Source organism: Rhodococcus sp. Ni2, assembly GCF_021352185.1.
In the GTDB taxonomy this organism is placed as follows: domain Bacteria; phylum Actinomycetota; class Actinomycetes; order Mycobacteriales; family Mycobacteriaceae; genus Rhodococcus_F; species Rhodococcus_F qingshengii.
In genome coordinates, this window is the sequence record NZ_WOXZ01000001.1 from 1369173 (window position 1) to 1425611 (window position 56439).

The 56439-nt window shown below is 61.4% G+C and carries 62 protein-coding genes and 1 pseudogene (2 of these 63 running past the window's edge); 19 read left to right on the plus strand and 44 right to left on the minus strand.

All coding sequences use genetic code 11. The annotated features are described in order from the left end of the window. Positions 1-102, plus strand: partial view of an SDR family NAD(P)-dependent oxidoreductase gene (locus GN300_RS06560; RefSeq protein ID WP_063315725.1) — the final stretch only. It extends 624 nt beyond the left edge of the window; only the last 102 of its 726 coding nucleotides appear in the window; the start codon falls outside the window, past its left edge; the stop codon is at positions 100-102. Here the strand turns inward: GN300_RS06560 and GN300_RS06565 are convergent, their stop codons facing one another. Further along, the gene (locus tag GN300_RS06565; protein ID WP_050654570.1) at positions 103-822 is read right to left on the minus strand and encodes a dienelactone hydrolase family protein; all 720 of its coding nucleotides are present in this window, start codon (positions 820-822) and stop codon (positions 103-105) included. A 46-nt stretch (positions 823-868) separates the two neighbouring features. After that, positions 869-1873 carry an ABC transporter substrate-binding protein gene (locus tag GN300_RS06570; RefSeq protein ID WP_063315724.1) on the minus strand — a complete coding sequence of 335 codons (1005 nt, stop codon included), beginning with the start codon at positions 1871-1873 and terminating at the stop codon, positions 869-871. Positions 1874-2261: 388 nt separating this feature from the next. Between GN300_RS06570 and GN300_RS06575 the strand changes: the two genes are divergently transcribed. Further along, entirely contained in the window at positions 2262-2465 is a 204-nt protein-coding gene (locus tag GN300_RS06575) for a cold-shock protein (RefSeq protein WP_003939930.1), read from the plus strand. A gap of 69 nt (positions 2466-2534) precedes the next feature. Here GN300_RS06575 and GN300_RS06580 read toward each other — a convergent pair whose 3' ends face one another. The 4 genes from GN300_RS06580 to GN300_RS06595 form a co-directional block, all read right to left on the minus strand. After that, positions 2535-3263: a Clp protease N-terminal domain-containing protein gene (locus GN300_RS06580; protein ID WP_197487718.1), complete on the minus strand. Its 729-nt coding sequence runs from the start codon at positions 3261-3263 to the stop codon at positions 2535-2537. A gap of 70 nt (positions 3264-3333) precedes the next feature. Continuing rightward, positions 3334-4119, minus strand: coding sequence for an alpha/beta fold hydrolase (locus GN300_RS06585; RefSeq protein WP_063315723.1), 786 nt, complete (start codon positions 4117-4119; stop codon positions 3334-3336). An 83-nt stretch (positions 4120-4202) separates the two neighbouring features. Beyond that, complete coding sequence (locus GN300_RS06590) at positions 4203-5195, minus strand: ABC transporter substrate-binding protein (protein WP_007729992.1); 993 nt, start codon at positions 5193-5195, stop codon at positions 4203-4205. A gap of 428 nt (positions 5196-5623) precedes the next feature. Then, positions 5624-6262 carry a DUF2461 domain-containing protein gene (locus tag GN300_RS06595; RefSeq protein ID WP_003939783.1) on the minus strand — a complete coding sequence of 213 codons (639 nt, stop codon included), beginning with the start codon at positions 6260-6262 and terminating at the stop codon, positions 5624-5626. A gap of 86 nt (positions 6263-6348) precedes the next feature. On the opposite strand from GN300_RS06595, the gene GN300_RS06600 reads away from it, so the two are divergent. Continuing rightward, on the plus strand, positions 6349-7194 hold the full coding sequence (locus tag GN300_RS06600; protein ID WP_063316033.1) for a mechanosensitive ion channel family protein: 846 nt from the start codon (positions 6349-6351) through the stop codon (positions 7192-7194). Between the two features lie 94 nt (positions 7195-7288). Here the strand turns inward: GN300_RS06600 and codB are convergent, their stop codons facing one another. Next, positions 7289-8620 carry a cytosine permease gene (codB, locus tag GN300_RS06605; protein WP_063315722.1) on the minus strand — a complete coding sequence of 444 codons (1332 nt, stop codon included), beginning with the start codon at positions 8618-8620 and terminating at the stop codon, positions 7289-7291. Further along, positions 8617-9081: a nucleoside deaminase gene (locus GN300_RS06610; protein ID WP_003940577.1), complete on the minus strand. Its 465-nt coding sequence runs from the start codon at positions 9079-9081 to the stop codon at positions 8617-8619. The genes codB and GN300_RS06610 overlap by 4 nt, the downstream gene beginning before the upstream one ends. 175 nt (positions 9082-9256) lie before the next feature. Here GN300_RS06610 and GN300_RS06615 point away from each other — a divergent pair, with 175 nt between their 5' ends. Both GN300_RS06615 and GN300_RS06620 read left to right on the plus strand, forming a co-directional pair. After that, on the plus strand, positions 9257-10777 hold the full coding sequence (locus tag GN300_RS06615) for a PucR family transcriptional regulator (RefSeq protein ID WP_223257826.1): 1521 nt from the start codon (positions 9257-9259) through the stop codon (positions 10775-10777). A 26-nt stretch (positions 10778-10803) separates the two neighbouring features. Continuing rightward, positions 10804-11448: an SUMF1/EgtB/PvdO family nonheme iron enzyme gene (locus GN300_RS06620; RefSeq protein ID WP_063316032.1), complete on the plus strand. Its 645-nt coding sequence runs from the start codon at positions 10804-10806 to the stop codon at positions 11446-11448. Here the strand turns inward: GN300_RS06620 and GN300_RS29975 are convergent. Both GN300_RS29975 and GN300_RS06635 read right to left on the minus strand, forming a co-directional pair. Next, positions 11431-12011 (minus strand): annotated as a pseudogene (locus GN300_RS29975) (AAA family ATPase). The gene GN300_RS06620 and the pseudogene GN300_RS29975 sit on opposite strands and share 18 nt — an antisense overlap. A gap of 15 nt (positions 12012-12026) precedes the next feature. Further along, positions 12027-13136, minus strand: a complete 1110-nt coding sequence (locus GN300_RS06635) for a DUF6670 family protein (protein WP_063315721.1) — start codon at positions 13134-13136, stop codon at positions 12027-12029. Between the two features lie 146 nt (positions 13137-13282). Between GN300_RS06635 and GN300_RS06640 the strand changes: the two genes are divergently transcribed. The 3 genes from GN300_RS06640 to GN300_RS06650 are packed head-to-tail and all read left to right on the plus strand — an operon-like array spanning position 13283 to position 15556. Next, a complete protein-coding gene (locus tag GN300_RS06640; RefSeq protein WP_019745522.1) occupies positions 13283-14125 on the plus strand; it encodes an alpha/beta hydrolase in 843 nt (280 codons plus the stop codon). 2 nt (positions 14126-14127) lie between these two features. Further along, positions 14128-14694 (plus strand): NTP transferase domain-containing protein, encoded by a 567-nt coding sequence (locus tag GN300_RS06645; RefSeq protein ID WP_054188431.1) that lies wholly within the window; start codon positions 14128-14130, stop codon positions 14692-14694. Between the two features lie 58 nt (positions 14695-14752). Beyond that, positions 14753-15556 carry a transglutaminase family protein gene (locus tag GN300_RS06650; RefSeq protein ID WP_007729981.1) on the plus strand — a complete coding sequence of 268 codons (804 nt, stop codon included), beginning with the start codon at positions 14753-14755 and terminating at the stop codon, positions 15554-15556. 9 nt (positions 15557-15565) lie between these two features. On the opposite strand, the gene GN300_RS06655 is transcribed toward GN300_RS06650, so the two are convergent. From GN300_RS06655 to GN300_RS06670, 4 genes are all read right to left on the minus strand, one after another. Further along, on the minus strand, positions 15566-16537 hold the full coding sequence (locus tag GN300_RS06655) for an alpha/beta hydrolase (RefSeq protein WP_063315720.1): 972 nt from the start codon (positions 16535-16537) through the stop codon (positions 15566-15568). 143 nt (positions 16538-16680) lie between these two features. Then, positions 16681-17118: an SRPBCC family protein gene (locus tag GN300_RS06660; RefSeq protein WP_030536534.1), complete on the minus strand. Its 438-nt coding sequence runs from the start codon at positions 17116-17118 to the stop codon at positions 16681-16683. Between the two features lie 76 nt (positions 17119-17194). Next, on the minus strand, positions 17195-17725 hold the full coding sequence (locus GN300_RS06665) for a gluconokinase (RefSeq protein ID WP_007729978.1): 531 nt from the start codon (positions 17723-17725) through the stop codon (positions 17195-17197). Between the two features lie 12 nt (positions 17726-17737). Further along, positions 17738-19126, minus strand: a complete 1389-nt coding sequence (locus tag GN300_RS06670; RefSeq protein ID WP_003939838.1) for a GntP family permease — start codon at positions 19124-19126, stop codon at positions 17738-17740. Between the two features lie 133 nt (positions 19127-19259). Between GN300_RS06670 and GN300_RS06675 the strand changes: the two genes are divergently transcribed. Together GN300_RS06675 and GN300_RS06680 are read left to right on the plus strand one after the other, a co-directional pair. Continuing rightward, entirely contained in the window at positions 19260-19988 is a 729-nt protein-coding gene (locus tag GN300_RS06675) for a FadR/GntR family transcriptional regulator (protein WP_030536531.1), read from the plus strand. A 97-nt stretch (positions 19989-20085) separates the two neighbouring features. After that, complete coding sequence (locus GN300_RS06680; RefSeq protein WP_003940093.1) at positions 20086-21093, plus strand: NAD(P)H-dependent glycerol-3-phosphate dehydrogenase; 1008 nt, start codon at positions 20086-20088, stop codon at positions 21091-21093. A 54-nt stretch (positions 21094-21147) separates the two neighbouring features. Here GN300_RS06680 and GN300_RS06685 read toward each other — a convergent pair whose 3' ends face one another. The 5 genes from GN300_RS06685 to GN300_RS06705 all read right to left on the minus strand — a co-directional run bounded on the left by GN300_RS06685 (position 21148) and on the right by GN300_RS06705 (position 25617). Next, a complete protein-coding gene (locus GN300_RS06685; protein WP_063315719.1) occupies positions 21148-21984 on the minus strand; it encodes an NAD(P)-dependent oxidoreductase in 837 nt (278 codons plus the stop codon). 173 nt (positions 21985-22157) lie between these two features. Next, positions 22158-22877: a M50 family metallopeptidase gene (locus GN300_RS06690; protein WP_003940327.1), complete on the minus strand. Its 720-nt coding sequence runs from the start codon at positions 22875-22877 to the stop codon at positions 22158-22160. Further along, positions 22874-24061 carry an ATP-binding protein gene (locus GN300_RS06695; protein WP_063315718.1) on the minus strand — a complete coding sequence of 396 codons (1188 nt, stop codon included), beginning with the start codon at positions 24059-24061 and terminating at the stop codon, positions 22874-22876. Before GN300_RS06695 ends, GN300_RS06690 begins: the two co-directional genes overlap by 4 nt. Before the next feature lie 119 nt (positions 24062-24180). Then, the gene (locus GN300_RS06700) at positions 24181-25242 is read right to left on the minus strand and encodes an FAD-binding oxidoreductase (protein WP_058037949.1); all 1062 of its coding nucleotides are present in this window, start codon (positions 25240-25242) and stop codon (positions 24181-24183) included. Positions 25243-25317: 75 nt separating this feature from the next. Next, complete coding sequence (locus GN300_RS06705; RefSeq protein WP_228232262.1) at positions 25318-25617, minus strand: DUF4259 domain-containing protein; 300 nt, start codon at positions 25615-25617, stop codon at positions 25318-25320. 1420 nt (positions 25618-27037) lie between these two features. Between GN300_RS06705 and GN300_RS06710 the strand changes: the two genes are divergently transcribed. Further along, a complete protein-coding gene (locus tag GN300_RS06710) occupies positions 27038-27175 on the plus strand; it encodes a hypothetical protein (protein ID WP_021345701.1) in 138 nt (45 codons plus the stop codon). Between the two features lie 303 nt (positions 27176-27478). Continuing rightward, the gene (locus tag GN300_RS06715) at positions 27479-29434 is read left to right on the plus strand and encodes an AarF/ABC1/UbiB kinase family protein (protein WP_231915050.1); all 1956 of its coding nucleotides are present in this window, start codon (positions 27479-27481) and stop codon (positions 29432-29434) included. A gap of 14 nt (positions 29435-29448) precedes the next feature. On the opposite strand, the gene GN300_RS06720 is transcribed toward GN300_RS06715, so the two are convergent. The 3 genes from GN300_RS06720 to GN300_RS06730 form a co-directional block, all read right to left on the minus strand. Beyond that, complete coding sequence (locus GN300_RS06720; RefSeq protein ID WP_063315716.1) at positions 29449-30180, minus strand: hypothetical protein; 732 nt, start codon at positions 30178-30180, stop codon at positions 29449-29451. A 38-nt stretch (positions 30181-30218) separates the two neighbouring features. Continuing rightward, positions 30219-30503, minus strand: a complete 285-nt coding sequence (locus tag GN300_RS06725) for a hypothetical protein (protein WP_003939785.1) — start codon at positions 30501-30503, stop codon at positions 30219-30221. Between the two features lie 127 nt (positions 30504-30630). Continuing rightward, positions 30631-32238: an AMP-binding protein gene (locus GN300_RS06730; RefSeq protein ID WP_063315715.1), complete on the minus strand. Its 1608-nt coding sequence runs from the start codon at positions 32236-32238 to the stop codon at positions 30631-30633. A 320-nt stretch (positions 32239-32558) separates the two neighbouring features. Here GN300_RS06730 and GN300_RS06735 point away from each other — a divergent pair, with 320 nt between their 5' ends. Beyond that, the gene (locus GN300_RS06735) at positions 32559-33074 is read left to right on the plus strand and encodes a CGNR zinc finger domain-containing protein (RefSeq protein ID WP_003940315.1); all 516 of its coding nucleotides are present in this window, start codon (positions 32559-32561) and stop codon (positions 33072-33074) included. Positions 33075-33084: 10 nt separating this feature from the next. Here GN300_RS06735 and GN300_RS06740 read toward each other — a convergent pair whose 3' ends face one another. Beyond that, the gene (locus GN300_RS06740; protein ID WP_233405581.1) at positions 33085-33513 is read right to left on the minus strand and encodes a hypothetical protein; all 429 of its coding nucleotides are present in this window, start codon (positions 33511-33513) and stop codon (positions 33085-33087) included. Between the two features lie 289 nt (positions 33514-33802). On the opposite strand from GN300_RS06740, the gene GN300_RS06745 reads away from it, so the two are divergent. From GN300_RS06745 to GN300_RS06765, 5 genes are all read left to right on the plus strand, one after another. Continuing rightward, positions 33803-34261 (plus strand): hypothetical protein, encoded by a 459-nt coding sequence (locus GN300_RS06745; protein WP_156511729.1) that lies wholly within the window; start codon positions 33803-33805, stop codon positions 34259-34261. 35 nt (positions 34262-34296) lie between these two features. Continuing rightward, positions 34297-34563: a hypothetical protein gene (locus GN300_RS06750; protein ID WP_063315713.1), complete on the plus strand. Its 267-nt coding sequence runs from the start codon at positions 34297-34299 to the stop codon at positions 34561-34563. Positions 34564-34910: 347 nt separating this feature from the next. Further along, complete coding sequence (locus GN300_RS06755; protein ID WP_063315712.1) at positions 34911-35090, plus strand: hypothetical protein; 180 nt, start codon at positions 34911-34913, stop codon at positions 35088-35090. Then, complete coding sequence (locus GN300_RS06760) at positions 35087-35287, plus strand: AlpA family transcriptional regulator (protein ID WP_063315711.1); 201 nt, start codon at positions 35087-35089, stop codon at positions 35285-35287. The genes GN300_RS06755 and GN300_RS06760 overlap by 4 nt, the downstream gene beginning before the upstream one ends. Before the next feature lie 177 nt (positions 35288-35464). After that, on the plus strand, positions 35465-35731 hold the full coding sequence (locus GN300_RS06765; RefSeq protein ID WP_063315710.1) for a hypothetical protein: 267 nt from the start codon (positions 35465-35467) through the stop codon (positions 35729-35731). Between the two features lie 45 nt (positions 35732-35776). Here GN300_RS06765 and GN300_RS06770 read toward each other — a convergent pair whose 3' ends face one another. The 17 genes from GN300_RS06770 to GN300_RS06850 all read right to left on the minus strand — a co-directional run bounded on the left by GN300_RS06770 (position 35777) and on the right by GN300_RS06850 (position 51108). After that, positions 35777-35965, minus strand: coding sequence for a hypothetical protein (locus GN300_RS06770; RefSeq protein ID WP_063315709.1), 189 nt, complete (start codon positions 35963-35965; stop codon positions 35777-35779). Continuing rightward, positions 35962-37890: a hypothetical protein gene (locus GN300_RS06775; RefSeq protein ID WP_063315708.1), complete on the minus strand. Its 1929-nt coding sequence runs from the start codon at positions 37888-37890 to the stop codon at positions 35962-35964. The genes GN300_RS06770 and GN300_RS06775 overlap by 4 nt, the downstream gene beginning before the upstream one ends. 8 nt (positions 37891-37898) lie before the next feature. Next, complete coding sequence (locus tag GN300_RS06780; protein WP_156511728.1) at positions 37899-38318, minus strand: hypothetical protein; 420 nt, start codon at positions 38316-38318, stop codon at positions 37899-37901. A gap of 54 nt (positions 38319-38372) precedes the next feature. Then, positions 38373-38597 (minus strand): holin, encoded by a 225-nt coding sequence (locus tag GN300_RS06785; RefSeq protein ID WP_063315706.1) that lies wholly within the window; start codon positions 38595-38597, stop codon positions 38373-38375. After that, on the minus strand, positions 38597-39598 hold the full coding sequence (locus tag GN300_RS06790) for an N-acetylmuramoyl-L-alanine amidase (protein WP_233405582.1): 1002 nt from the start codon (positions 39596-39598) through the stop codon (positions 38597-38599). Before GN300_RS06790 ends, GN300_RS06785 begins: the two co-directional genes overlap by 1 nt. Positions 39599-39679: 81 nt before the next feature. Continuing rightward, positions 39680-41194, minus strand: a complete 1515-nt coding sequence (locus tag GN300_RS06795; RefSeq protein WP_063315704.1) for a hypothetical protein — start codon at positions 41192-41194, stop codon at positions 39680-39682. Further along, on the minus strand, positions 41191-41997 hold the full coding sequence (locus GN300_RS06800; protein ID WP_063315703.1) for a hypothetical protein: 807 nt from the start codon (positions 41995-41997) through the stop codon (positions 41191-41193). Before GN300_RS06800 ends, GN300_RS06795 begins: the two co-directional genes overlap by 4 nt. Next, positions 41997-46340, minus strand: coding sequence for a hypothetical protein (locus tag GN300_RS06805; protein ID WP_063315702.1), 4344 nt, complete (start codon positions 46338-46340; stop codon positions 41997-41999). Before GN300_RS06805 ends, GN300_RS06800 begins: the two co-directional genes overlap by 1 nt. Positions 46341-46351: 11 nt before the next feature. Continuing rightward, positions 46352-46609 carry a hypothetical protein gene (locus tag GN300_RS06810; RefSeq protein WP_063315701.1) on the minus strand — a complete coding sequence of 86 codons (258 nt, stop codon included), beginning with the start codon at positions 46607-46609 and terminating at the stop codon, positions 46352-46354. 98 nt (positions 46610-46707) lie between these two features. Further along, positions 46708-47244 carry a hypothetical protein gene (locus GN300_RS06815; protein WP_063315700.1) on the minus strand — a complete coding sequence of 179 codons (537 nt, stop codon included), beginning with the start codon at positions 47242-47244 and terminating at the stop codon, positions 46708-46710. Between the two features lie 153 nt (positions 47245-47397). Then, a complete protein-coding gene (locus tag GN300_RS06820; RefSeq protein ID WP_156511727.1) occupies positions 47398-47895 on the minus strand; it encodes a phage tail tube protein in 498 nt (165 codons plus the stop codon). A 15-nt stretch (positions 47896-47910) separates the two neighbouring features. After that, on the minus strand, positions 47911-48294 hold the full coding sequence (locus tag GN300_RS06825; RefSeq protein ID WP_063315698.1) for a minor capsid protein: 384 nt from the start codon (positions 48292-48294) through the stop codon (positions 47911-47913). Next, positions 48294-48623, minus strand: coding sequence for an HK97 gp10 family phage protein (locus tag GN300_RS06830; RefSeq protein WP_063315697.1), 330 nt, complete (start codon positions 48621-48623; stop codon positions 48294-48296). Before GN300_RS06830 ends, GN300_RS06825 begins: the two co-directional genes overlap by 1 nt. Positions 48624-48625: 2 nt before the next feature. Then, positions 48626-48952 carry a hypothetical protein gene (locus GN300_RS06835; protein ID WP_063315696.1) on the minus strand — a complete coding sequence of 109 codons (327 nt, stop codon included), beginning with the start codon at positions 48950-48952 and terminating at the stop codon, positions 48626-48628. Then, positions 48952-49374, minus strand: a complete 423-nt coding sequence (locus tag GN300_RS06840) for a hypothetical protein (protein WP_063315695.1) — start codon at positions 49372-49374, stop codon at positions 48952-48954. The genes GN300_RS06835 and GN300_RS06840 overlap by 1 nt, the downstream gene beginning before the upstream one ends. 75 nt (positions 49375-49449) lie before the next feature. Continuing rightward, positions 49450-50364 (minus strand): hypothetical protein, encoded by a 915-nt coding sequence (locus GN300_RS06845; protein WP_063315694.1) that lies wholly within the window; start codon positions 50362-50364, stop codon positions 49450-49452. Between the two features lie 12 nt (positions 50365-50376). Then, the gene (locus GN300_RS06850) at positions 50377-51108 is read right to left on the minus strand and encodes a hypothetical protein (protein WP_063315693.1); all 732 of its coding nucleotides are present in this window, start codon (positions 51106-51108) and stop codon (positions 50377-50379) included. A gap of 193 nt (positions 51109-51301) precedes the next feature. Between GN300_RS06850 and GN300_RS06855 the strand changes: the two genes are divergently transcribed. Then, entirely contained in the window at positions 51302-51700 is a 399-nt protein-coding gene (locus GN300_RS06855) for a hypothetical protein (protein ID WP_156511726.1), read from the plus strand. A 633-nt stretch (positions 51701-52333) separates the two neighbouring features. On the opposite strand, the gene GN300_RS06860 is transcribed toward GN300_RS06855, so the two are convergent. From GN300_RS06860 to GN300_RS06875, 4 genes are all read right to left on the minus strand, one after another. Then, positions 52334-52579: a hypothetical protein gene (locus tag GN300_RS06860; protein WP_063315691.1), complete on the minus strand. Its 246-nt coding sequence runs from the start codon at positions 52577-52579 to the stop codon at positions 52334-52336. An 8-nt stretch (positions 52580-52587) separates the two neighbouring features. Further along, a complete protein-coding gene (locus tag GN300_RS06865) occupies positions 52588-54003 on the minus strand; it encodes a hypothetical protein (RefSeq protein ID WP_233405583.1) in 1416 nt (471 codons plus the stop codon). Positions 54004-54155: 152 nt separating this feature from the next. Then, positions 54156-55322 carry a phage minor capsid protein gene (locus tag GN300_RS06870; protein ID WP_063315689.1) on the minus strand — a complete coding sequence of 389 codons (1167 nt, stop codon included), beginning with the start codon at positions 55320-55322 and terminating at the stop codon, positions 54156-54158. A 3-nt stretch (positions 55323-55325) separates the two neighbouring features. Beyond that, a protein-coding gene (locus tag GN300_RS06875; RefSeq protein WP_082845725.1) for a phage portal protein crosses the window boundary here: on the minus strand, positions 55326-56439 show its 3' portion. The gene runs 488 nt beyond the window's last position; only the last 1114 of its 1602 coding nucleotides appear in the window; its start codon lies beyond the right edge, outside the window — the gene reads right to left on this strand; it ends in the stop codon at positions 55326-55328.

Consider the following 56439-nt stretch of genomic DNA (forward strand, 5'->3'; position numbering starts at 1 on the left):
GACGACATCGCATCAGCCGTCCATTTCTTGGCCTCACCGGGTGCCCGGCAGATCACCGGTCAGGTATTGGCAGTCAACGGCGGTGAGAGAACCAGTCGCTGATCACGCCAGGTGGCGCTCGAAGAACGAGTCGATTCGCTTCCAGGCATCCTGCGCTGCAACAGGATCGGGACCGATTCCGAGGATGCGCTCCAAAGGACGAAGCACCTTGGGTCCGGCCTCCGCGTCGTTGAGGAACGCGTGGCCGGCGGTGGGGTACTCCTTGACGTCGTTCTCGATACCGGCATTGCTGAGCGCCGTCTCCAGCTTCGCTGCCGCGCCCCGGAGCGAAAAGTCCTTGCCTCCGAAACTCCCGACGATCGGGCACGCATCCACCACGGCCTCATCGAGTTTGCGTGGAAGCTGACCGTAATTGACCGAGGCAGCGTCGAAATCTCCGGCGCTGACCATCGCGAAGCCGCCGCCCATGCAGAATCCGATGACACCGATCTTTCCGGTGCAGTCCCGGGATTCCACCAGCCAACTGCGAGCGACTTCGATGTCGGTGAACGCCTTGCCGTGTCCTCGAAGCATCGACGTCATGGTGGGCACGAGGCACCGCTTCGCCCCGCCCGCGCTGTAGAGGTCGACAGCGAGCGTCAGGAATCCCGCAGCGGCCAGCCGCTTGGCTTGCCGCTGCATCACCTCCTCGAGCCCGAAGGCCTCGTGAATCATCACTACCCCCGGCCACGGGCCGGGGGTAGTGGGGGTTTCGAGTATCGCTCGCAGCGGTTGTGATCCGCCGACTACTGCGGCGCGGCCCGTCAGATCTATGTCCACCATGTTTCGATGCTAGGCCGACGCAGGGTCCGTACGCTCGGAAGCGAGGTCAGGGGAGTTGTTTTCCCTGGCCCGCCGCAAGCCCGGTCAAGACCTCGGCGAGCTGCGGCAAGGCGTACGGCGCGCTCAGTGGACCGAAATTGTCGACAAAGGCATTCGAGAGCAGAAGTTCGACCGGCGCATAGGCTCGCGCCTTCACCGCGGGGAGGTTCTGGAAAACTGCGAAGTTCTCCAACCTCGTCGTCGCTTCCTGATCAGAAGCGAGGCTGAGCAAAATGTCTGCGGGTGCGAGTACCTCCGCCTGCTCCATCGACAGCGCAGTCATCTGCTCGGCGTTGTATCCGCGATAGTCGAGTCCGAGTTCGCGCAGCAGAACCCCGGGCGCACTGGCATCCCCCTGCACATACAACTGATCGCCGTACATCGAGCCGATCATGATCGTCTTGCCACCCAAGCCGTTCAGGGAAGCTGCGGTGTCGGAGATCAGGGCGTCGGTCCGGGCGATCGCTGCAGCAGCGGCCTCGTCGACAAATGCGGCCTGCCCGACCGTGGCGACGCCGTCACGCCACGAGGTGGTCCAGTCCAGCGCGATGACCGGCGCGATCTGACTGAGCCTCTCGGCTGCCGGTTCGAGATAAGTCTTCATTCCGATGATGAGGTCCGGCGAGTAGCGCGCGATGATTTCCGGGTTGATTTCGCCTGTGGTGCCGAAGCTTTCGAGGTCGGCTATTCCCGCGGTGCTCTGCCACGGCAGTGAACCGCGGTCCCACGATCCTGTGTTGCCGTAGGCGACTGGGTGAACGCCGAGCGAGAGCAGGAATTCCAGATCCGTGAAGTCGCTGGCAACAACGATCCTTTCCGGCTTCCCCGAGATCGTGGTGGTGCCGAGCGCATTGACGACTTGGCGTTGCTCACCGGCGTCTGCGGCATCTGACGCCGTCGAACAACCCGCAAGGATGGCGGCCGCTGCCACTGCGCCGACCCCGAAGAACCCACGGCGACTGAGCTGGTCCACCAGTTCAGACGTCGTGGATTCACAAATCGTTCCGTACATGTATGCACTCTCCTTCTAGGCTGCTGCGCGCGCCGAGGGCACAGCGAAAGAGAGGTTAGCCCACCCTCATCTTCCATAGGGTTCCTACGTTTGCGATTCCGAGAGATCGGAGCGATCAAAATGGACCGTTCTCGAGCGGACAAGTACATTCCCGCTGATCTATCACCGCAGGCAGTTGGGCGAGCCACCAGTCCCTGCCTTCGGCGATCGGGTCGCTCCAGCGTCGAAAATCAGTCGAAGATCAGTTGCCATTCCCTCCTCGAAAGCTTCCGAATTACCGTCTTTTGCACGTCGCCCACCGTTCGACTTGCGCGGCGTGGGAGGATAGACGTATCGAGATCGGGACTTCGATGTGAGGGCCCGGATCGAGTTTGTAGGGAGTATCGGTATGGCACAGGGCATCGTGAAGTGGTTCAACGGCGAAAAGGGCTTTGGTTTCATCGCTCCCGACGACGGAACACCGGACGTGTTCGTTCATTACTCTGAAATCTCGGGCAACGGCTACAAGTCGCTCGACGAGAACCAGCGTGTGGAGTTCGAGGTTGGCCAGGGCCAGAAGGGTCCTCAGGCCACCAATGTGCGCGCTGTCTGATCAGTGACACAAGAAGAGGGCCGCACCCGCAAGGGTGCGGCCCTCTTCTGCATCGGATTCACCTCTGAATCACTGATCCTGAATGACGGCCAACGCTCCAACGATGTTCGACTCCGCCACCGACTTCGAGATTCCGAGATCAGCCAGAACACCTGATCCGTCTTCGAGTTCGAGCAGCGCTAGCAGGATGTGCTCGGTTCCGATGTAGTTGTGGCCCAGGCGAAGAGCCTCACGGAACGTCAGTTCCAGGACCTTGCGCGCACGAGCGTCGTACGGAATGAGTTCTGGCAGTTCGGAAGTCGGAGTCGGTAGTTCACCGGCCACTGCAGCTCGGACGGATCCGAGCTCCACCCCCTGCGCCACTATCGCCTTCGCAGCCAACCCGGCAGGCTCCTCGACAAGCCCCAGGAGCAGGTGCTCAGGCTGGATCTCTGCATTACCGGCGGCGCGGGCTTCGTTCTGCGAGGCCATGACGACGTTCTTCGCCCGGGGAGTGAACCGGTTGAACCCTTCGTTCGGATCCATCGGCTTCTGATCACTCGGCGCCTTGGGAACAAAACGCTTCTGCGCAGCCTGCTTCGAGACACCCATGCTCGCGCCGATCTCCGTCCACGACGCTCCCGACCTGCGCGCCTGGTCGACGAAGTGACCGATCAGGTGATCTGCAACTTCACCGAGATGATCAGCGGCAATCACGGCGTCGGAAAGTTGGTCGAGAGCATCGGTGTGCACCTTCTTGATCGCGTCGATGAGGTCGTCGAGTCGAACCTTGTTGGTCATTTCCACTGGTTTACTCATGCGTCAACCATAGGTTGACGCAACCGAAAACGTCAACCCTAGGTTGACGATCGTTTTCGCCGCCCAGTGCTCAGCCGGAAAAGAATTCACGCAGAGCCGGGACAATAGCGTCGTCGGCGACGCCGTGGCCCTGACCGGGGATCTCCAGAGTCTTTGTCCCCGAGACTTGTGCGGCAATTCGCATTGCCGAAGCAGGCGCCCATTGACCACTGCCACCGCCGTACATGACCAACGTGGGGACGGTAATCGAGGCCAGCCAATCGAGCGACTCGCAGCCGTGATCACACACCGCGACGTCGTAAGGCAAGGTGTGCGCGATGGCGCACATGTCGGGCCAATCGGCACTCCGCTTGATCTCGTCGACCATCTCCGGAGACGCGCCGGTCAGATCCAGAAAACGCGTCACAGCACCTTCCCTGTCGCCGCCCGCAATCAATCGCTCCAGGTCACTTTGGGCAGTCTCGTCACGCTGGTCGTCGTCCATGTACGGCGCCTCGTAGACGGCGAGCTTACGCATCGGAACGGCCTGCGCAGCGGCCTCCAAAGCCAGCGCGGCACCCGACGACAATCCGTAAACGAGCGGTGTTTCACCGGTGGCAGCGACGACCGCCCGCAAGTCCTCCACCTCGGCGTCGATCGAGAACGCGCGACTGTCACCGCTGTCCCCGCGTCCGCGCCTGTCGTACGAGTACACCGTGAAGTCCGCCGCCAACTCTGCAGCCAGGGAATCGAACCATCCGCGGTCGCAGAACGCTCCGGCGACCAGGACCACTGCTGGTCCGGCACCGGAGCGTTCGTATGCGATGGTCGTACCGTCGCGGGATTGCACTACCGCTGGGGATTGCTCTGTTTGCACGTCGATCTCCTCAGGTCTGGTCAATGCCTACCTGATTAGACCGCCCGCGTTACCTAAACTCATCGGTCCGGTCGGCAGAGGCTTCAGCTGATCTTGTTGTACAGGGCATCCCAACCCTGTGCCACGTACGAAATCGTGTAGATCGAACCGTAGAACGTAGAGCCACCCAGACTGGTGACGTTGCCCGCCTGCACTGCCGGGAGTCGCTGCCACAGCTTGCTCGCCACCAATGCCTGGTACGCGGCACTGTCCTCGTTCTCGGTGATCATGAAGCCGTCGACGCCGGCCAGCACGTCGAGGCCTTCGAGGCTGACGCCGCCCTCGGGATCGAGCCCCTCCGAGGTGGCGGTTTTGCCACCGATGTCGCCGAGCGTCATGTCGCTGGGCTTGTCGCCCTTCTCGGAGGTACGGATGCTCGTGACGTACAGCGTGTTCGTGTCCGGCATGAACGAGACACTGGCGACGGTCTTGGACGCAATCTTCTCGGCATGACGACTGCGGATGTCGGAAATCAGATTGTCGTAGTCGAGCGTCAATCGATCGAGTGTGGCCGTTCGACCGAGCCAGCCCGACAACCGCGAGAGGTTTGTGCGCCAGTCGTCGGTGAACTCTGTCGTCAGAACCGGTGCGATGGTGGACATCTCGGCCACCGGCCACCACTCGCTCTCGTAGTTCAGGCACACGATCAGGTCGGGCTCGAGCGCCAAGATCTGCTCGCGGTTGGGGATCTCCGACAGGAACGGTACCGACGAATCGATAGGCACCCACGGTGTCGCCTGGGCGTACGTGTAGCCGACGAGCGGAAGTTCCAGAGCTACAGCAGGTTCGAGGTCGAGCCGAGAGTCGATCGCGACAACTCTCTTCGGATTGACAGGAATGTCGTACGTTCCGAGAGGTGTCGTCACGGAACGCATTTCGGTTTCGCCCGAACTGCTTCCGCTGTCACCGCACGCCGCCAGGAACGCGCCCAGTCCGGCGATTCCGGCGCCGAAGCCGAATTGCCGACGAGTGAGATCCGAGACGAGGCGGTTGTCGGAGTAACCCTCGGGAAGCAAGAGCGTGGATTGAGCGGGCATGCGTGTCGAACCTCCAAAAGAAATGAATCATCCACTGTTGCGAGCGGATAAGGATGCCCTAACAGCGTACGCAGGGAGGGTCGTCGCGATCGGCCCAGAAATAGTCGAATCAGGCCAATTCGCACCCCTTACTTGTCGAGTTTGCGCATCTCGACGAAGTAGACCGCACTGAACGCGAGGTAGGTGCCGACGATTCCGAGGACCGAGATGATCAGGACGAGGGCGAGAAACATAGCCATGATGGTCTCCACTGACACGGGTTGTTCACGATGTCGATCGAGAGAAAATGGCTTCGAACTGCGGCGCTGCGACTCGAAGCGGGGCCGAAACTTTCGGTTACACACACCACGCTAGCCCCAGGCGTCTCGAGTTTTGATGAACTCGAGGTGAACTCTCCTACGGCTACGTCACACTTTTCTGTCGGACGGTCAGTTCGGTCCGAGCACCTGTCCGGACCATTCGACCAAAGGCGTCAGTGCGCGCCACGCTGTGCGAACTTCCTTCAATGTCCTGGCGCTGTCTAGCCACGACGGGCTTGGGTAACTACGACCAGCGGTCAGCGACTTGTGACGCAGCAATTCGATCCGCGGGTGATCGACCGTGTATCCGCGAGGCGCCGTCTTGAGCTTGTCGCCGCCGATCGTGAATCCGGCCTTCTCGACGGAGGCCAGGATCTTCTCGAGCTCCGGCCCTCGAACGTCGTCGTCGACAGCCGCACGATAACGCGCGATGGTCTCCGAACTGCTGGCGTAGAAACCACCGGCCACCATCAACCCTGCCGCGTCGATCTGCACGTAGTAGCCACAGCTCTCGGCGAGACCGACGAACGCTCCCTGGTGCGTCTTGTACGGGATCTTGTCCTTCGAGAATCGAACGTCACGATACGGCCGAAAGAGCTTGGCCGTGCCGAATTCGTCCTCCAACGCCGCGGTCAACGACGCCATCGGACGACGAACCACTTCGTCGTACGTCTCCTTGTGCGCTGCCCACCAGGTCTTGCTGTTGTCGGCTTCCAGGTCTTCGTAGAAGTCGAGTGCAGCAACGGGTATGCCAGTGAACGCAGCCATGGCGTAAGCCTAGCTGCCTGTTCGGCTTTGGACCGTCTGCCCTGCACCGATGCCCGGATCGGCCCGAATCCGTAGACTGTATGGAGATGATTTCCGAAATACAAGCATGGGAACTGACCGATACCAACCGAGACTGGTTGATTCACCGACCCGTCGAGATCGCGATCTACGTGGCACTCGCAGTCGTTCTGCGCTTCGCACTGCACCGCGGGATCGATCGAATGTCGAAGCCTCGCAAGTCTCCGAACGCCAAGGTGAACGAGCGCAGATCGCAGCGAGCCCGGACCATCGGTTCGGTACTCAAATCGACGGTGTCCATCGTCATCCTGGTCTGGTGTGTGCTGCAGATTCTCGGCATCCTCGGGATCAACGTCGCGCCGTTCATCGCATCCGCCGGCGTCATCGGCCTTGCCATCGGTTTCGGTGCACAAAACCTGGTGCGTGACTTCCTCTCCGGCATCTTCATGTTGCTCGAGGATCAGTACGGTGTCGGCGACGTCGTCGATCTCGGCGACGCGGTCGGCACCGTCGAAACAGTGGGCCTGCGCGTCACCACGATTCGAGATGTCAACGGCACCTTGTGGTATTGCCGCAACGGCGAAATCCTGCGAGTGGGCAACATGAGTCAGGGTTACGCCACTGCAGTTCTCGATCTCCCGATCGCCCACAATGCGAACGTGCACAAAGCGTGTGAGGTGGCGACGCGAGCTGTCCTCGAGGCGGCAGAGTCCGAACCGATCAGGGCGGACATGATCGACAAGCCGGAGATGCTGGGAGTCAATTCGGTTACTGCCGAGGCAATTACCATTCGAGTGACGGCGCCGGTCAAGCCTGGGCGCCAATGGGCAGTCCAGCGCGCATTTGCGCGCTCGGCGCTGACTGCGTTCGAAGAGCAGGGAATCGAGGCACCTTACCTGCCTGTTCTGCGCTGACGGTTGAGACGGAATCGTCTACCCTTTCCATCAATTACGCGAGCCCCCGGCGCGGTCGATACCGCCGGGGGCTCGCTGGTGCCTGAAGCATGATTCAGACGGTGGAGGTCGAGACCTCCCGATCTGCCGATCTGTTGCCAAACGCCTTGTGCAGGAACATCGTCAGAGCAATGGCTACCACGATTCCGATCAGCGGTGGGATTCCCACCTCGAACTCACCGGAAAGCCAAGCGAGGAACGCTGCGACGGCATAGACGGCCAGGTTTCGCCAGTGGACCGGCTGCGGGGTGTATCCCTCGGGAATGCCTCGCCGCCACCGGCACAGGAAGTCAGCGATGATCACGCCGCCCAATGGCGGGATGAAAGTTCCGAGCAGACTCAGGTAGTCGACCAGATGGTTGTGCACACCGGTCAGAGCGAGCGCCGTGCCGATCACACATCCACCGATGACGAACGGGGTCTTGCGAGGCTTTCTGAACAGTTCGGCACCGGCCACTCCGAAGGCGTATGCGGTGTCTGCGTTGCTCTTCCAGAGGTTTCCGAACAGCAAGACCAGGCCCCAGCCGACAAGCCCGAGGTTGTAGAGGATCAACACGAAGTCACCCTCGTGGAACGTGATGGCTCCGATGGCGCCGAACAGGATCATCAATCCGTTTCCGAGGAGGAACCCGATAACGCAGGCCCACACCGCTTGTGATCCGGAGCGAGCAAATCTGGTCCAGTTGGGCGCTTGCGTTCCCGCCGATACAAACGTGCCGACGACAGTGGTGATTGCGAGCGCGATCGTCATGGTCGTCTGCGGTTGAACCGAGACCAGGCCGGAGAATCCACCGACCTCTTCGAGGGACCGGAACACGACCCAGCAGGCCAACGCCAGGATCAAGGGCGTCGAGACGAGCGAAACCCAGTACATTCCGCGGTAGCCGTAGCAGGCGGTGACGCACATCAAGATGCTCGCCGCGATCATCACCGACGCCCGCGCGAGATAGGACTCCCAGCCCAATGCCTGCGCGGTGAGATCACCGATCGTGCCGATGATGACTCCGTACCAGCCGATCTGAGTACCGCCCAGCAGGATCGAAGCGAGCTTGGACCCGCGAGTGCCGAAACTGTAGCGCGCCATCACAACTGTAGTCAGTCCGGTTCGGGCTCCGACGAACCCCATCATGGCGACGTAGACCCCCAAGATGGCGGATCCGGCGGCGATCACCACCATCAGTTTCCAGAACGAGAACGCGGTACCGAGCGCTGCTCCGGCCAACATCGTCGGCGTGAAGATGGTGAACCCCAACAACACGACTGCGAGCGAGAAGAACGGCTTTCGTGCATGAAGCGGAACCGGAGTGACGGGATAGTCTGGATCGATCGGGGGGCCTGCGCTCTCCGAATCGCCTGCGACCGTGGCAGGTTCGACGGCGCTGCTCATACAACTTCGCCGATGTCTTCGAGCCACAGGCTCGGGCGCTCGGCCAGCATGCGGTCCATCAGTGCCACACACTCCGCGTCGTCGACGACGTCGACCTGAATTCCGCTGCTGCGCAACCATTCCTCCGACGCCTCGAACGAACGATTTTCGCCGACCACGATTCGAGGGATCTCGTACAGGCGCGCAGTTCCGGCGCACATGAAGCACGGCGACAAAGTCGTGTAGAGGACACACTCGCGATACACCGAGGCCGGCAGTCGTCCGGCGCGCTCGATGCAGTCGGTCTCGCCATGACGGATGGCGCTGTTCATCTGGACCCGACGGTTACGTCCGACTGCGAGAACCTCGCCCCGGTGAATCAGCGCCGCGCCGATCGGCACGCCGCCCTCCTCCCAACCGATCTTCGCCTGTTCGATCGCAAGTCCGAGAAAATACTCATCGGTGTGTGCCGGATGATTCATGTGCGCTCCTGGAGTCTGACCAAAATCGTCGATTGTGGCTCGTGTCACAATCCGACCACGGTGGTAACAGCCCGACAAGGGACAACCTGTCAGTTCGGCAGAACTAGCTCTATGACGAAGTGCCCCCTCGGCGGACGATATAGAAATGCTCCCGACTCTGCGACAAGTTCTTGCGATGCCCTCGTTCAAGGCCGCCGCAATCGAGGTGCTCGCGGGCGACGTCGATACCGCGGTGGTCCGCTGGGTCCATTCGTCCGAGGTGTACGAGATGGGTGGGCTGCTGTCCGGAGGTGAGGTCCTTCTGACCACGGGCCTCGGTCTGCACGGGCGATCTCCCGAGCAGCTCACCGCCTACATCGACCAATTGGCGGACGCGGGATGCGTCGCACTCGCGATGGAAGTCGGGCGCTCGTTCCTCACGGCCCCTCCCGAACTCGTCGAAGCTTCGCGCCGACGGGGACTCGCGTTCTTGGCCCTGCACGCAGTAGTGCCCTTCGAGCGGATGGTCGAAGACTTTCACGACCTCATGCTCCGCCGCACTCTCGGTTCGGCGCAAGCGGGCGAGCCTGTCTGGCAAGAACTTCTGAGTCTCGTGGTTGCAGGCCAGGGCATGACCGCGCTGCTCGACAAGGTGTCACGACTCGCGGGGTGCGGCGTCGATCTGCTCGACGCGGATGGCAGAACCGTCGAGCGCAGCACAACCGGCGCAGAGCGATCCGAGACCGAACGCACTATCCACGACGTACGCGGCCCGACGAACTCACTCGGTCGACTTGTCCTGTGCGGGCCGGCAACCACACGCCGAACCGCCGTCGCAAACTGCGCCGCCGTCGCGGTAGCTCTGGAACTCGGCCGTCACGGCGATCTCGGCCCAAGACAGTCACTCGCCCAATCGGTGATCACCGACGTGGTGGGCGGTGTGCTCACATCGCACGGCGACTTGTCCGAGCGACTGACAGCCGCCGGGTGGACGCCGTTGTCGGAGGGGCACCACGTCCTCGTCGCCGCTGTCGACATCGATCGGCAAACGCCGGTTCGAGAGCTCGCTGACCAAGTACGCGACGCCGTACGGGCCGTGCTCGGCTCCTGTGTCGTCGGGACTGCGGCCAATCACGTCATCGTGCTCGCGCATGGGTGGGCGTCCGCATCCCCCGCTCGAGTGCGGACTGCGTTCACCGAAGCCGACGAGTTGCTACGCCGCGGGCCGGGCGGTTCCGCGGTACGCACGCTCGGAGTGGCGACGCCGGTCGAGGATCTGTCGGGCGTCGGTGCGGCGGTCGCGCAAGCTCGCGAAGTCGTCCAGATCGCACGGCGTTTCGGCACCCGGACCGGAGTGATCCTCGCCAGGGACGTCGGCGTCCAACGACTGCTCGCCGCCGGCACGACGCCCGCTTCCTTGTCCTCGTTCGTCACGGAGCAACTCGGTTCGCTGATCGCTTACGACACAGCACATTCCGCCGACCTCGTCCGAACGCTCGACGCGTACCTCGCACATCGGGGCGGCAAGGCGAGAACCGCGGATTTCCTCGGCATTCGGCGTCAGTCGCTTTATGCACGGCTCACGCGTATCGAGAAGCTGATGGGTGTTTCCCTCGACGATCCGGCACAGGTGGTCTGCCTCGGGCTTGCGCTGACCGCATGGCGCATGCGCACCGGCCTTGATCCACAAGCAGCGTTCGAGCGTCTCCCCGGGTGAGCGACAACCTCTGCGATGATGAACGAATGACCGGAGCAGCGGAGTTGATGATCGAGATCCCTGCCGGCGAGGTGCACCTTCGGGACGACCGCAAAGGTACTTCGTGGACCTCGAAAGTCGAATCCTTCCGCCTCGCAAGCCATCTCACCACCAGGGCGCTGCTTCACGGAGATTCGTCGGACGATTCGAGCAAACCAGCGGTCGACCTTTCATGGAAGGACGCCATCGCAACCTGCAACACACTTTCGGCCGCGGACGGTCTGACACCCGCATATCGAGACGTCGACACCGATTCTCCGCAGTGGGACCGGGGCGCAACTGGCTACCGGCTCGCCACCGAGGCCGAGTGGCAGTACGCATGCAAGGCTGGCACCTCCGGCTACCGCTACGGCGAGATCGACGAGATTGCCTGGTACAGCGACAATTCAGAGGGTAGAGCGCATCCCGTCGGAACCAAGACACCCAACAACTGGGGCCTGTACGACATGATCGGCAATGTCTGGGAATGGTGCTGGGATCTCTACGACCCCGAGGTTTACGGCACGTACCGGATCTTCCGCGGCGGCAGTTGGGCCGAAAGTGAGCGCGGTTGCGGCGCTACCGTAAGGAGGCGAAGCCACCCGACGTTTGCTATCGACGACTTGGGATTTCGCCTAGCTCAGACGATCTGAGGGCAGACGGCCGAGGACTTCGAGCACAGCCTCGATCTCTTCTCGACTGCGAAGCCTAACTATCGGCAACGACGGCACATCGACAAGAACCGTGGCCATTCGCTCCTCGTTGCGTCCGTCGGTTCGCCAGGCCCAGCGCACCACGTGATCCGGATCGAACAGAATGGTATGCAGCGGCGGCTCCATGTTGCGATTCCACAACACCTCTCGCTGCAATCGCCGACGCACGGTTCGTGTGATCACCTGGCGCATCACCGTCCGCCGAGGCAGATCCAACCACAGCATCAGGTCCGCACGCTCGGCCAGAAGCTCACGCACCGCACCGCACCGTACTGCCACTCGGTCACCCAGGCCGGCTCGCTGGAAAAGCGTCGTACTTCGGTTTCGAAACTGTCGAGCGGAATCCAGTCGGGCCCGTGGAACAGCGAGTCCAGCTCAGTGTGTTCGATCTCGAGAAGCCGCCCGATTCGACCGGCGAGAGTCGTCTTTCCGGCACCGGAAGTCCCCGCGACAAGGATCTTCTGCGGACGAATCGTCAGCGCGGCGGGGTCTACGAAAGGCACCGATACACCCAGGCCTTACACTTCGCAGTCCACCCATTCGATGTAACCGGTACCGTTGATCGACGCACCGTCGAAGCTTCCCCGGTAGGTGTACGCGCCGACGTATCCCTTGCCGTGACCGTAGCGCCACTCCGAGTCGATCTCCGCCTCGAACTCCACGACCGTCCTACCGTAATCGCGCACCTGCCAACGCAGTACGCGCGGCACACGCATCTCGCGACCCTGTGGGTCGACGTGCAATGCGTCGGCGTACTCGAGCACGTCGAACTCGACGTCGTCGAAGACCTTCGCACTACCGTCGACAGTCCGAATGTAGGCGAGCTTGCACGCCGAAACCCCTGACGCTCGAACATCGGTGAGCAACAACTGATGCCGGTCGTCCAGTTGAACGATCTGGTAGGTGAAAAAGTCGGCCGGGAGCTTCCACGACTCGGGAAGCGCGCGGCGAGTCAACGATTGCGGTGTCATGCACCGCGCGTACTCGACGGTGCACGGAGCCGAAATACTCATCGGTCCATCCGGACTCGCAATTGTTCCGGAGCACTGTGCCAGCAGACTGACGTGGTCGTAGACGGGATTACGCACGAACCACGACGCTTGGTCCGTTGCCACGATCTCGAGATCGACGTCGAATGAGTCGTATCGCCCGGTGACTCGGAAGTTCGGATAGCTGTTCTCGATGATCAGGTTGTCACCGAAGGCGATTCGCGAACCATCTTCTTCGAATGCACACTCATCGGCAGCGTCGTACGCCCGGTAGAAGTGATGGCCCGGCGCTGCGGTGGAACTCAGCACGGTTGCGGTGTTTCGCGCGTCTGGTGCAGCGAGATAGTCGTTGTCGAACACCACCGTCCCGGTTGCACCGATCAACGTCATGGTGTTGAGGTAACGGAGAGGCCCTGGCAGCCGGGGAACGAAGATCCCGTAGTGCGTCCACGCGAACTTCCGCGAAGCCAGGTGCGGACGCATCATGTCGGGCCGATCGAACGGGCGTACCGATTCCGCCATTCGCTTGTCGATCAGCGGTAGCGCGGCGTCCAGCAAGGCCCGAACCGCGGGTCGCCACAATCGGCGCGAGCGGGTGGCGGGAACAGGGTCGGAACGATCAACGGTTTGTCCGGTCACGCCCCTAAGTTAATGTAACCAGACGTAACAAACAAGTGTCGAATTTTCCTCGACGACCTCACACCCTGAACACCCGCGCCCTGCGCACGCGGCGAATAGCATGTGAGAATCCGCGTACCGGAACCGGTCGCAGAGAGGGCGCAACAATGCAGCACGAAGAGTCGTCGTTCACCGGAGTGGCCGGCACCAAGATCGTCTACGACGTGTGGACACCGGACCGCGAACCCACCGGGGTTCTCGTCCTGTGCCACGGACTCGGCGAACATGCGAGGCGCTACGACCACGTGGCTGCGCGACTCGGGGAACTCGGGCTCATCGTGTACGCACCCGACCATCGCGGGCACGGACGCTCTGGCGGCAAGCGCGTTCACCTCAAGGAATTCTCCGACTTCACCGACGACGTCCACACGTTGTTCTCGATCGTGACGGCGGCACATCCCGGCAAGGACAAGTTCCTGCTCGGGCACAGCATGGGCGGCGCGATCGCCCTTTCCTACGCCCTCGACCATCAGGCCGATCTCAAAGCCCTCGCCCTGTCCGGACCTGCGGTGATCATCGCAACCGGCACTCCGAAGATCGTGATGCAGTTGGGCAAGATCGTCGGCAAATACCTCCCGGACGTGCCCGTCGAGAACCTGGAAGCTGCTGCCGTATCGCGTGATCAGAAGGTCGTCGACAAGTACAACGCCGACCCGCTGGTTCACCACGGCAAGGTTCCCGCCGGCATCGCGCGCGGCATGATCACCGCCGCGGAAGGCTTCCCGGCGCGGCTGCCCTCGCTCACCATTCCCGTACTGCTTCAACACGGCTCGGACGACCGTTTGACGGACCCGGCCGGCAGCAAGCTCGTCGCAGATCTGGCCGGCTCTTCGGATGTCACCTTGAAGGTGTACGACGGCCTGTACCACGAGATCTTCAACGAGCCTGAGCAGGAAGAAGTTCTGAACGATCTGATCGAGTGGCTGCGTCCGCGGGTCACCGGAGCATAGTCATGTCTACGTGCGGGATCCTGCTGGCGGCCGGGGCCGGATCCCGCATGGGCAAACCCAAAGCGCTCGTCACAAACACCGAGGGTCAGTCTTGGCTCCACCACGGGGTGACGACACTGCAGTCCGCAGGCCTCTCACCGGTCATCGTGGTCCTCGGCGCGCAGGCAGAGGACGCCCTCGAACTACTGCGCACCACCGATGTCATTGTGGTGATATCGGATTGGCAACACGGAATGAGCGCGTCACTGCGCTGCGGACTCGAGGCCGCCATGCGAATCGACGACGCAGATGCGGCAGCGATCTCTCTGGTCGACGTCCCGGACCTCAACGCCGACACCGTGACGCGGATCGTGGGTCACAGCTCCCCATCACGAAACATACTGCGAAGAGCTGTCTTTCACGGCCGTCCCGGCCATCCCGTCCTGATCGGACGCGACCACTGGCCGACGCTTGCAAAGTCACTCACCGGGGACGGCGGCGCCAACACCTACCTACGCGAACACGGGGTCGAGTTGGTGGAGTGCAGCGACCTCAGCAGCGGCGTCGACGTCGACTATCCCGAAGCCTGATCGCACGTCACAATCCTCCCAGGTGGTGGGTGTCCGTATTCGGTGTAAAGATGGCCCGATGAAACGTACCGTCGCCGCCCTGCTCGACATCGAGATCGACGAGGCGACCAACCTGGAGTTCAAGATCGCGGTGACGCGCGCGCCGGGTGTCGAACTGCTGGAAACGATGTCGTTCGTCCATGACGGCAATCCGCTCGAACCCCGCGAGATCACCGCCGAACACGGTACCCGGATCCACCTACTCGACTGTGCCCCAGGCAAACTGATTGTCAGCTACGACGCAACCGTCATCGGCCGCGCAGAACCGTTGTCGGTCAGCGACTACGACGTGTCGAAATATCTGCGCCCCAGCCGGTATGCCGAGGCCGACAAGTTCTTCGGTTTTGTCGCCGGGCAATTCGATCTCGCCACTCCCCCGGCCGAACTCCTCCTCGAAGTCACTCGCTGGGTGAGTACACATTTGAGTTATGTTCCCGGCACCAGTCGCGGCACCGACAGTGCGGTAGACACCTTGCTCGCCGGCGCCGGAGTGTGCCGCGACTACTCGCACCTGACCATCTCACTGCTGCGCGCCGTGGGGATTCCCGCTCGACTGGTGGCCGTCTACGCGCCGGGCTGCGATCCGATGGATTTTCACGCCGTAGTCGAAGCCAATATCGACCACGTCTGGCGCGTGGTCGATGCAACGCAGTTGGCGCCGCGCAGCAATCTTGTGCGCATCTCGACCGGCCGAGATGCCGCAGACACAGCCTTCCTCGACAATCACGGCGGATCGATCACGTTGCATGCCTCGGAAGTTCGCGCAGTCGTCGACGGCGTTCTCGACAACGACGACTACGCAACACTCACATCGATCGGCTGAAAAGCAGCGTCAGGCGCTGATCTGGTTCTGCGAGGCCATCGTTCGCTCGAGGAACTTGATCGTGAGATCGACGATCGCCTTACCCTCCCGAAGAGCTTTCCCGATCACCGGGAAAGCATGGATCTGCCCACTCCAGATGTGCGTTTCGACGGCTTGTCCTGCCTTGATCAAGTTTTCGGTCATGATCTCGACGTCCGGACGCATCAGTTCGTATTCGGCGGACACCAGGAACGACGGCGGAATCAGACTGGCGTCGGCGTTGATCGGCGACTGCGCACCAGGAATCTCGTCCGGCCCCTCGAGCCACCGGTCCTTGAGCTTTTCCACCTGTGACATCGGTAGGTAGGCATCACGTTTCATGAAATCGGGATCATGGTCCTCGAGGTTCACGTTGAGAAGAGGGGAATATCCCACCACGGCAGCGGGCCGCGTGATTCCGCGCAGTGCGGCAATTTCGGCGACCTTCATGGCCAGGTATCCGCCCGCCGAGTCACCGGCAACCACAATCTTGTTCGGGTCTTCGGCTGTCTCGAGCAACGCGGTGTACGCGGCCATTGCGTCCTTGACGGAGGTGCCGATGGAACCTTCCGGCAGCTGGCGGTAGCGCACGGAGATCACCGGTACTCCGGCCTTCGCAGAGAGCAAACCGCACAGTGCCCGGTGCGTTGCCAGACCGCAGAAGACGAATCCCCCTCCATGGAAGTAGAGGATCGTGGCGCCGGCCAACTCGCCCTGCGCTTTGCGTGGATGCTGCACCTTCTCGCTGGGCACACCACCCAGCGTGAAAGGCTCGATATCGAGGTTCTTCGGCTTCGGCAGTTTGTCCGCCATCGCGTCGAGTCGCTCGAGTTGGCGGATACCACGTTCGGTGGTCGGCCAGAGGGTGAACATCGGCTTCACGAACGTCCTGGTCAGGCAGAAGGTGACCCGCGCTCGCGGACTCACGTTCCAATGCCATACCGTCGAATCTCGCGTCCGCATAGCGTCCTCCCAGGTCAAGCCGTTTTGTGCATTTGAGTTACACATACTTGTCGGCTGCTGATGTGAACGATAACTGACGCTGCGTCAAAATGACACGACGGGTATGGATCAATTGCTCGAGCGTGTGCAAGTTCTGGTCGCGATCACGGCCGGGAGAGATATGCGCACAGTCCGCGGTGCCCTCCACGCATCATCGCTTCATGATTCCACTCGAACAGCGGCTTCGCGACCTTCGCGGCCAGACCAAGCGCTCCGGACACCGCTACCTGTTGCCGAAATTCGGCTGTGCAACCAGATCCAGCGGGGCGCACCGCCCAGCTACTCCACCCGGTCATTGCGCCGGTGAGACGCACTTTCAGAAAGCGGTCAACTGAGTCTTCCACCTCGCGTCGCCCGAAGACCAGCAGCGTCAGAGGGACAGCGCTGCGGATGGACATGGAGCCTGAATGCTCGTCGATCGTCCAGACTCGGCGTATCTGAGGCCACCACTGCGAATACCGTTCGGCATCCGCGAGAACCTCGTAGACGCGGTCAGCAGAGGCAGGAAGCGTCCAGACGCTGTGGAAGTCGAAGTCGGTCACGGTTCAGTCCGTCTGCGCAGCAGCAGTCACCCAAGCACCGTAACCCGAACCTCGGGTGCTTACACGCCGGGCTTGCTCAGTATTCGAATGTCTCCACGCGTCGCAGGATCTCCTCCGCGATCTTGGCGGGACTCCCGCCCACGTCGACGACGATGGCCTGTTCGTCCGGGTCGACGGCCTCGAGTGTCGAGATCTGGGAGTCGAGCAGCGAGGCGGGCATGTAGTGATCGAGGCGAGCGGTCAATCGCTGGCCGATCTGATCCCGCGAACCGGCGAGGTGCACGAACACGACGTGCTCACCGCGAAGCACGTCGCGGTAGCTGCGCTTGAGTGCCGAACACGTGACGATGCCCGGCTGACCGGCGTCGGTATGGCTCTTGATCCAGACGGCGATCTTGTCGAGCCAGGGCCAGCGGTCTTGGTCGTTCAACGGATGCCCGGTCGCCATCTTGTCGATGTTCGCCTGCGGGTGGAGATCGTCGCCTTCTTGAAGGTCCCAACCCATCGCTCCGGCGAGCATGCCGCCGACCGTCGACTTTCCCGAACCCGAGACACCCATCAGGACGAGCACGGGATACTGCTTCTGCTGTGCCGCTTCGCTGTTCATGTGCTCGCCTACCTAGATGAATGCGCTCAACACGAGCACTCCGGCCAGGCCCGATACCGAGATGATGCATTCCATCACGGTCCAGGTCTTGAGGTTCTGTACCACGCTGACGCCCAGATACTCCTTCACCAACCAGAATCCGGCGTCGTTGACGTGCGAGAGGAAGAGCGAGCCCGCACCGATCGCCAAGACCATCAGCGAGACATGTGCGGACGAGAGGTCTGCCGCAACCGGAGCGAGGATGCCCGACGCCGTCACCGTTGCCACCGTTGCCGAACCTGTTGCGACGCGGATCAATACCGCTACCAGCCAGGCCAGGAACAGCACGGGGAGGCTGCTGCCCTTGATCGCGTCGGCGATCACTCCGGCGATACCGGTGTCGATCAGGACCTGCTTGAAACCGCCACCGGCGCCGACGATCAACAAGATGCCTGCGATGGGAGGTAGGGAACTCTCGAGTGACTTCGAGATGGCCTTGCGGTCCATTCCGCCGCCGCGACCCAGCAGCACCATACCGACCAGAACCGCGAGACCCAAAGCCACAACGGGTGTTCCGAGGAAGTCGAGGACGGACTTGGGGAGTGCCTCGGAATCGGGTGCGATCACGTCTGCAAATGCTTTGCCCAGCATGAGAACAACCGGGAGGAGGATCGCTGCGAGAGTAGCCGCGAACGAGGGACGCTGCTTCTTCTCTTCCTCGCCTCGATCTTCGCCTGTGACAAAAAGATCCGGGACCTTCACGTCGACCCACCGCGCGGCGTACTTACTGAAGACCGGTCCGGCGAGAACAACAGTGGGGATCGCGACGAGGACACCGAGTGCGAGGGTGAGGCCGAGGTTTGCGTTCAAAGCCGAGACTGCAACCAGCGGCCCGGGGTGCGGGGGAACCAACCCGTGCATGGCCGAGAGGCCGGCGAGGGTGGGGATCGCGATGCGCATCAGGGACAAGCCGGAACGCCGCGCGACGAGGATGATGACCGGCATCAACAGGACGAGACCGATTTCGAAGAACATCGGCAGACCGATCACTGCGCCGACCAGAGCCATGGTCCACGGAAGCGCCTTGGTGCTGGAACGGCCGACCAGCGTGTCGACCACTCGGTCGGCACCGCCGGAATCGGCGAGGAGTTTGCCGAACATCGCGCCGAAACCGATCAGGATTCCAACGCTTCCCATTGTCGACCCGAAGCCTGTCGCGAATGCCGCGACCGACTCGGCCGATCCGAGGCCGGCCGCCAGACCGACGCCCACCGCGCCGATGGACAGCGCGAGGAAGGGATGCAGGTCCAGCCAGGTGATCAACGCGATGATGACCGCGACGCCGGCGACTGCAGCGATGATCAATCGTGCGTCGCTACCAGCGGGGACGACCTCGGCCGCCAGCAATGCTGTGGTGTTCATAGGGACTCCCAGTCCGATGAGTGATTGAGGTCACTGTTCCTTAATTAACCTACAATTTCAAGAGCAGACACTAATTTGTAGTATTTATTCGGCTTCCACCGGGCTTACTCCATACGCATGGGACGATCTACGTATGCCTTCTGTCCCGTTTCAGCAGTTACACGACTCGATGCTGGAACAGCTCGGCCAAGACATAGTCGGTGGTGTGCTCGCTCCGGGAACCACGATCTCCGCCGACGAGGTGGCAACGCGATACGACGTGTCGCGAACCGTCATCCGCGAAGTTGTCCGCGTTCTCGAATCCCTCGGACTCGCCTCGGTTCGTCGACGCGTCGGAATCACCATCCTGGGCTCCGAACACTGGAACTCGCTCGACCCCAACGTCATCCGCTGGCAACTGGCCGGTCCTGATCGGTTCGAGCAACTTTCGATCCTCAGTGAACTCCGTTCCGGCATCGAACCTCTGGCTGCGCGACTCGCCGCAACTCGCGCCACACCTGAGCAGTGCGGCGCTCTCACTGCAGCCGTCATCGGCATGTCAGCTACCTCTCGCGCTGCCGATACCGGCGCCTATCTCGGCCATGACTCCGACTTCCACCGCACCCTGCTCGCCGCCTCCGGTAACCCGATGCTGCGGGCGATGTCGCAGATCGTCGTCGAGATACTCGAAGGCCGCACCCGCCACTCGTTGATGCCCCACGAGGCCGACCCCGAAGCGATTCACCTGCACGGAGTGGTCGCATCTGCTATTCAGGCCGGGGACGCCGACGCCGCGGAAGCCGCCATGCGCTCGATCGTCGCGGAATCCGCAGAAGCGGTCGAAACAATGCGCGAAAGCCCCGAACCGCCGCCTCATCTGTAAGTCGAGCCACAGACTCGGCGGAATTGGCCCGCAACTGCTCCGCAAGTGGAACGCTTGGCGCCATGACAGCACTCGCTACCCAGAACAGCGCACTCTGATGGCCCGCCCGGTACGCGTCGTCGTCCTCGGTGCCGGATCGTGGGGAACCACGGTGGCCGGCCTCGCTGCCCGCAACACCCCGACCCTGTTGTGGGCACGCAATTCCGAAGCAGCCGACGAGATCAATTCGCAACGGACCAACTCCAAATACCTTGGTGAGCGCAAACTTCCCAAGGGGCTCAAGGCAACCTCGGATCTGGTCGAAGCCGCCCGAGAAGCGGACGTACTCGTGTGCGGGGTGCCATCGCACGCCGTTCGCTCCACCCTCGCCGAGATCGCCAACGAGGTTCGGGCGTGGGTCCCGGTGTTGTCACTGTCCAAGGGCCTCGAGCCCGGCACCCGGCAGCGTCCCACCGAAGTGATCGCCGAGTGCCTGCCCGGCCATCCCGTCGGATTGCTCGCGGGCCCCAACATCGCCAAGGAGATCGTCGACGGCATGGCCGCGGCATCGGTCGTGGCGACCCAGGACGATCGCGTCGCCGCCGCGCTGCAACCCCTGTTCGCGTCGTCGGTCTTCCGCGTCTACCGCAACACCGACGTGCTCGGCTGCGAACTCGGCGGCATCCTCAAGAACATCGTTGCCATCGCCTCGGGCATGGCCGACGGTCTGGGAGTCGGTGACAACACTCGTGCGATGGTGCTCGCACGTGGTCTCGCCGAGATGACCCGACTCGGTGAAGCAATGGGCGCCAACCCACGCACCTTTGCCGGCTTGACGGGCGTCGGCGATCTGATTGCCACCTGCATGGCTCCGACTTCTCGGAACCGTCGCGTCGGCGAAGCTCTGGCGCAGGGATTGACCGTCGAGGAGGCGGTCGCCAAGCTCGGTCAGGTCGCCGAGGGCGTCAAGACCGCCCCCACTGTCATGGATCTGGCCCGTGAATACGGCGTCGACATGCCGATTGCCGCGGAGGTCGAGGCCGTCATCGGTGGTCGCCAAAGTGCCAGCGACGCATATCGCGGACTTCAGAAGGTTGCCCCGGGCGGCGAGCACGAAGTGGCGTGAGGAAGATCTACAGGTATCTAGCGATTTGGCTAGATACCTGTAGATCGCCCGAGATCACGGAATTGGAGCGTCGACGAAGATGTCGATCGCCAACGGTGACTGACCGCCGTACTGCGAGAAATCCGAGATCCCCGCCTCGCGCAAGATCTCGACGTCGAGCACTGTACGACCGGTATCCGTGCCGGCGGGACGCCCGAGAATCTCGACAGCCGCATCGGCCATGATCTCGGGTGAACGCGAGTGCTCGATACTGTCGTCTCCCCCGAGCAGGTTTCCGACAGCGGCCGTGGCGATCATGGTCTCCGGCCACAGGCAATTACTCGAAATCGGTGCACCTGAATACTCTGCGGCGATGCCCAAGGCAGCCAATGTCATTCCGTATTTGGCCAGCATGTAGCCCGGATAAGCACCCAACCAGTGCGGCGAAAAGTTGAGCGGTGGCGACAGCGTCAATACGTGCGCGTTAGCCGAAACCCGAAGGTACGGAAGGCACGCGCGGGTGAGCGCGAAGGTGCCACGGACGTTGACCTGCTGCATCAGATCGAATCGCTTCATCGCGAGATCTTCGGTTTTCGAGATGTCGAGGACGCTCGCGTTGTTGACCACGATGTCGATGCCACCGAAGTGCTCCACCGCTGCAGCCACGGCCCGCGCGATGTCGTCGTCGTTCCTCACGTCGCCGACGACCGGAACGGCATGACCCTCGAGATCGTTCAACTCGTCCACAGCCGTGTGGATAGTTCCGGGCAGCCTGGGATCCGGCGTATCGGTCTTGGCGAGCAACACGATGTTTCCGCCGCGGCGCGCTATCGCACGGGCGATGGCAAGTCCGATGCCACGGCTTCCCCCGGACATGATCGCGGTTCTTCCGCGGAAGTTCTTGTCGTCCAAAACGAATCCTTGTCATCGTCGACGGTCTTCGTCGCTGCGGGTGTGGCCGCGTGAAGTCCCCACACGACCACTCGTCGACTTCCACGATATGAGCGCCTTCATGCGATGACTACGTCCGCGGAGCATCAACAATCGTTGGTCCGTTGTCCTGACGGGACAAAGGCTCAATCCGGTCAGCCACCCACCGGGCGCAGAATCCACCATCCGCCGAGCACGAGCACCGCGACGTTCACGAGCAGGAACAACCCGACCCAGACGATCGCGGGTATCGGTGAGAGCCTGGCCAATTGGTCGGCGTCCGAGTCCGGTGCCCCGCCTCGTCGCATTCGCTGCCGTTGAAGTTCCACGACCGGGCGTGGTCCGGCAAAGAGGAGAAAGAGCGTCAGGAAGTACGCTGCGGCCACTTGCTGCTCCTGGGTCCCCCACCAGACGAGTCCGAACAACACGGCTCCCACCACGGCAAGTGAGAAGACTCCGTAGAGGTTTCGGATCAGGACCATCATCACCGCGATGACGAATACGCCGATCCACAGCACCGAGACCGCGCGCTGCGCGCCCAACAACCCGGCCGCGCCGAGTCCGAGAATCGACGGTCCGACGTACCCCGCGAACGTCATCAGAATGACGCCGAAGCCGGTCGGTTTGCCCGACGAAATCGCGACACCCGACGTATCCGAATGCAGGCGAAGACCTTTCAACCGTCGACCGACCAGGACGGCGACGATCAGATGAGCGCCCTCGTGTGCGATGGTGACGACGTTGCGGGCGATCCGCCACAGGTGTGGTTCGAGAACGATGATCACGGCGATCAACGCGGCCAGTTGAACCACCCAGGCCGGCGGATTGGGACTGAGCGCCGCCACCCGATCCCACGCGGTTTCGAGCGCGTTCACTCCGCTTGTCCGCGCAGGTATCGGCCGAAGTGCGGGACCGTGAATCCGATGGATCCACGTTCTGCCGAATAGATCAGCCCCTTCTTGATCAGTCCATCGCGTGCCGGCGACAGGGAAGCCGGTTTGCGCCCCAACTCGACGGCGATCTTCGCGGTTGCGACGGGCCCGTCGTCACCGGCGAGATCGGCCATGGCGCGCATGTACTCACGCTCCGCGGGCGTTGCTCGCTCGTACCGCGATCCGAAGAAACCGACAGCGAGTTCTTCCTCAGCCGTCGGCGCGCCGACGCGCACGTCTTCTGCCGTGATCGGACTCGACGCCGCCACATCCCACGTGGCCTTTCCGTAGGCCTGAACGAAGTACGGGTACCCGTCAGCCGCTTCGTACAGAGCGTCGAGCGCGGATTCGGTGAACTCGACGTCCTCACGCTCGGCAGGTGCGATCAGTGCCTGATCTGCAGCTTCACGCTCGAGGCGGTCGATCCGGTGGTAGCTGAACAGGCGCTCCGAGTAGCTTTTCGACGCCGACAGCACAGCAGGTAGATGTGGAAGCCCCGCACCGACGACGATCAGCGGTGCCGCGTCCTGACTCAACTCGTGGCAGGCCCCGCAGATCGCCGAGACATCCGCGGCACCGAGGTCCTGCATCTCGTCGATGAAGATTGCGATCCCGACGCCGACATCCCTGGCCAGCGCCGACGCGTCGAGCAGCAACTCGACCAGGTCGATCTCGATGTCGCCGCTGTCCGCGCGACCTTTGATCGCAGGTGCGTCGATGCCTGGTTGCCAGCGCTCGCGCATTCCCTTGTCTGCAGTGGCGCGTAGGGCAAACGATTTGAGGACTCCGAGGAACTGCTCGACCCGCTCCGGATCGCGATGGGAGACCGCGATCTCTCGGACTGCCATGTGCAGCGCCGACGAGAGTGGGCGTCGTAAATCCTGATCGGGGCGCGCCTCGATCTTGCCTGTCCCCCAGCTTCGGGAGATCGCGGCCGAACGCAACTGATTGAGCAGGACGGTCTTGCCGACGCCACGCAATCCGGTGAGGACAACACTTCGTTCCGGGCGGCCACGCGCAATTCGCTCGAGAACGACGTCGAAGGCGTCGATCTGCTTGTCGCGCCCGGCGAGTTCCGGCGGGCGTTGACCGGCACCGGGGGCATACGGATTGCGCACGGGGTCCATGCCCATCGACGGTACAAGCCGAGTAGACGAATATCCCGCTCTCTAGCGCGTGTCCTAGAGAGAACTAGGAACCGCAATATCGGCTCGAACCTTGTCGAACCGGGCTCCGGCGTCGTCGTCTAACCGTCCAGGGTTGACGCTCGGGCGAAGTCCCCGGCCACGTGGGCTCCAATTGCTCCGGACAGAATGATCGCCGGATGCGTCGCGGCCAGATAGAGCCCCGACACGCCTTCGGCGAAGCCCAGCAGCGGGCGGCCACCACGCGGGATGGGACGGTCAGCGACTACCGCCTCGATCAGTTCCACTTGGTCACCGTCCTCGAGCTGACTGCGGATCGCGCGCAGCGTCGGCCCCGCAAGCTCACGAGCATCTCCGGAGAACCCGACCGGAACATCTTCAGCCGCAATCAGTGTCGTGTCGTCCAATTGCCGGATCTCGAAATCCGGAGAGGAGAGTATTCCGTTCACCAATGGGTAGGGCGTCGAGAATCTGATGAGGCAACACGGGGAGGCGTCGACCTCGACGTCCACTCCCGCCGACGCTGCGAGTCCAGGAATCGCGGTACCCGCAGCGAGCACGGTGGCCGATCCGTAGACGGGACCGTCGGCAGTCATTACTCCGCACACTCTCATGCCCTCCGCGAGCACCCCGAGCGCACTGACATCGGAATACACTGTGGCACCGTACTCTTCGGCACCTCGCAGGAGCGATCGAGCGAACGCAACCGGGTCAACGCCACCGTCATCAGGCGCGTACGCTGCGACCGAGGGGGCCGTCCGCAATCCCGGCTCACGAGCAAGGATTTCCTCTTTACCGATGAGGTCGACGGGATGGCCGAGTGCTCGATGAGCATCTACGAACGCTCGAGTCTCCGCTTCCGTCTCTTCCCAGGTGATCGCGCCTCTGCGGCGCAAACCGATTGGCTCGACGAGTTCGCGCTCCAGGCGGTCGATTTCGACTGCAGCGCCTTGCCGGAACGGATCTGAGTAAGTTTCTGCGGCACTCTTCGAGAGGCCGACCCAGGCAAAGGAGTTGCCGGTCACCCCTCCCGCCACCGAGCCGTGCTCCAGCACGGTGACTCGGAGACCAACGCGCGCCAGGTGATACGCGATCGACGCGCCGACGACGCCGGCACCAATCACCAGGATCGGACTGTCGTTTCGACCATTCGGATGCGCCACCAGTGGACCATATCTGCGAGCCGCAACGTGGATCCACTCAATTTGGATGCAAGGACGTCGGCGGTTAGCGAAGGACTAGGCTTGTTCCCGCTCGGCTGCGAGGGAGACGGCCTGTTCGAAGGTATGGACGAGCACTGCACGTCGAGCGACCTTGTGATCCTCGTCCGGTTCGAGTTCGTCAATGTAGCCATCCCACACGCGCAGATATCGATCGCGCCAGTCGATCAGCACTTGCGTCGATGGAAACGTCACACCGACTCGTTTCGTCTGGGCAATATCGGTGAGGATCTCGAGCCACGCCGGCACCATCTCCCCGCCCCATTCATCCGGCTCCAGACTCGAATCGTCTTCGAACTCGGCAGTGATGTCGTCCACGATTCGACCGGTCAGGGCCCCCAACCCATCCGCGACGGTGTCACTGTCAAAATTTCCCGGACCCCAGACTCCCACAAGCCCTCCCATATCGATTGCGGATAAATTCAGGTCGACAGTCGCGTTGCCGTCGCAGCAGGCCGTGAGCGTGCTCGCAGTCGCAGGTCGGCAATTGCAAATTGGAGAATCTGCCGCCCGCTCAGTCAGAGCTTGCGGTCATTGGCGCCCGCCCAAATCGGACTGTCGACTATCTTCCGAAACTTCGGCGACCCACCGATTGCTGAAATTTTGAGCATCAACCAGTTCCAGATTCTCACAGCCACCTCCGCGTCGTATCTCACCGTCAACACTAACCGACCGGCGGGACTCTTTTGGCTACCGGTACACCACTATGCGTCGACCAGTTAGATCAAGTGTGAACTCGAACTGGCGCAACAGATCGCCGGGAACTGCAGGAGCGCTTGGGTCTTTCCCAGAACCGTCTGGCCCTTTGTGCGTGACGGCGATTGGTTCTGGGTGCATCGATCCGGTCGGAAGCACTGCGATGTTTGTCGGCACACGGAATTGCGCTCGGTGGAGATCGAGGATCCGTATCCACGGGTGTCGCAGGCAATTCCTGAAGATTCGCAGGGGAAATAGCTGCGCATCGCCACCCCCAACAGCGATTCCGTCGATTGTGTAACAACCACACGAAGAACAGCCATCGATGTCCGAAAGGAAGACTGATCCGGCGAGACCGCGAGGTAGTGTCACATCTGCCCAGCAAAACTCGCCACGATCTCGAGAAGACGGTCGGCCTCGCCAACTGCCACTTCTGACGTTACGACGTTGCTGGGCAGGTGTTTACGGAAAAGGGTTTCGCACGCGGGGTACCGATCGCTGATGGGACTGATCACCCCTTCTCCGAAAGATGTTGGTAACGAATCGAACCCCGAGCATAGAGGTGCAACGATTGGGCGAGTTGATTCAACGCCCCGGTGTGCGATCTATCTGTTTGCGCCAATCATTTTCGGCAAAGGCTTAATTCGCCGAACGGGGCCGGGTACTGCAATAGCTGGTCGAGTATTCGATCACGCGTCTTACGCTAAGGAAGGACCGAGAACATGACTGAAGTAATTTCGTGGATTGTCCAGAATCCGATTGGTGCCGTCGTCGCGCTTGTTGCCGACATCATAATATTGACGATGTCGTCTGTCGCGGGATACTCGTAGCCGAATCCGCCCGTCCTTCACGGTATTCCCAAGTCGGGGAACTACATTCGAAACACAGAGGGCCGCAACCGCAGCGTACTGTCGGCGCTCGTCACTGACCTTTCGTGGCCTCATATGCCCAACTGCGCTGGGTCCGTACTGACGTCCCTCGTGTCGAGTGTCGCACCACCAGTTTCAATCAGTCACGCCATCACTACTCAGGAGGAATCACAATGGGTTCGATCAACGCATTCAACGAATGGGTCAACCAAGCTACGTATGCGGGCGACCCGTTTGCCACCGCCATAGCGATCGTCCAGTTCTTCGCGGTGAGTCTCGTCAACCTGTTCACCGGCGGCCCCATTCTTTAAAGGAGTCCACTCGGTCTCACTTCTGCTCGGCGTCCATCGCAGCCTGTTCTTCGGCTGTACTGCTCCTCGCGAAAGGTGGCCGGGACATCGCTGACGAGCATGATGCGCAGTTCGGCCTCGCGGATGGTCAGTGAACGCAGTTTTGGACGGTCGATCAGGACGAGTCGACATCGGAGCGAATGAACACCGAAGTGCCCAAGCATGTTCGACGCTTGGGCACTGTCGGGCTTGTTACCCGGCAGTCGGGGTGGGCTCGGGGTTTTCCTGGATGTATCGCAGATTGCGAACCCGTACGCTATCGCAATGGACTTGATGGTCTGGATCGTCACGACGCCATTTCTTGCAGCAGCACTGGCGGGCGTGATGCGACGAACGCTGGGGACGAGAGTCGGATGGCCGCGAACCCTTGCGGTCGCGGTGATAGCACTCTCGGTGGGGGTTCCACTGTCGGGATACGTCGCAACACTTGCAGGAATTGCCAGCCAGGACGATCAACTTCTGGTGAGCGTAGGAACAGCGCTCATATTCTTCGGAGTTGTCGCGCTCTGGGTGTTCGCAGCATGCCTGGCCGCATTGGTTTTCCTCGAAGTTGTCCTTCCAACAGGGTCCATCCCCGGACCGCCAGAAGCATTGCAGCGCAGCCGCAAATCGTGGCGACGAACCAAGCGATACGTCCAGATCATGGGCATCGTCGTGCGAGCGGGAGGCGGGCCCGCTCTCCGTGCTGGGCCATCAGCGCCTCAGTTCGGGGACGCGCTGGTGGAAGTAATCAACCGGTGCGGTGTCACTTTCGTCAAGCTGGGACAGATCCTCGGCACGCGAGACGACCTCATACCACCCCAGTTGGCTCGCACTCTCTCGTCTCTGCAAAGTTCGGCACGACCGGCTGATCCAGTCCGCATTGCGGAGCTACTGGCATCGGAACTCGGCGACGCACCAGAGTCGGTGTTCGCATGGTTCGATGTGGAGCCGTTCGCCGCCGCCTCTGTCGCACAGGTACATTCCGCGCGCACCGTTGAAGGCGTCGACGTTGTGGTGAAGGTTCAACGCCCCGAGGCGAGCGCACAAGTGAGCGTGGATTGCGATATCTTCCTTCGCGTGTCATCCCGCGCGGAGACCCGTTTTCCCTGGGCACGCGATATCGGCGTTCACCGACTCGCCGGGGGCCTCGTCACGTCACTGCTCGAGGAACTCGACTACCGCACCGAAGCAGCGAATACCGGCGCGATTGCTTCCACCATGTCGAACCGCCCGGATATCGTCGTTCCGCACATCTACCCCAACCTCAGTAGCGGACGGGTGCTCGTGATGGAACGTCTTCACGGCACACCGCTCTCCGACGGTGAGTCGGCGCTCACCGGCCTCGACCGCGACACCCGCAGCAGCATCGCCAACGAACTTCTTGCGTCGTTGCTCGACGGGATCTTTGTCCACGGCGTGTTTCACGCGGACCTGCACCCCGGCAACATCATGATCCTCGATGACGGCCGGGTCGGGCTCCTCGACTTCGGCGCAGTAGGGGTTCTGGACGGCGAGACACGGATCTTGTTCGCCGTGCTCCTCAACGCTGCCCTCGCAGGTGATCCGGTGGCGACAGTCGACGCGATGCTGATGGCATTCGACGTACCGCCCGAAGTTGATCGCGGAGCACTACGTCACCAGGTGGGCCGAGAGATCACCCTGCTCAGTGTCCAACCCAATATTTCCATGGCATCGTTCGCGCGAATGTTCACCGTGCTTCGAGAACACCGAATCGGAGTGCCGGGAGACGTCGCCGCCGCTTTCCGTTCGCTCGCGTCTTTGGAGCGCGCCCTGCGGCTCCTGGATCCGCAGATCGACCTCGTCGCTGCTGTACGGGCCGAAGTACCCCGACTGTTGACCCATGTCGCCAGCCCGACTGCAGCCGCGCAGGCAATCCTGTCGACGACGGCGGTCACAACCGCGGTGGTCAGGCGCCTGCCTGGTCAGCTCGATCAGATCGCGACCTCGATCGCGTCGGGAAGCTTCACACTTCGCACTCGCTCGGTCGCACACCCCGACGACAGGCGATGGCTACGACGGTCGGCGAACAACGCCCTGGGTATGGCGGCGGGGGTGACCGCGCTGATTGTCGCGGCGATCCTTCTGTTCGTACCTGGCGGACCACAACTCACACCTCAGCTGTCGGGCTATGCACTCGTGAGTGCGGTACTGGGCTTCGTCGGCGTCGTTCTGTGCATGCGGACCGTGTTCCGTTTGTTCACACTCGACAACCGGTAACCAGTAACTGATGTTCATCGCTTGATCTCGATGTCGTCGAAGTCGAGCGCCAGGAGCGTCGGCCGCGAGGGAACGCGGCCGCCTGGGCCTCTCGGGAGCACACGTCGTCGAGTGGGAAAGGTGAGACCGTCGAACTCGCGATGCTGGTCGCAGTAGAGAGCAGCTTTCGCCCAGCTGCCTACCGGTTCGGCGACGAAGTCGTGACGGCGGATGAGGCCACCGTTGTCGACATAGAAGGTCTGCTGCCGGCAATGGGTGTCGATTTCTGGCGCAAATGTTGCTTGTAGTCGTCGCCATTGCTGCCCGGATTCCTGCCAAGGTTCGGCTTCGGTGACAGTGATGTCGTCGCGGGCGAGCAGCAGCGGTGCGTTCAGATAGTTCCAAAAGGCGTAGCCGGCAAAGTAAGCGGTGTCGAGCGCGTCCCAGTGGAGGTTGCGCCGGACTCCACTCAACCCGAAAAACTCTGGACGTGGGTCGGTTCGCCTCCCGAGTTCTTCGCCGTCACGAGTTTCGATCCGCACGACGCCCTTGTCGAACACAGCGCACTCGCCGACACGCGGAAAGTCTTGGAGGACAGTGCGTTGCTCGGCGACTTCAACCTCGACCGTGAACTTCGCCAGCTTGTTGCCGGGGAAGCGCTGAGGCAGCAGACCGCCCAAACGTCCCCGTGCCGTGATCGCTGAAACAGACTGCCAACGTTCGACTCCGCCATGTGCGGTGAGGACTTCATCGAGTAGTTCGGTCATATGTCGACGCTCTCCGTCCCCTGACGGAACTGTGGAAATCAGCGATCAGACGGACGCGTAGTTGTAGTTGCGTTCCTCCCGCGGTACCACTGCCACCCCGCGGTGATGATGACAGCGCCGGCAAGGGACCCGAGGATGCCGCTCGGGCGCAATGATAATCCGTCGCCTGCAATCAAACTCACGAGCAATCCGCCGACCAGCGAACCACCGATTCCCGCGATGAACGCGAAGGTCCAGTCCACTCGTGCGGTCGTTTTCCCCAGAATCAGCTGGGCTCCCGCTCCGATGACGATCCCGAACAGGAGTATTCCGATGATGAGCATGAGCTGAGACCCTTTCGTGGAGTGACGACGCAAGGCGCGAACGACTTACTCTGCGCCATCTTTCCGGTATGTCTCTTATGTCGTGGTGAAATCCGTGTGAAAGGTTGTCGCCACCCACTCCACACTGCTAGGACGACGCCAGTGTCGTCGCCCAGCGGTAGTCCGCCTTACCGGCCGGGGTCCTCTTGACTTCATCGACCAGCACGATCGTGCGCGGCACCTTGTAACCGGCCAACGTCTTACGGCAATGTTCCTGAACCGCTTCGAGAGTCAGCTCGTCGGACTCGGGATAGGTCGCGATCACCGCGGCAACCTGCTGCCCCATGCGCGCGTCGGGTGCGGGGACGACAAGCGCGTCGGAGATCGCCGGATGCGCGTGAAGGGCAGCCTCGACCTCTTCGGCGAAAACCTTCTCGCCGCCGGTGTTAATGCACTGTGAGCCGCGGCCCAGGAAGACAATCGTGCCGTCCGCTTCAACCTTGCCCATGTCGCCGAGCACCGAAAGACGGGTGCCGTCAGCGCGGGTCGGGAACGTGCGGGCGGTCTTCTCTTCGTCCTTGTAGTACCCGAGCGGGACGTTTCCGATACGCGCGATGTAGCCCACGTCGTCGGAGCCGGCGGGGATCTCTTCGAGCCGCTCGTCGACCAGGATCATGTTCGGCGAGGGCGGCATTCGCAGATTCCCCGCCTCGTCGATGGAGAAGGCGCCGTCGTTACCGGACTCCGAGGCTCCGAAGTTGTCGCGCAACAGCAGGTCCGGCTTCACCGCCAGCATGCGATCCCGAACGCTGGTGGACCAGATCGCACCACCCGAGGTGATCGAGAACAGGGTGCTGAAATCGACCTCGTCTTTGCGTCGTTCCATCTCGTCGACCAACGGCAGTCCCATGCCGTCACCGACGATCAAGATCACCTGTACCGAATCCTTCTCGATCGCTTCGACGACCTTCTCCGCAACGAATTCTCGTCGTAGTACCACGCGCGCGCCGAGGGTGAGGAACGTGAACAGCGAATACAACGCTGCGCCGTGCATGAGGGGGGCGGCAATGAGGAACGAGAGTTCCGGAAATTCCTTTGCAGCGCTGGCTATCTCGGCGAGGTCCTGTCGAGCTTCCTCGCCGTACGGATTTCCGCCGGAGAGCGGCTTACGGAAGAAGTCGTCGTGACGCCACATGACACCCTTCGGGTATCCGGTCGTCCCGCCGGTGTAGAGGAGGTACACGTCGTCGCCCGAACGAGAATCGAACTCCCCTACCGGTGACATCTCGCGAGCGTCGTCGAAGGAAATCACCGACACTTCATGGACTTTCGCGGCAGCGACCAGTTCGGCCTCGACCTCGCCGATCACGATCACCGTCTTCACCTTCGGGCATGCACCGAAAAGGGAAGCAAGGACACGCTGATGCTCGGGGAGTTCCACGACCACTGCGACCGAGTCGGAGTTGGTGAAGATGTACTCGAGCTCGGCGGGCGTGTACCGGTAGTTCACGTTGATCGGGACCGCACGGATCTTGATCAACCCGAGGATCGACGTGACATGTTCGACGCTGTTCTTCAGGAACAGGGCTACATGATCGCCGCGCGAGATGCCGGCTTGCGCGAGCAGGTTGGCCGTTCGATTGGCTTCCGCGTCCAGCTCAGCGTAGGAGAAGTTCTCTCCCTCGTAAGTCAAGGCGACGCGATCAGGCACCGAGCTGGCGACGGTTTCGAATACATCAGCGAGGTTGAACTGCATCGTCTTCCCTTTCAGAGTCTGCGCCGCGATACCGAGGCATACAACCCTGAATCTAGAACACGTTCCATGTCACCCGAGGCAAAACGGAGCGATTAGCTGACCATTACCTGGACCTGACCTTGATCGGCGCAGCGACGGCCGAGCCCGTACCGCCCGACACCCATTCGGCGAGCAAGGTCTGCCACGACCCACAATGGCAGCGCAGGTAGGTGACCGTCCCCTCGCTGGTCCGATGCCGAGATTCGATCTCCCAGCGGTGGATGCAACTTATCGGCGCGAAATCTGTTTTCTTCATACGACGAGCATGATGTAATGGCATTGTGCATCTCAACCCTTACGGCGAATATGCGGTGACGCTGGCCGCCGACCTGGCCAATCGAAATCCCGAGACCTTGGCCGAACTCGTCGAACGCTGCGTCGATGCAGGCATCATTCTCGATTTCCCCATCGCCGAGAAGGACCTCGACGAGACCCTCGACCTTCTGATCGAGTGGTCGAAAATCGTCGACGTCACGGAGGAGGCAGCCCGCGCCGAGTTGGTGAACGTCATGCTCGAGCAAGCGTCGGCGTATCCGCGCATGACCAACCACGCCAACGACGGGTGGCATCTGCACTACCGCGATCCGCAACAGTCGCTCGCCGAGGTCCTCAAGGCCCTCTTCTCGGTAGGCACGGCGCTGCACCTCGTCGGCCGCGGAATGCACAGATTAGGTCGGTGCACCCTGGACGAGTGCACCAACATCTATGCGGACACCTCACGCAACGGCAATCAGCGGTACTGCTCCCCCACGTGTGCGAATCGCGACGCGGTGCGGCGTCATCGTGCACGCAAGTGAGCTGCACCTACTACGACGTCGGACCCACTACCTCGAAATCCGAGCCACCTTGGTACTCGAACTGAAAGCTACCGCCGCTGCTTCCCGAGCTGATCCGATTCCATGCGTCGATCAAGTCCTGGACCGTGTTGTATCCCAGGTCCTCCAAAGAACCTGAGAGACTTCCAGTTCCGGCGCCCTCGAACCAGCCGCCGACCACAACGGCCTGCGGAATCGCGATAGTGGGGTTGGTCGGATCGAGCAGTCGAACGCACGCTCCCGCAACGGCGTACACCCCGGCCGGCAGATTGCCGACGGTCCGCGTGATCGTCTGCCCAGGCGAAACGGCAAACAGATCGAGGATGTTGCTGACGGTCGGATACACCAACACGCCGGGCTGGAGCAGCTTTGCCGGATCGCGGATCACGTCGGGGACATCCCTGGCGTTGAGGATCGCCACTGTGCAGTTGATGAAGCTGAAACAAGAAAGTGCGCAACAACTTTCGGCTAGTGGCCCTCAAACCCTGCCCGATCTGCGGAAGCTATGCGTTACGCCGCGCGGCGCTGAGGTCGAATCTTGGCCACTTTTGTGGCGACTATGCGCAAATCTATGCGCAGACGGCTGCGCAGCGCTCACGGGCAAGTCAGAACTGTGCGCACCAATCTGAGCATGGACCGAACTGGACGGTTGCTTGTCACAGCCGGATCGATCGGGCACGATCACCTCAACCCGAGATAAAGGATTGGCCATGACCCGCACCGCAAAGATGGCAGTACTGATCATGGGGACGGCGCTCGCCGGCGCGGCAGTTGGATGCAGCAAACAGCCTGAGCCCGCTGTCCCAGATTCGGTGATGGAAGCAATTCATTCCATCGCGGCCTCGGGCAATTCAGACACCCTCGGGAATGGGGACCGTGATTCCGTCATGACTTCGGACACATCCCGAAGCAACCGATATGAGGCAGGCTTGAAAGCTGCAGGCATGGATCCTGAAGCTCGAAACTCTTACTTCAGGTCGCTTGCAAAGAGGGTGTGCGCAAACATGTACGAGGCATACCCGAGTGGCAGCGAAGGGCGTGAAGCTGCAATTAAGGTGGAACTCGATTCCCTCGAAGAGTCGGGCTTCGACCTGCAGCAATCGATTCAGATCGTCGGAGGCGCACTAGGGGCCTTCTGCCCCCATAGCGCGCCGATCAAACCTGCCTGACATTCCCCCGCCACTCTCTCAACGGAAGGCGCACCATGAATTTCACGCTTAGGGTCGTCGCCGCTGTAGTCGTTCTTGGGATCGGGTTTAAGTTCGCGCCGATCCTCGCCGTACTCCTCGGCTGCGGACTTGCAGTGTGGGCGGCGTTCGTTTTAGCGCTACGCAAGTGGGAGCGCGATGGAATTCGCCGCCAAGCCATTTATGCTGCTGCGAATCGCGCCGAGATTGAGGACGCGCAATTCAGGGCCGACGACGAGCGCGGCATCTACGGGCAGTACCCACCCGAGCGCCTCACTTCCTAGTCCCGACTTTCTGGTGTTGAGACTTCTCGGAGATCTCTCACTCAACCCTTGACCTTGAACCCTTTTGTGTGTATAGTTTGAGTTGTAAGGCACAAGGTCTTACAACAACTCAAAAGGGTGATGCACTTGGATTGGTTTGATAAGTCGGACTTCCAATGGCTGAGTTCAGTAGCCATTGCCGTGATTCTCACCTACAGGTCAGAGATTCGGAAACGAATCAACGCCTACAGGTACCGAGGGAAACGAAGGAAGTCCAGCGAGTAGCTAGAGAGTGCGGGGACCGGAAAGCCAGTAACTATCCGGTACCCGCACCCTCCAAGTATCACCCACGGACAGAAAGGTCAGCAATGAAGCGATTCATCACCCCCGCGACAGGACTCATGGCCGCAACCGGGGCGTACGGCGTTTACCTCACCGCGACATCGTGGGATCCCGCTAAAGCTGGAATCATGTGGGCCGTGTGGCTCGCAGCAGGTGTCGTGATCATTCGACACGAGGAACGGAAGAGGCGGGCAGTCGACAAGTGATCGTTTACCTCAGTCGTGGCGACATTGCAGAACGGCTGCATTTGAGCCTCGAGACGATCAAGTCGTATCAACGTCGCGGATACCTACCCGAGCCGGACGCTCGGGTAGGCCGCAACATGGGCTGGCTTCCCGAGACGATCGACAAGTGGATGGAGACTCGACCCGGCCAAGGAACACGCACTGACCTGCAGGACTAACGTCCTCCAACTTTAGTAGGAACTTTACCTGACCTTTAGTTGAACTCTGTACCAAGCGTCCAGGTGTCTGATTTGATTGGGTAATGAATCCGCTACTGGACAGTTGGATCTGCAATGACGGTTATTAACGCACGTCATCGATTCAACGCAACTCCTTGTCACGGTAAACTCACCGAAGTGAGCAACCACAGTGATCGACCAGCCATCCCCAAGGGTGTCCCGCGGGAACTGGCTGACGACGTTCTGGGTCTGCCCGTGGAGATCCTCCGATGGGTGAGCTTGGTTGGCCCAAGGCTGACGGAAATGACCGAACAGGAACAGGCTGACGCCCTCATTGCCATGGCGGAAGTCGCCGAAGGCGGAGGGAAACGCGTCAACATCTTCCTCGGCAACAAGAACATCAACGTCGAACACGCCAAAGTTGTGAACATCAAACACGCCTAGATAGACCACAACTCCCCCACCCACAGCGGGGCGGGGGAATCGTAGTCACTCCGATGCGACCTCGGGCACGGGTGTCGCCTGCGCCATACGGCACCCAACGCCGACGCGCATCACCTTGTCCGCGTCGAACCCTTCGATAGCTAGCCAATCGTCGTCCGGGTTGTACCAGGCTTTGAACGTCAGGTCCGGTCGCGACGGGATCAGGAATTCAGCTTTGTTGTTGTCGAGGCTCATAGGTCTCGCAACCTCCATTCATCGAGCGGGATGGACAGGTATGTGCCGTGCCAGCCGGGCACGAGGTCGCCGCGCGAGAAGGCGTAGAGACTCATGCCGCCGTACTTGTCGTTGGGGCCGGTTGCGAACTCACGGGCAGGGTCAGGGGCGGTCAGAACCGCGTGGCTGACGGTCTCACCGTTCTTGTAGAGCGTGTAGCCGTCACCTGCCGCGTGCAGATACCAGTCCGCGTTCTCGGTGTTCGCGTGCAAGACTTCCGCCATCATCTTCCCGCCGATAAACGCTGGATTCGACGTGTTGCGAGGGTAGGCGGCATTAAATCCGCGGATCTCGATCTTGTTCTGGTAAATCATCGCCGCGACACCGACAGTGAGGTCCGCGTTTCCTCGGAGCCAGATCATCGAGTTGTATGGCTTGTTGCGGATCTCGTTGATGATGTCGTAATTCGGCCACGTCTTCGTTCGGGTGCCGACGCTCTGCGATTTCGTGTTTGTCGGTAGCGCCCACACTGCCGTTGTGTAGTTTTCGCGTGAGTCGAATTTGCCGTAGTCGACGCGGCGAGATTCGACCGCGTTGTCCCACAGTGTGATTCCGATTCCTGTGACACCCCAGTTCGGGCCGATGGTGTTGGAGTTCGGTCGGTCGAACGTGTCGACATAGCGTGCCGGGGACAGCGCGGACTTCTGCCCGAGTGCGGCCCAGGGGATATCGAGGCTCGCGGTGTCGAGCGTTCCGGCCGGAATGTTGGCGGAGATCGCATTACCCGTCATCGAGAGACGAGAGGGATTCACGCCGGCTCGTGCTGCGATCACCGAGGTGGTCTTGCGGAACAGGGGTCGAACCGTGCCACCTGATTGCATGATGCATACCGCGAACCATTCACCCGGCTCTGCCTGCACGTCGTCGAACTCCCAGGTCACATCCGAGCTGATTGCCGGAAGGGCCGGAGTAGACAAGCCGCCGCCCCAGGAGCCATCGACAATCGTCAGCGCGCCATTCGGCACTCCGTTCGTCGTGTCCATCCGAAATAGCCAGAGATAGAACGACGCTGGGTTAGCGGGCCGCGGTCCGAGTGCCAGCGTGATCGTGTTGTAGATCCGCTTACGGGTCGACTTGATGAACACGAACTCGTACCGGCCAGCGGGTGGCGTGTAAATAGGGTCCGCCCACACAAACGACGTGGTTGCCTCGTCGATGAAGTGCCGGTGTGAACCGCCGCCCTCTGTGCTGGTGAACCCTTGGATGCGCCACGGAACCCGCTCCAAGTCGCTCCGAGGGAACGACACATCTTCGAGCGGATTCAGGGACTGCCAGCCTGGGGTGTCCTTCGGGACATCCTCATGCTTCGCGCGGGTGCCGATGTCAGGGACCAGAGCGGCGATGTTCTTGTCGAGAATCTTCCCAGTTTCTTCTGCGGCAGCAGCCACCGCGGCAGCCTCCTGCGCCTCCTGCATCGCCGCCTCGGCCTGCTCCTCCGTGAGAACGATCCGGCCCTGCTGATCGGTGAGTTGAGACTGTTGCGCCTCTGCCGCGCCGCCCTTGCCTGGCTGCCACAGTCCGTAGAACCAGTCGCGAACGCCGGACACGATCTCGTTTAGCGGCGTCACGATCAGCCCACGGAAAACTTCTCCGATCTGATTGACCGTGCGGTTCACTTTCTTGACGAAGTCCTCTACCCAATCACCGATCGCCGAAAGTCCGCCGCCGACAACGCCAGTGATCGCTTGCGCGATGTCCTTGATGACTTTGTCGACCTTCTCGACCAGGAATCCGATCGACGGTATGAAATCCGCGATCATGTCCAGCAGACTTCGGTCGATCCCGAGGATGTGCTTCCACCGCTCCAACTCATCCGACGGCAGATCCCGCCCCTGCAGCTCGATCAGCTTCTTCGTGTAATCCTCGGGAGTCGCCTCATCAGCCATGCTGTGTCCTAAATGCGTTGGGTGTCCACGTAACCAACTAGCGGCTCGGGAATGTCGATGGCAGGCGCGTCATCGCGCCGCTGCCCAATGAGGAGGTGAATCAACGTCACCGCTGAAGCAATCACGACATCCTTCGCTCGGATGATCGCTTCCTTCACTGTCACAACCTCTTCCAGGCGTGCCACCTTTTCGGTGAGCCTGGTGATGTCGTCACGCATTGGCGTCAGCAGAACTTCGAAGTCCTTGCGCTGCTGTTCCGCAAATGCCTCAAAAGCCTTGCGCTGGTTGTCAGCGGCCGTCGTTGTTTCATTGGTGTCGTTCGTGTCTCGCGTAGACAGGTAGTTCATCCGAACCCCGTAGCCGCCGCCGATCAAGCCGACCGCGGAACCGGCAAAACCCACGAGATGAGACCAAGTCAGTGAGTCCAAAGGAACTCCTTCCATAAGGCGCGGCAACCCTCGCGGGTTGCCGCGCCGCACTCACTACTCGGAGGCAGGCTCAGAGACCAAGGACGCAGTTCCTCGACCAAAACCGCCAGACGCGATGGAAGTCAGCACAGACATCAACGCAGCCAGGCCAGATACCGACGCAACGCCCTGCCAATCCACGTCCAACCAGCCGAGCTGGCCGATCCCAAGAGTCGCCAAGGCCGACTGCGCCGCAGTCTTAGTCGCACGCTCTGCAATGTCCAACAGGTAAGTCTTCATCAGTTGTCTCCTACGATTTGAATTGCGCCCGACGGATGCCAGACGAGAGATCCACGCTCGAAGTCCTGCCGGCGGCCACCGTCGAAGTCGTATTCATCCGAGGTGGGCCAGCCGAGCTTGGTGGGCTTGTCGTCGATTCCGCGGACGCCGCCCTCTTCGACCCATCGGCGGCCGATCACGCCATGGCAGACGAAACCCTTTGTGCCATATCGTCGGGCGATCGTTCCGCCCTGGAATGACTGCAGGTCGCCCTCGGCTTCGTAGACGACGTGGAATCGCTGTGGGTAGCCGAGGAACTCGATCTCCCATCCGCGCGCAGCCCACACTTCGTAGACGAGCTTCGGGACCGGGACAGCTCCGGTGTCGGGATGCCAGTAGATGGAACCGTTTTCGAAGTCCGCGTAGCGTCCGACGCCGTCCTTGCATTTACGTTCTCCGTCGTGGAGGCGCTTGCCGAGCCAGTCGGAAAAGAACCGAACACGGTCGATCTGGTTCTCGATCACCGGAACGTCTGGCTTCACACCGTTCAGTTCCGCGATCATGTTGTCGACATCAGCGCGGAACTTGCCCATGTCCATTCCACCCGGATCCCACTTGCCTTGGATCGCAGCCCATTCCTTGTGGCCGATCGTGCGGGTCGACGGGTGTCCGAGTCTGCGGAGGACCGCTGCGACGATGCGCACGTACGCCCAGTACTGTGCGCTCGACCAGCCCTCGGTTCCCGAGTTCTCGGCCTCGACGCCGATCGTCACCTGGTTTGCGGCGTTCGTTGCGATGCCAGGCCACGAGCCGACGCCCGCATGCCAGGCGATGCCTACACCGCATACGGTTGCGTGGCCGCTGCGGGACAGGTGGATCTGCGACGCCAACCCGAGCGACGGGTGGTTCGCGATCGCGCCCGGCCCTGGGTTGCTGCCAACTGGCGCTCCGGTGTGGTGTGCGATGACACCCCAGATGGCGCCGAAGTCGCCCTTACCTCGATTGAGTGCGCCCGGAAACACCGAGACGCTTACTCCTGCATCACGAATGACTTGTTCAAGCCAAACGGGATCACCTTTCCATGCCATAGAAGGCCCCTTCAATCAACGCGCAGTTGTTGCGATAACTCGGCCTGTTGAGCCGAATTCTTTGAATTTGTCGACCATTCGGAGGAACGGGTCCTTCACTGGCTGGTCGTCGCCAATGGTCACTTCAGCGACGCAGAATCCGCCGCGCTGATCCTCGACAGTCACTTCGGATACGTAGTCGGTGATCACGGTGTCGCCGTCGACGAACGACATGATGTCGCCCTCTTGATATCGCTGCCCCGAGTCGTCGTCGGCGCCGAACTGGAAGCCCTTACCTGCTGCGCCACCGTCCAATACACGGATCTTGATCGAGTCGCGGCCCGCATGATCACGCAGACCTTGCAAACCTGCCATCAGGGAATCGAGAGTGAACGCCACTTGCGCATTCGCGTACGCCTCACCGAATCCATGGCGGCCCAACAGTTCTTCGAGTTCACTGTTGTTGAACTTGTTGAACGACCCAAATCGGTCATCGAGCAACCCGCCGACAGACGGCGCGAGGAAGCCCGCACCGAACACGGACAGGATCAGCCCGATTATTCCGTCCGCGAGGATGCGACCCAATTCGTTCAGCCACTCCGGTGATTGACCGCCGGTAATGACCTGGTGCGCAGTGGGATGCGTAATGTTCCGCTTGTAGTCGATGATCTGACCGCCATCGGTGGACCATTGCATCCACTTGCGGTCCCGCTTCTTGCGGGTGTCAACGATGTAGCAGGGTTCGGTCGCTTTGCCATACGTTTCCGGATTCAGCAGTCCGAGAATGTTGTTCGGGTTGGTGAAGAACATGAAGTTGTCGCCGGACAGGTCGAAGATGTTCTGCAGTCGACCAAGCGAGTTGGTGTTGAAGATCTTCCCTGGGTCCGGATCGCCGGGAACCCATAGGTTGCACGTGATCTCAGATTCCGATGACTTCAATGCGTTCTGAAACAGTTCATCTAGCGGCGTCATCCGTGTGTACATCGCGCAAAGATCCAGTGAGGCAATGAACTCGAAGAACTTGTCCACCGAATCGATGCCAGCGGGGATCTTGGGTAGCTTGATCTGGTTGCCACCTGACGGAACTTTCACGTACACCGGCTTGTTCAGGCGCGTCGCGTTCTTCGCAATGAAATAGGGACATACGAAGTCGATTGGCCCGATCATGATGTCTTGCTTTTTGACCTGCGCCCACTCCGGGGCGAGCGGCATCGGCCAACCGAGAATCGATTCGAGCCACTTCATGTTCGAAACACACACCGCTGTAACAGTTTCCTGCCCAGGCTTGCCCTCGATTGTGACATCCATCGCGCGGCCGTCCCACACCTTGCCGTTGTAGAACGTGCGGATGGGCACAACGCTGGTCTTGCACTGCTTCAAACGATCAGCGTGAGGGTGACTCGCTTTGACTTGGATCGTGGCCGCAGTTGCTTCGTTGCGTTTCCACTGGAACTTGGCCCTGATATACGGGCCGAAAGGTTCTGCGTGACTGTAGTCGCCGGAGAAAATGTCGATGTCGAACGCGGGTGGGGAGTTGGTGTTTGGGGTCAACCTGTCCCCCTTCTATACAGTTGCGGCAACGTGACTTTCACCGATGACGCCGAGGTGGTGCCGCCCGTGCTGATCATGATCGGCGTGACGGATTTCCGTTTGAATGCTTTGCGCCAACGCTGAATTCCCACGGACTTCCATTTGTCGACGCCGTTCCCGTCGCGGATGTACGCATCCTCGGGGTCGGTGTTGATGTCCCACTTCTGCCCCACACCGATCGCGGGGAGAGTGACGAAGTCATCGGCCTGGCCAATCACGAACACTCCAGGGCCGGTGATGTCGTAATGCGGCCACGAATCAACGTCGCCGCCATTGCGGATCCTGGCATCGAAAAATGTTGCCTGGTCGTATGTTTCTTCGAAGTCCGGTGCGCGCCACCAAGACAGGTCCGACGAGAGTTTGATCTCTTCCTGCATCCAGCCGATGTCGTCCAGCAGATCGATCTTCGGATCCTTAGCGGGTTCCTCGTATCGGACGTACTGCCAGAAGTGTTCGCCGTCGCAGTAGACGTGGAATTCGCCGACCTCGTCGCCGTAACCGAGTGCGTTGCGCCACCTAGTGAACACCTCACGTGCAGGCTTCCCCGCACGCATCGGTCCGATCGTCACCTTCAATCCGATGACGTTGATCTCGTCGTCGCGACCAACCCAATCAGCACCAGCCTGACGAGCATTCGCCACCCGCTGATGCTTGAACGGGGCACCACCCAACCCGGTTGGCGTTGCCGCCAACCGGATCGGGCACAACGGTGAGCCGAACACCCACAACGAACCATCCACGCCCACGAACTCGTAACGGATCACTACTTCACTCCTAGGCGCATCATTGCTTCGTGGATCGGATCACCCGTCGAATTCGGTGTCTCCAAGAGCTTTTGCGGATCGTTGACCGACACAGGTCCGTTGTTCACTTGCCCGACGATGATCTGGTACGTCGCACCCGGATTGCCCTGTGCGACACTGCCGAGCGAATTGACGATGCTCTGCTGCTCACCAGACAAACCGCCGCCAGCAGGCGCCGAACTGGACACTCCAGAACCGCCCGATGTGGCAGCGACATTTCCGGCGTACTTACTCGCGAGCCGCGCATTGTCTTCCTGCACCCGCGCCAACGAACGCTTCGCATTCTCAAAATCCGCGAGAGCGTCGTCTTTCTCGGCTTGCGTTGCGCCCTTGTCCTTGTCGTCCTTCGGGGCACGGTTCGCTTTGTCCAACGCGATCTGCGCTTTCTCCACGGCGAACATCGCGCGTTCCTCTGCGGATACACCCGATTCGACGCTCTCTCTGAGAGCTTCGCGATCCTCTTCAGACATAGGCTTCGGGCCGTTGATCTGCTCCGACAACCAGTCCTTGAACTCGGGTAGGTCAGCAGTCTTCGCGGTGTCGCCGGCCTTCGCCTTCCGGTCAGCGAGCTTCGCGTTCTCACGCTCCGTCTCGCGGAGTTTCGCCTCAGCCTCTTGCACGCTGATGCGGGCGCTACGGATCGTGTACTCATCCGGCTTCTCAGCGGTCTCCGCTTCATGCAGCGCGTCGTTCGCCTTCTGCACATCAATGCGCGCGCCACGGAGGTTCGCGTTTCCATCTTCGATGTCACGATCCAACTGGCGGAGTTCATCCTCGGACAGCTGATGTTCCGTCGATTGAATCCCGGCCCACGCTTCGAGTTGCTTGCGGAGTTTCTCTTCGAGTCCCCAGTCGGACATGCCTGGGATGCTCGTTCCGCCTGTGTCGAAGCCCTTGCCGCCGAGTAGGGATGCCACCATATGGCCCACGCCGGCAGCGCCAACCAACCCGGTTCCGCGGGCGTCGACCCCCTTCCGGGCCGACAAAGTGACTGCAGCTGTTTCAGGCATTGACCCGTGGCTGCCACCGAAACCGCCCTCAGCGAAAGCTTCGACATCACCGCGCATGAGACTCATGCCGAACTTATTGGCAACGGTTCCGAGGAGCTGCTCGGAACGGGCACGCTTCGACGGCGCCAACGGAATGAACGCTTCACCCATCGTCTCGGGTTCAGCGACCATGATGTAGTTCGGTCGCGGCGACATAATCTCCGCAGACGCCGGCATACGATTGATTCCGCCGTTCGCGTACTTCCCAGCGAGGATTCCGCCGTCTGCCAGCGGAACCTTGCCACCCGAACCGTCAGTCGAAAACGTCTGACTATCAGTGACCTGGGCTTGCGTTAGGAACGTAGACGTGTAGATCGTGTGGGTTCCGGTCGTACGCTTCCCGTTGAGGTTCCGGTCGATGTTGCCGGCAACTGCAGCCGAGTTGTCAGTGATGACGATCGTGCCGTCAGGCAGTGAAGTTGTCGTCACCCCGAGCTTCGCCAACGCAATGATCGTGTCAGCCGAATTGTCCTCTACGACAATCCGCTTCTCATTGTCGACGTGCGTCAGGATGTTCGCTTCGTTCAGCTTGTCGATGGTCTCCGATGCGCCGGGCGTATCGACCGTGATCACCTTCGAAGCCGGGATCCCATCAACCGCGCCCTTGGCTCCGTTCAGAGCCGCGACAGCATTAGCCGTTGTCGCGGTGAGGGTGAACCCCTTCTCGTCGGGGAGTTCCTCCACTGCAAATCCAGCAGCTTCAAGACTCTCGATTGCCTTCTCATCCAGCACATCGACAGTGACGGTCGCGGATGTGTTGTTGAAATCGGTCACCTTGCCGGCGATCGTGTCGATCAGCGATCTGGTTGCCGCTTCGTTTTTGATTCCGAGTTCGACTGCGGCGTCTTTCGGGATGAGCCCCAACGCTTCTGCGAGCTGAAGTGCTTGTTCCTTCGATCCGAGCATCGCAGTGGCGTTCTCGACGAACCTGTCGTAGGTGCCTTGCATGGCTTTCTCGACAGCTTCAGCAGACCCGGTGGCAGTGAAGATCGCGGCAGCGAGTTGGTCGTAGTCCTCGGCCGCTTTCCGCGCCGCACTGTCGGCTTTCGCGCCCTTTTCGGTTGTGGTGTCGATCATTCCGAATCGGTCGAGTCCGACATCGCCCAATGTGCCTTTGAGGTCGCTCATTCCGCGCATCGAGTCATTGACCGCGGCCTCAGCATCATGGATGGTGAGACTGTCGTTCCGCAGACCCGATAGCGCTTTCGCGAGAATGTCGACCTGCTTCGAGGCCGATGACGATGCCTTGTCGAAATCGATCATCGCTTCGGTCATCGCGCCGATGTAGGCCGTACCGTCCGAGGCGATCACGACATCGCCACCGTTTTGCGCTTCCCGCTTCAGCTTCTCCTGGTTCTCTTTGATCTTCTGCTGCGCAAGGTCATACGAGTCCAGAAGCTTCGACGCATCGGTCTCGTAGTCCCACTCTTCGCCGCGGAAGGTGTTCGAGACTTGCTGGCCCATTTTGTCCCAGAAGCCCAGGTTCTTCCGCTGCTCAGCGTGCAGACCTTCCAGGTCCGAGCGTGTTCGTGCCGCGTCTGTGCCGATCCCTGCCAGACCTCGCGCGGCACGGGATCCGCTGATGCCCATGTCGTCGAATGCTTGACCGAGGGTCTTCGAACCGTCCGCCAACTTGACCGTTTCAAGCATGGTCGAAGCGGCCTTCTGGCCAGCCTGCGAATACGTGCCGTTCGTGTTCGACATGATCTGCGCAAGACCCTGCGTCGCGGAAGCGAACTCGTCCTGACGCTGCTTAGCTTCCTGCGACTTCTTCGCATGCCGCGCAAGCAAGAGAATGCCGGCAGTGACAGCCAGCATCCAAGGTCCGCCCATGGCGGCGAGCGCAGACTTGGCGCCGCGGCCAATGGCTGACATCGCGCCGCCCGTTGTGGCGGCAGTGCGGGTAAACCCTGCGGCCCCGAGACCAGCGTTGAGGAACGCTCCGCGTAGGCGGTCCATCGCCATCATGCCTTGGAGTCGCGCGGTGGTTGCCATGCCTGTGATCGCAGTGCCGGCGCGATTCACAGCAGGCGCTAGTGCGAGTGAGGCGATCTTTCCTGCGACGAGTGCGGCTACCGCGGCCTGTATAGGTCCCGGCAATAGCCCGAAGACGCTGCCCAGTAGTCGAAGTCCCTCTGCGAGGCCGCCGACCTTCTCGGCCAGCACGCCGAATGTCTGCATGCCTGGTCCGGACAGTGTTTGAACGAAAGTGTTCGCGATCGGGATGATCTTCCCGCCGATCGCTGCGGATGTGTCCTCGTAGCGGGCCTTCAGCTCTTTGAGTGAAGCACCGTACTTGCCGTTCGACCGCTCGATATCGCCGTCGACGTGGGCGAGCTGCTGCTTCATGCCCACATAGGTGGCGAGGATTTTCTCTTGCGAAGTCAGCTGTCGGTTGGATTCGGTGATTCCCTCTTTGAACGCGATGTTTCGGAGGGTTGCGTCATCCAAGAGCACGCCGTAGGGGCGCATGGTCTCAGCGGAGCCAGCGAACGCCGACGACATGGCTTCCACTGCGGTGGCGGTGTCCATTCCGTAGAAGCTGCCCAGGTTGCCGGCGAGCTTCGTGAGGTCTTGTGACCACGAGGCCAGTTCGGGGCCTGAGCGTCCGATGGCCTTGCCGAAGGTGGCGAATTGGATTGCGGCGCCCTGCGCTTCGCGTTGCGACATGCGAAGGGTCGATGATGCTGTGGATCCCCAGTCGCTGATTGTGGTCTTCGAGTCGCCGAAGAGGACGTTCATCTGGTTGGTTTGGGCGCCCAGGGCTCGGGCGTTCGTGATGGCGTCCGTCAAAAATTTGACCGACCCGGAAGCGCCGACAGTGACACCCATCAACGCTGCAGCGGATTTCGCCTTACCCAGCGCCGTGGTCAGGTTGTTCGTGCTCGTTGCGGCTGCGTCGTTCTCGCGGTTCAGGTTTGCGAGCGAATCGTGTGCCCGAACCGTGGTCTGTGCGACCTGGGCGCGGGCCTGCGCCACACGCTGCTCGGCCTGTGCCACCTGGTCGGCGGTGCGAGCCGAGTTGTTCATCAGCGTGTTCAAGTCGCGCTGGGCCGACGACAGTCTCGTGGTCGCAGTAGCGTGTGCAGCATGCGCAGCCTGCGCCGCGGCTGAAGCCCGCTGGACAGCAGACGCCATCGAAGCCGACGACCGGCCAGCGCCTTCCATGTTGCTGCGGGCGCGCGACAACGCCGACTGGAAGTCTTCGTCCCGGATTGTCAGAGTCGCGTAGAGGGTTCCAACGTCGAGTGCCATTGGGCCTCCGGTTATTCAGGTGTGTGAGTGAGCGGGATCTTGAGCGCCTTATGGAGACGTGATTCCGGGTTGGCGACGAGACCGAAAATTCGTCGGCTCATCCACCGCCACGAGCGTTCCTTGAGGACACCGGATTCGAGGTCGATGTTCCAGTCCTGGAAGTCGAGTTCTATGGACGCCCATTCGCCGAGGATGTCTGGCCACGACAGGCGAATCTTCTGACCAGCAACCTGTTTGGCTGCAGGCTTATTGGCGTGGCGTGGCTGCATGTGGCGCGGGTTGTACCAGGCACGCAATCCGGTTTTCGGGTTGTACGGTCCGCCACCCGCGTCGTCATCCCCGTACCGGCCAGGCAGGCTGTCGGGATCTACTTCCGCTTGCGGTTGTTCCGCTTCGCGTTCTTCCGACGCTGCGGATTGCTGCTGCGATCCCCCGTCGCCGTTCCCGGCTTCGGGGGTAGTGAGTTTCCCGGGGTATCAGTGAGTCCTGTCTCCCAGTAGATTTCACCGATGTACGGGCCCTGGCCGTAATACAAAAGAGCGGTAGTGCCGGCGTGCATGAGGGACACCCAGTCGACGCCGTCGTTGGCCATCTCCGACCAGACGCCGCCTTCGTACTTTCCTTCGTCGACTTCAACTGTGGTGGGTTCGTTCTTCTCGTCGAGGACGGGTTCGCCGGTTGCGATATCGAGCACGGTTTTGGTGACCATGTTCGGAACCCACGTCGCGCCGAGAAGTTTCGCGATCTCTCCGACTTGATCGTCGTCACCGATCTTCGCGTCGAGGGTGGAGAACATGAGCCTCAGCCGCAGTCCCTCTTCGGCGTTCGGCGACGTGATGGTGTACGTCTTCCCGTTGATGGGGAGATAAAGATTGGGGTCGAATAGTTCGCGTAGGTCGCGCACGGTGTCTGGCTCCAAAGTGTGTGGTGGAACAGGAACCGCCCGACCACACGATGCGGTCGGGCGGTGGGGTGTTCTAGTCGTCTTCTTCGACGTTCAGATCGTCGTCAGGGGGCAGCCCCTCATCGTCACCTTCGTTAGGTGCAGGTGAGGGGCCTACGGGTTTCCCACTGTGGGCTTCGTGATCTTGGTTCGGCGCCCGCGGCCGGTCAGGGTGCACGTGAACGACAGGAGGCCTTCCTTGTCTTCGGTGCCGTCCTTCCAGTCGACGGTGTAGCGGCCCTGGAAGGCGTCCTTCAAGCCGTCGGTGCGCCAGTAGCGGATGTCTGCGACGGCGAGGTAACCGATCTCGTCGCCCTTGGCGCGCAGGATCTCCTGCCCTTCATCGGGTTCGAAGTCAGTGCCGGCGTATGTGCCCTTGCGGAGGCCGGTGATTTCGATGTTGAAGCCGATTGCGGTGGCAAGGGACGACTTGCCGCCCTTCATGCCGATGTCGCCGTCGTCCTGCAGTGTCTTGTCGCTGGTCGGGGCGAACTGTGAGAGGGCGTTGACGAAGATCCATTCACCGTCACCGTCCTTGACCTGGACCGCCCAATCGCGCGCGAGGTGGGAATCCATGCCGGAACTGTCTGGGGCCAAAAGGGTATCTGCCATTGCAGGCTCTTTTCGTTAGCTAGGGTTGAGATGGAATTTGTAGGAGTCGGCGCGTTCGTTACGTCCGCTGCTGTCCTCTTCCGTGGACGTGGTGACCACGCGGATAGATCGGGCCACCCGGATATCACCCATGCGGTAGTGCGACTTGTTGTCGAGTAGCCGGAAGATGTTGTCCATCAAAGCGTTTGTTGGCGCCGGGTCTTCACCGCGTGTTCGGCCGCGCAGCTGGATCCACACGTCGGGGTTCGCCCGATCTGGGTCACGGAGATACTGCTCGTCGTAGACGTTGAGGAAAACAGCCCGATCCGGGGTGGGGGTGACTTTTCCGATGATGATCGGCGCGCCAACGTCTTTCAAAAAATCTGCGAGCCCGTCTTCAATGCGAGTGCGTGTGATCATCAGATCGCCCCGGCGATTCCGTTGGCGACAATCTGCGAGTATTCGCCCGCCAACTCGTTTTTCGCTCTTTCGAGGTACTTCGAACCGCCACCATTGGGGTGGCTCCAGCCGACTTCCTCATGCTGACGGGCCGCATATGGCGTATTGAACGACACCGCCGCCGACTTACCCGACGCTGAAATCTTCCCGGACGCACGGAGTAGGCCGTCCTGAATCGGCGCGTTAGCGCGGGCTTTCGCCAGCAGAACTTCAGCGGCCTGGGTGTTGGCGCGTTCCGCTGCTGCTTGCACTCTGGCTGCGATCGCGGCGCCATTCCATTGCAGGGCCATGGTTACTCCAAACTGACCTGCACGTGGTCTGCCAGTAAGCCACCGTCAGCGACGGTAGAAGCGATCACCTTCGAACGCCGGCCGCCGTATTTGGCGGGGAGCGTGACCCACGAGCCTGGTTCGATGAACGCGGTCTCGGCGGGGAATGCGACTGTGGTGGAGGACAACACCTCCGCGCCGGTGCTGTCTCGAACGAGGCGGGCTTTGTCGTCGATCGCCGTCTTCAGTGGTTCAGGTGGGGCATAGATCGGGCCGCGCGGTCCTTGCCCGGTTTTCCGTTCGACGAGCACTCCGTGTCGCCACCAGCGTGCGAATCTGTCGCGTGCCATTAGGCGAATCCGGGTGCGTTCGATGCGAGGCCGGCGTTGCGAAGGATGTCGTACCCGCGGTCACATAGGACGGTGAGTGCGCGCGCTCGGGCTTCGGCGGATCCGTTGGTGTCGAGCTCGATAGTGCCGCCCGCAATGGACGACTTCGATTCCAACAGTTCCTGTCCTGCAACGCCCTTGAACGGATCCAGATCAGCTTCGATCCATTCGGTGATTTGCGCGCAGGTCGCTTCACGGAAGGCGACGATCTCGTCTGGGTCGTCGGGGTATCCGGCGGGATCGGTTGAGTAGATGTCGGCGCGTGTTGCGGTGCGTACCCGTTCGGATGCGATTCGCAGCCACCGTTTCGACTCTTCTTCGGTGGGGAGGTCATCGGGCGCTAGCCATTCCGCGAGGTGTTCCCACGTGGCGTAGATCTGCACAGGTCTCCTAAGATGTGGTGCGACGAGGCCCGCACCGGGTGGTCAGGTGCGGGCGTCGTCGGACAGGGGTGGCGACTAGCCGCCGGCGGGTGCCTGAAGCACGACAGGCGCATACTGAACAGTCGCGGTAGCGATCGCCTCGGGGCGGAAGACCTTCGCGCCGTAGATGTTCAGGCCGCGGATCTGGTCGGCGAACCGCTTCTCCTGACGCATCGCTTCGACGCTGTTGATCTGGTTCGCGAACGACAGTGCGTCGGGGATGCCCGCGGCGATCACGAGGTCATCCTTCGCTGCCCCGGTGCCGCCAACCTTGGGGACGTTGTTGGAGACGAGGACGTTGAAGCCCGTTGCGCGGCCAACCTGGCCCTGCCACAGCGGAACATCGGTGCCGCTGGCCGAGAGGTCGGTGTACCGCTTGTCGAGCAGGAGGCACGAGACGAATGCCGGGTCGACGATCACGAAGCGGCCCTCGGTGGGGACGGACTGGCCGTCGAGACGCTCACGCAGCTTCACGAGGACGTGGTATGCGTACGTCTGACCGACAGTGACCTGATGCGGCTCACCATCGACAATCGTGGTGCGGCCGAGCTTGTTCGATGTCTTCGCGCCAGGCTCGAACAGGCCGGCGACGTACTTGTCGACGGTGTCGCGCATGCCGATTCCGGCCTGCTTCGTGGCCGGGGATTCGAAGTTGCCGGCGGCCTGCACGCGGTCCACGTCGTTGACGCGGAATGCGAAGTAGTCGCCCTGGTCGATGACCAGCGCAGTGCTGTCGGTATCGAGGTCTTCGATATCGATGTCCTGCGTCTTGTCGTACTTGTTGACGGTGGGTGCGCCGACCGACGAGACGTGGACGGTGTCGCCCTGCTCGCGGATAGTGCCCTCGTACTTGGTGTTGACGACGTTGGGCTGCGCGTAGACGAGGTTCTTTTCGAACGGCTCCTGTACGGCGGCTTCCCAGAGTTCGGGGACGAACTTTTCAATGGTCATAGGTGCTCCTGGTTAGTTGCCGGTGAGGTTTTTGGTGCGGCCTTCACGGGCGGCTTTGAGACGGTCGGCGGGCGACATCTTGGCGAGCTGTTCTCGTGTGAGCTGCTCGGCTGTTTCGCCTGCTGCCTTACTGGTGTCGACGGTCGAAACTTGGGAAGCCGCCTGGACTTTGAGTTTCGGGTCGGCGGTGATTGCCGCCTTGACTGCTTCATCCACCAGGGATGGGTAGTCATCGGCGGTGTGGTCTAGTTCCGCGATCGCTTTGCTGAGCTTCTTGGAGTCCGAGAGCGATCCGTAGTCGCCGCCGTGTGTGGTGGCTGCGTTGCGGAGTGCGCGGTCTTCGGTCAGCTCGCGGAGCTTCTTCGCGGTGGTGTCACGTTCAGCGGTGAGCTGCGCGATTACGTCTTCGGGCTTCGGTGCTTCGTCGCCCTTGATGAGGCCGAGCGCTTCACCGAGTTTCTTAGTGAGTGCGTCGGTCGCGTCCTGTGCTGCCTTCTTCTTCGCTTCGGTGCGGTCGGAGGCGTTCTCGGCGCGGAGGCGTTTGATCTCGTTGGCCCAGGATTCGGGGAGTGCATCGAGGCCGGTGGCTTCGGTCGTGGTGGCCGTTGCTTCGGTGGTGGCGCCCGTCGTTCCTGTGTCTGTGGCGGTGGCCGTGGTTTCCGTGGTGGTTGCCTCGGTTGTGGTGGTCTCGACAGTCTCCGCAGTTGTGTCGGTTGCGGTGGTGTTGTCGGTGGTGTCGGGCATGGTCGTGTCCTCCTGGGACAGTCGATTCGCCCGACGTGCGGGCATGAAAAATGCCCCACTGCGGTTGCTGTGGGGCGGCATTCTTTTGGGTTTTAGGTGTTACTTGGGGTGAGATTTGCCGATTGATTAACAACCGTCCAGTTTGCCTGGTTTGATATGGCTCAAACACATGTCGGCAACCTGGGAGCAAAGAGTGAAATTGAAGATCACGAGCGCAGTTGGTGCGCTCGCCATAGTTGTTGGCGCAACCCTGACGGTGGGCGCTGGCACTGCATCAGCCGCACCGACCAAAATCTCTGGCTACGGCGGTTTTCTTGTCGGCTCGGAGGTTGAGCCTGGAACGTATTCGACGTCAGGTGGCGTGCACGGTGGAACCTGCACGTGGGCTCGGCTCGTATTTGCCTCGAATGGTGCACCCGTCCCCGTTGAGCAAGGGCAGGGCCTGAAGCCGATGACCGTGACGATCAAGAGTTCCGATTCTGCATTCGTTACAGATTCGTGCGGTGTGTGGGAAAAGATCGAGGCGGATGACGGCGTGCTCGACTTTGGTTCACTCGGATCCGGCTCTCTCGGATCACTGTTTGGTAGCTAGTTTCTGGTTCTTGGGCGCGTTCCACGGTCGCGCTTGAGCGTGGCAGCCGCATTACTGCTGCGTGGTTCGGTTGGCATTGGCACGGACACTAGTGCTCGCCGGATCGGCGTTTCCCCGCCCTCGTTCCGAGTTGGCGGGGTTTCGTCGTTTTTGAGGTGGTCCAGCGGGATTTTTGTGGGTCAGCGCCGAGGCATGTGGGTGTGCGGATGGTTTCGCCGCATTGTCGGCAGTAGTGGGTGCGGTGTCCGCCGTTGAGGGCGTTGGTGCATGCGCAGACTTCCCAGCCTACGAGGCATGTGTTTGGGGCGAGGGGGTGTCCGTTTGGGCATTGGGTTGGTGCGGTTTCGGTGGACACGCGACCATTTTCGCACACACGTTCGATCGATGCTATGGTCAGTTGAGTGGGGTCGGGAGGGTAAGGGAAGACCAGCTCGGCCCCGCCTATCGATGTGTTTACGGCCCGCAAAAAGTGGATATCATGTGGTTGCTGCGGCGATTCTGAGTGGGTCAGTTCAGCCGCGCAAGGCCTGCCCTCCGGCTGTCCACTCGCCGGGGGTGGGCCCTTCCCCTGTAACGTCGAGAGCGGTCCCCAATCCTCTCTCCCCCCCTGAGGGTTGGGGACCACCTCTATCATTACCCGCCGAATTCGACGGTCCACTCACTGGTGTCGAGGGGTACAGCTGCCGCTGCTGCGGCTTCCTCAGCTTCTTGTCGTTCGTCGCGGCTGATCTCTTCGGATGTTCGTTTGGTGACGAAGTCTCCGATACAGTCCTGCGGATTCGGACACGTCTCGGGGAGATGCCCTTGGCTGCGGCACGCGGTGCGTAACGCTCTCGGCGCGTGCTCGTCGGGGATGGTGATGATCAGGGTGAGCGGCACGAGGCGTCCTAGGTGTCGAGGGCAAGTGAAACGATTTTTCCGGATGGCAGTGTGGCGATGAGTTCGGCTTTGCCTCCGGTCAGGCGGGTGGAAAGCGTGACCATCGTCGAGCCATCACCGATCTCGGCTTTGTTCGGAATCGTCACAACTTGGAGATTGGTGCCGAGCATGACTTGGTTCATTTTGGTCGTGGTGGCATTCGCGCCGAGCGCGGTCGAGGAACCGTGATTTGCTCGCGTAAAGCGCCCTACGGCGGTCGCCCCTCCTGCCCCGCCGCCCACTCTTGCGTCATTGCCAACCGCTGTCCCACCTTGCGCCCCTACTGATGCACCTTGGCCGACAGCGACCACGACGTTCGAGTTAGTGCCCGCCTCAGAGCCGATAAGCACATTGCCGTATGGAGTGGAATTGGTCTGCGATGGGTCAACCACTGGCCCAACACTGTTCGGTGCCCCCGCCTGGTATGGACCCGTCACCTTCATTCCCGATGCCCCAGCTGCCTGCCAGGTTCCGACGCCGGATCCATCCGACGTGAGCACCTTCCCGACGCCCGGATCGCCACCTGTGATCTTCAGGCCGATCATTTCCACCCGGCCGGTGAAGACCGGGGAATCTGTCGACGCCTTCTCTCGGATCATCTCCACTATGGCGCCCATGGTCGACGCGACGATATCCATGTCCACTACGACAGGACCATCTTCGGTGTCGATGATCGCTGTAACGTCTGCACCGCTGTGAGTGTGAGTCTTCGGGGTGCGGGCGTCGGTGAGTCGCGGGTCATCATTTGCGACTGCGCCGATGTTCGCCCGCACGGTCTCGAACGAATCTGACTTCACGACGAACTGGCCGTCGCCGCGTAGATACGAGTTCGCCGCGAAGGTCGATCTGCCGGTCCCGCCATGCGCGACCAGCATTGTGCCCGTATTGATGTCGGCGGCGTCATGCTTGTGTCCGGGCTGGGATGCGGACTCGGCCAGTTCGAGACTGACCTGCACCTCAGGGCTTAGGTCCGCGAGCTCGATCGGAAGGGCGACACCGCCACCGAACTCGTCGATGACTTCCTGCGCCAGCGACGACAACGGCCACCCGCCAGAAGGCACACCACCACCACCGCCGCCGCCCTCCGCTGCTTCGGCGCGATCGGCTGCCGCCTCGGCGCGATCCGCAGCGTCCTCCGCGCGATCCGTCAGCCCAATCAGAACCCCGCCGTAGTACTCCAGCGACTCTTGAACGCCTTCCTTCGCGGACACCACCTCATCGCGGTACTGCTTCACCAACGAAACAACAGGCGGCTCATACGGAACCGAATCCTTGATCAACGGCCACAAACGCTGCTGCCCCGACTCATTCGGGATCACAATGTCGAACCACTCGAAAGCGATACACACCCGCGCCGGACCCGGATCCAAATCAGGTGTCGTCAACACCCCGCCCGCTGGTCGGACAGACACCCTGCGAGGCGTAACCATCCCAGTGCCAGCATGATTCTCACGCACAACACCGACCTCGAAAACGACCTCACGGCCGTCGGCCAAACCAGCAATATCGCCCAAAGGCTCAACAAAAACCGTCACAACTACTCCACTCCGGCGATACGAGCGCCAACCAACTTGGGGGCGTCCGCCAAACTGGGATCGCCAACACGGACACGCTCACGATCCAAACGGCGAGGAATACCCGTCCGCTCCGAATGCTCCGCCGCCCGGTCCTGCCACGACTTCACACGAGCACGAGCAGCCCTGCGATCGGCCGCCGTCAACTGCACCGCCAGATGCTCGCGAGCGCGAACAACACCACGCTCCAAATAGCGTTGCTTCTGCGAATCCTTGTACCCCTGAGGGTCATACGGAGCCACAGTAGGTTGCGACGCACCAGGAACCAGGAGCGTATGAGAATGCTTGCAATTTGGGTGCTCGAATCCGTTCATGCGGGCTTCGGCGATCGACGAATACACGTCGACCGACATCGGGGAACCGTCGAGCGCGTTGTTCGTCTGAACAGTGCCGGACACGGACCCGGACAGTGAAAGCACTTTGCCCTCGTACGGTTGGCACATCGGCGCAGGGTTCGGGTGCGACGAAATCAGCACCAGATCGAAACCAGCAGCCTGCAGCCGCTCAGCATGGCCTTGCATCATCGCGCGGTGCGTCGAAGTGCGTAACGCCATCTCGACATACGAGGACGCCGACCATTGCCGTTCCCGGCGATCAACGAAACCCGTGATGCCCTGCCTAGCGAGATTGTTCAACGCCTGCTGCGCTGCCTGCTGCCGCGTCTGCACGCCTGTAATCACGCGACCGGACACCTCAGCGATCACCCTGCGGTACGCGTCATCCGTCGACCGCAACATGTACGACTGCGCCGAACGTGACGCGTTGATCGTCTCGTACGCCAACGCCGACACCGCGCGGGTATCGATCACACCGGCCGCGCTGAAGGTGATCGGCTGCGCACGAACGGCAGCGACCTCAGCCTGGCCGACCGCCGCGCCACGAGAATGCGCACGACCGACCGCAGTTTCAATCTCCTTAGCCGAGACCTCATCCAGCGATGCAACATACCGTCGCACATCGGCACGCAAGTTCTGCACTTCGATCAGTTGCCGCTCAGCCCAATTCGGGGCATCCAAACCTTTCGCAACCCGATCCGCGATCAGCTTCAACAACGTCACTTCAGCATCAGCGTAAATTTGCCCGATAGCCTCAGCGAGACGCGCCGCGAAAACCGGATCCAGAGTTGCCATCGGCTACTCCTCGCGGTCGTCGTCGTCCAATTGATCGTCGTCTTCGGGTTGGAAGGCGCCGTCCGCGCCGATCGTGAACGGATCGATACCACCCATGCCGTTCTCGCGGAGGATGCGGGTAACTTCCTCACCCCGGCGGATCTCATCCCAGTCCGGGTGAAGCATCGCCACCTTCGTCTCGGTGGACGCCGCACGCGCAGTCTCCAACGCCTGAACAGTGCGCGCCTTCGACAGTTCCGTCTCGCGAACCGCGCTGGGCCAGTCCACTTCCACATTCTCGGAAAGCGTCACGCCCGTGTCGAACACGAAAGCGTCGACTTCCAGCAGTGCCGACGTGATCGGCGCGAGAACCGCCTGCCACAGACGAGACTTCGCCGTGTGTGTCGCAATCGATGCGCGTTCCTTCACAGCGATCTCAGTAGCAGTCATAGCCGAGGTGGAGTCATCAGCCAACCCGAACGTGAGAGGCGAATACCCAGCCCTGCGGAGGATCTCGCGCAGATACGCGGTAGCAACCGCGAGATGCTCGGTTACGCGGATATCGAACTGATGCATCTCAATGACCGGATCACCATTCGGTGATGTCGCCACGGCCTGGAACGCTTCACGATCCACATCGAACGTCGACCCTTGTCCAGGGCGACCCACATTCAGCAGATGCTCGGACACAACGATCCGGGCTTTCGCCAACCGGACATCCCGAGCCAGCGACGAATACGCCTCATCGACGTGGTCCATCAACGAGATGATGTCCCGAGAAATGTCAGCGCGGCCCATGTGGACGAGTTGTCCGTCGTTGCGCCACTGCGGGTTCGGGCGGGCGTTCGGGATGTAGCCGGCTGTGAGGTGTTTCGTGCCAGTGTTGACGACGCCGCCCTCGTTGTCGGCCAAACCCGCTGTTACATCATGCGCAGCGAGAGAGACCCGCTGGCCGATGTTGCGCCGTGTACCGACATACAAGCCGTGCGTGATCGTTCCTGGCTCGTGCACTTCGACGTGCCGAATCGTCGTCTCGTGATCGTTGCCGGAGTTGAGGACCGACCAGAAAGTCACTTTATGTAAACGGCCGTAGCGGAACTCGGGGATCGCGCGATCGGCGTCCACGAAATCCAGCCAC

Bases quoted from the DNA above. Each gene is read 5' to 3' on its own strand.
- GN300_RS06565 (WP_050654570.1), bottom strand. From the start codon at position 822: ATGGTGGACATAGATCTGACGGGCCGCGCCGCAGTAGTCGGCGGATCA.
- GN300_RS06570 (WP_063315724.1), bottom strand. From the start codon at position 1,873: ATGTACGGAACGATTTGTGAATCCACGACGTCTGAACTGGTGGACCAG.
- GN300_RS06575 (WP_003939930.1), top strand. From the start codon at position 2,262: ATGGCACAGGGCATCGTGAAGTGGTTCAACGGCGAAAAGGGCTTTGGT.
- GN300_RS06580 (WP_197487718.1), bottom strand. From the start codon at position 3,263: ATGAGTAAACCAGTGGAAATGACCAACAAGGTTCGACTCGACGACCTC.
- GN300_RS06590 (WP_007729992.1), bottom strand. From the start codon at position 5,195: ATGCCCGCTCAATCCACGCTCTTGCTTCCCGAGGGTTACTCCGACAAC.
- GN300_RS06595 (WP_003939783.1), bottom strand. From the start codon at position 6,262: ATGGCTGCGTTCACTGGCATACCCGTTGCTGCACTCGACTTCTACGAA.
- GN300_RS06600 (WP_063316033.1), top strand. From the start codon at position 6,349: ATGATTTCCGAAATACAAGCATGGGAACTGACCGATACCAACCGAGAC.
- codB (WP_063315722.1), bottom strand. From the start codon at position 8,620: ATGAGCAGCGCCGTCGAACCTGCCACGGTCGCAGGCGATTCGGAGAGC.
- GN300_RS06610 (WP_003940577.1), bottom strand. From the start codon at position 9,081: ATGAATCATCCGGCACACACCGATGAGTATTTTCTCGGACTTGCGATC.
- GN300_RS06615 (WP_223257826.1), top strand. From the start codon at position 9,257: ATGCCCTCGTTCAAGGCCGCCGCAATCGAGGTGCTCGCGGGCGACGTC.
- GN300_RS06620 (WP_063316032.1), top strand. From the start codon at position 10,804: ATGACCGGAGCAGCGGAGTTGATGATCGAGATCCCTGCCGGCGAGGTG.
- GN300_RS06640 (WP_019745522.1), top strand. From the start codon at position 13,283: ATGCAGCACGAAGAGTCGTCGTTCACCGGAGTGGCCGGCACCAAGATC.
- GN300_RS06645 (WP_054188431.1), top strand. From the start codon at position 14,128: ATGTCTACGTGCGGGATCCTGCTGGCGGCCGGGGCCGGATCCCGCATG.
- GN300_RS06650 (WP_007729981.1), top strand. From the start codon at position 14,753: ATGAAACGTACCGTCGCCGCCCTGCTCGACATCGAGATCGACGAGGCG.
- GN300_RS06655 (WP_063315720.1), bottom strand. From the start codon at position 16,537: ATGCGGACGCGAGATTCGACGGTATGGCATTGGAACGTGAGTCCGCGA.
- GN300_RS06665 (WP_007729978.1), bottom strand. From the start codon at position 17,725: ATGAACAGCGAAGCGGCACAGCAGAAGCAGTATCCCGTGCTCGTCCTG.
- GN300_RS06670 (WP_003939838.1), bottom strand. From the start codon at position 19,126: ATGAACACCACAGCATTGCTGGCGGCCGAGGTCGTCCCCGCTGGTAGC.
- GN300_RS06675 (WP_030536531.1), top strand. From the start codon at position 19,260: ATGCCTTCTGTCCCGTTTCAGCAGTTACACGACTCGATGCTGGAACAG.
- GN300_RS06680 (WP_003940093.1), top strand. From the start codon at position 20,086: ATGGCCCGCCCGGTACGCGTCGTCGTCCTCGGTGCCGGATCGTGGGGA.
- GN300_RS06695 (WP_063315718.1), bottom strand. From the start codon at position 24,061: ATGGACCCCGTGCGCAATCCGTATGCCCCCGGTGCCGGTCAACGCCCG.
- GN300_RS06710 (WP_021345701.1), top strand. From the start codon at position 27,038: ATGGGTTCGATCAACGCATTCAACGAATGGGTCAACCAAGCTACGTAT.
- GN300_RS06715 (WP_231915050.1), top strand. From the start codon at position 27,479: ATGGACTTGATGGTCTGGATCGTCACGACGCCATTTCTTGCAGCAGCA.
- GN300_RS06720 (WP_063315716.1), bottom strand. From the start codon at position 30,180: ATGACCGAACTACTCGATGAAGTCCTCACCGCACATGGCGGAGTCGAA.
- GN300_RS06725 (WP_003939785.1), bottom strand. From the start codon at position 30,503: ATGCTCATCATCGGAATACTCCTGTTCGGGATCGTCATCGGAGCGGGA.
- GN300_RS06730 (WP_063315715.1), bottom strand. From the start codon at position 32,238: ATGCAGTTCAACCTCGCTGATGTATTCGAAACCGTCGCCAGCTCGGTG.
- GN300_RS06745 (WP_156511729.1), top strand. From the start codon at position 33,803: ATGACCCGCACCGCAAAGATGGCAGTACTGATCATGGGGACGGCGCTC.
- GN300_RS06750 (WP_063315713.1), top strand. From the start codon at position 34,297: ATGAATTTCACGCTTAGGGTCGTCGCCGCTGTAGTCGTTCTTGGGATC.
- GN300_RS06755 (WP_063315712.1), top strand. From the start codon at position 34,911: ATGAAGCGATTCATCACCCCCGCGACAGGACTCATGGCCGCAACCGGG.
- GN300_RS06770 (WP_063315709.1), bottom strand. From the start codon at position 35,965: ATGAGCCTCGACAACAACAAAGCTGAATTCCTGATCCCGTCGCGACCG.
- GN300_RS06775 (WP_063315708.1), bottom strand. From the start codon at position 37,890: ATGGCTGATGAGGCGACTCCCGAGGATTACACGAAGAAGCTGATCGAG.
- GN300_RS06785 (WP_063315706.1), bottom strand. From the start codon at position 38,597: ATGAAGACTTACCTGTTGGACATTGCAGAGCGTGCGACTAAGACTGCG.
- GN300_RS06805 (WP_063315702.1), bottom strand. From the start codon at position 46,340: ATGGCACTCGACGTTGGAACCCTCTACGCGACTCTGACAATCCGGGAC.
- GN300_RS06810 (WP_063315701.1), bottom strand. From the start codon at position 46,609: ATGCAGCCACGCCACGCCAATAAGCCTGCAGCCAAACAGGTTGCTGGT.
- GN300_RS06820 (WP_156511727.1), bottom strand. From the start codon at position 47,895: ATGGCAGATACCCTTTTGGCCCCAGACAGTTCCGGCATGGATTCCCAC.
- GN300_RS06825 (WP_063315698.1), bottom strand. From the start codon at position 48,294: ATGATCACACGCACTCGCATTGAAGACGGGCTCGCAGATTTTTTGAAA.
- GN300_RS06830 (WP_063315697.1), bottom strand. From the start codon at position 48,623: ATGGCCCTGCAATGGAATGGCGCCGCGATCGCAGCCAGAGTGCAAGCA.
- GN300_RS06835 (WP_063315696.1), bottom strand. From the start codon at position 48,952: ATGGCACGCGACAGATTCGCACGCTGGTGGCGACACGGAGTGCTCGTC.
- GN300_RS06845 (WP_063315694.1), bottom strand. From the start codon at position 50,364: ATGACCATTGAAAAGTTCGTCCCCGAACTCTGGGAAGCCGCCGTACAG.
- GN300_RS06850 (WP_063315693.1), bottom strand. From the start codon at position 51,108: ATGCCCGACACCACCGACAACACCACCGCAACCGACACAACTGCGGAG.
- GN300_RS06870 (WP_063315689.1), bottom strand. From the start codon at position 55,322: ATGGCAACTCTGGATCCGGTTTTCGCGGCGCGTCTCGCTGAGGCTATC.